This window comes from Pseudomonas sp. HUK17 (genome assembly GCF_001566765.1).
On sequence record NZ_LSMW01000003.1, the window covers coordinates 1 to 56,939 of the forward strand.

The 56,939-nt window shown below is 66.2% G+C and carries 49 protein-coding genes and 2 tRNA genes (1 of these 51 running past the window's edge); 34 read left to right on the top strand and 17 right to left on the bottom strand.

Annotated features, from left to right (window positions below; all coding sequences use genetic code 11):
• Together AX284_RS01525 and AX284_RS01530 are read left to right on the top strand one after the other, a co-directional pair.
• Positions 1-324: DUF2931 family protein (locus tag AX284_RS01525; RefSeq protein ID WP_153015299.1), on the top strand; the 324-nt coding region annotated here is incomplete at its 5' end.
• The gene (locus AX284_RS01530) at positions 321-1,013 is read left to right on the top strand and encodes a DUF2931 family protein (RefSeq protein WP_236712127.1); all 693 of its coding nucleotides are present in this window, start codon (positions 321-323) and stop codon (positions 1,011-1,013) included. The genes AX284_RS01525 and AX284_RS01530, both read left to right, overlap by 4 nt.
• A 16-nt stretch (positions 1,014-1,029) precedes the next feature.
• Here AX284_RS01530 and queG read toward each other — a convergent pair whose 3' ends face one another.
• The gene (gene queG, locus AX284_RS01535) at positions 1,030-2,094 is read right to left on the bottom strand and encodes a tRNA epoxyqueuosine(34) reductase QueG (protein WP_068383205.1); all 1,065 of its coding nucleotides are present in this window, start codon (positions 2,092-2,094) and stop codon (positions 1,030-1,032) included.
• Between the two features lie 61 nt (positions 2,095-2,155).
• On the opposite strand from queG, the gene AX284_RS01540 reads away from it, so the two are divergent.
• The 11 genes from AX284_RS01540 (at position 2,156) to AX284_RS01590 (ending at position 15,102) form a co-directional block, all read left to right on the top strand.
• Positions 2,156-3,643, top strand: coding sequence for a bifunctional ADP-dependent NAD(P)H-hydrate dehydratase/NAD(P)H-hydrate epimerase (locus AX284_RS01540; RefSeq protein WP_068383207.1), 1,488 nt, complete (start codon positions 2,156-2,158; stop codon positions 3,641-3,643).
• Entirely contained in the window at positions 3,631-4,092 is a 462-nt protein-coding gene (tsaE, locus tag AX284_RS01545) for a tRNA (adenosine(37)-N6)-threonylcarbamoyltransferase complex ATPase subunit type 1 TsaE (RefSeq protein WP_068383292.1), read from the top strand. Before AX284_RS01540 ends, tsaE begins: the two co-directional genes overlap by 13 nt.
• A 38-nt stretch (positions 4,093-4,130) precedes the next feature.
• Positions 4,131-5,561, top strand: coding sequence for an N-acetylmuramoyl-L-alanine amidase (locus AX284_RS01550; RefSeq protein WP_026084069.1), 1,431 nt, complete (start codon positions 4,131-4,133; stop codon positions 5,559-5,561).
• A complete protein-coding gene (mutL, locus tag AX284_RS01555) occupies positions 5,554-7,449 on the top strand; it encodes a DNA mismatch repair endonuclease MutL (RefSeq protein WP_068383209.1) in 1,896 nt (631 codons plus the stop codon). Before AX284_RS01550 ends, mutL begins: the two co-directional genes overlap by 8 nt.
• 42 nt (positions 7,450-7,491) lie before the next feature.
• Positions 7,492-8,472 carry a tRNA (adenosine(37)-N6)-dimethylallyltransferase MiaA gene (gene miaA / locus AX284_RS01560; RefSeq protein ID WP_064307630.1) on the top strand — a complete coding sequence of 327 codons (981 nt, stop codon included), beginning with the start codon at positions 7,492-7,494 and terminating at the stop codon, positions 8,470-8,472.
• Positions 8,473-8,559: 87 nt separating this feature from the next.
• Entirely contained in the window at positions 8,560-8,805 is a 246-nt protein-coding gene (gene hfq, locus AX284_RS01565; RefSeq protein WP_007161156.1) for an RNA chaperone Hfq, read from the top strand.
• Between the two features lie 20 nt (positions 8,806-8,825).
• Complete coding sequence (gene hflX / locus AX284_RS01570; protein ID WP_017642908.1) at positions 8,826-10,130, top strand: ribosome rescue GTPase HflX; 1,305 nt, start codon at positions 8,826-8,828, stop codon at positions 10,128-10,130.
• A gap of 98 nt (positions 10,131-10,228) precedes the next feature.
• Entirely contained in the window at positions 10,229-11,416 is a 1,188-nt protein-coding gene (gene hflK, locus AX284_RS01575) for an FtsH protease activity modulator HflK (RefSeq protein ID WP_068383211.1), read from the top strand.
• Positions 11,416-12,285 (top strand): protease modulator HflC, encoded by an 870-nt coding sequence (hflC, locus tag AX284_RS01580; RefSeq protein WP_017642910.1) that lies wholly within the window; start codon positions 11,416-11,418, stop codon positions 12,283-12,285. Before hflK ends, hflC begins: the two co-directional genes overlap by 1 nt.
• 255 nt (positions 12,286-12,540) lie before the next feature.
• Positions 12,541-13,728, top strand: a complete 1,188-nt coding sequence (locus AX284_RS01585) for an ATP phosphoribosyltransferase regulatory subunit (protein WP_068383213.1) — start codon at positions 12,541-12,543, stop codon at positions 13,726-13,728.
• 78 nt (positions 13,729-13,806) lie between these two features.
• Positions 13,807-15,102, top strand: a complete 1,296-nt coding sequence (locus AX284_RS01590; RefSeq protein ID WP_068383214.1) for an adenylosuccinate synthase — start codon at positions 13,807-13,809, stop codon at positions 15,100-15,102.
• Positions 15,103-15,741: 639 nt separating this feature from the next.
• On the opposite strand, the gene AX284_RS01595 is transcribed toward AX284_RS01590, so the two are convergent.
• Positions 15,742-15,828, bottom strand: a tRNA-Leu gene (locus AX284_RS01595).
• Between the two features lie 112 nt (positions 15,829-15,940).
• Positions 15,941-16,027: transfer RNA gene (locus tag AX284_RS01600), tRNA-Leu, on the bottom strand.
• A gap of 210 nt (positions 16,028-16,237) precedes the next feature.
• Here AX284_RS01600 and rnr point away from each other — a divergent pair.
• The 10 genes from rnr (at position 16,238) to AX284_RS01650 (ending at position 26,986) form a co-directional block, all read left to right on the top strand.
• Entirely contained in the window at positions 16,238-19,360 is a 3,123-nt protein-coding gene (gene rnr / locus AX284_RS01605; protein WP_068383215.1) for a ribonuclease R, read from the top strand.
• The gene (rlmB, locus tag AX284_RS01610; RefSeq protein ID WP_017642915.1) at positions 19,357-20,109 is read left to right on the top strand and encodes a 23S rRNA (guanosine(2251)-2'-O)-methyltransferase RlmB; all 753 of its coding nucleotides are present in this window, start codon (positions 19,357-19,359) and stop codon (positions 20,107-20,109) included. Before rnr ends, rlmB begins: the two co-directional genes overlap by 4 nt.
• A 130-nt stretch (positions 20,110-20,239) precedes the next feature.
• Positions 20,240-20,614, top strand: coding sequence for a response regulator (locus AX284_RS01615; RefSeq protein ID WP_068383216.1), 375 nt, complete (start codon positions 20,240-20,242; stop codon positions 20,612-20,614).
• Between the two features lie 182 nt (positions 20,615-20,796).
• Positions 20,797-21,213, top strand: coding sequence for a 30S ribosomal protein S6 (rpsF, locus tag AX284_RS01620; RefSeq protein ID WP_007161146.1), 417 nt, complete (start codon positions 20,797-20,799; stop codon positions 21,211-21,213).
• Between the two features lie 26 nt (positions 21,214-21,239).
• On the top strand, positions 21,240-21,470 hold the full coding sequence (gene rpsR / locus AX284_RS01625; protein WP_007161145.1) for a 30S ribosomal protein S18: 231 nt from the start codon (positions 21,240-21,242) through the stop codon (positions 21,468-21,470).
• A gap of 35 nt (positions 21,471-21,505) precedes the next feature.
• The gene (locus AX284_RS01630; protein ID WP_068383218.1) at positions 21,506-22,396 is read left to right on the top strand and encodes a hypothetical protein; all 891 of its coding nucleotides are present in this window, start codon (positions 21,506-21,508) and stop codon (positions 22,394-22,396) included.
• 20 nt (positions 22,397-22,416) lie between these two features.
• The gene (rplI, locus tag AX284_RS01635; protein WP_017642918.1) at positions 22,417-22,863 is read left to right on the top strand and encodes a 50S ribosomal protein L9; all 447 of its coding nucleotides are present in this window, start codon (positions 22,417-22,419) and stop codon (positions 22,861-22,863) included.
• A gap of 150 nt (positions 22,864-23,013) precedes the next feature.
• On the top strand, positions 23,014-24,408 hold the full coding sequence (gene dnaB, locus AX284_RS01640; protein WP_017642919.1) for a replicative DNA helicase: 1,395 nt from the start codon (positions 23,014-23,016) through the stop codon (positions 24,406-24,408).
• Positions 24,408-25,424 carry a D-alanine--D-alanine ligase gene (locus AX284_RS01645; protein WP_068383220.1) on the top strand — a complete coding sequence of 339 codons (1,017 nt, stop codon included), beginning with the start codon at positions 24,408-24,410 and terminating at the stop codon, positions 25,422-25,424. The genes dnaB and AX284_RS01645 overlap by 1 nt, the downstream gene beginning before the upstream one ends.
• An 80-nt stretch (positions 25,425-25,504) precedes the next feature.
• Positions 25,505-26,986, top strand: a complete 1,482-nt coding sequence (locus AX284_RS01650) for a glucosyltransferase domain-containing protein (protein ID WP_068383222.1) — start codon at positions 25,505-25,507, stop codon at positions 26,984-26,986.
• Between the two features lie 215 nt (positions 26,987-27,201).
• Here the strand turns inward: AX284_RS01650 and AX284_RS01655 are convergent, their stop codons facing one another.
• Positions 27,202-28,578, bottom strand: a complete 1,377-nt coding sequence (locus AX284_RS01655; protein WP_017642922.1) for an amino acid permease — start codon at positions 28,576-28,578, stop codon at positions 27,202-27,204.
• A gap of 189 nt (positions 28,579-28,767) precedes the next feature.
• Between AX284_RS01655 and AX284_RS01660 the strand changes: the two genes are divergently transcribed.
• Both AX284_RS01660 and AX284_RS01665 read left to right on the top strand, forming a co-directional pair.
• Positions 28,768-31,035: a YgiQ family radical SAM protein gene (locus AX284_RS01660; protein WP_068383224.1), complete on the top strand. Its 2,268-nt coding sequence runs from the start codon at positions 28,768-28,770 to the stop codon at positions 31,033-31,035.
• A gap of 108 nt (positions 31,036-31,143) precedes the next feature.
• Complete coding sequence (locus AX284_RS01665; protein ID WP_068383226.1) at positions 31,144-31,599, top strand: REP-associated tyrosine transposase; 456 nt, start codon at positions 31,144-31,146, stop codon at positions 31,597-31,599.
• A 138-nt stretch (positions 31,600-31,737) separates the two neighbouring features.
• Here the strand turns inward: AX284_RS01665 and AX284_RS01670 are convergent, their stop codons facing one another.
• The 7 genes from AX284_RS01670 to urtA all read right to left on the bottom strand — a co-directional run bounded on the left by AX284_RS01670 (position 31,738) and on the right by urtA (position 39,104).
• The gene (locus AX284_RS01670) at positions 31,738-32,592 is read right to left on the bottom strand and encodes a shikimate dehydrogenase (RefSeq protein ID WP_068383228.1); all 855 of its coding nucleotides are present in this window, start codon (positions 32,590-32,592) and stop codon (positions 31,738-31,740) included.
• A gap of 4 nt (positions 32,593-32,596) precedes the next feature.
• Entirely contained in the window at positions 32,597-33,037 is a 441-nt protein-coding gene (gene aroQ / locus AX284_RS01675) for a type II 3-dehydroquinate dehydratase (RefSeq protein ID WP_017642925.1), read from the bottom strand.
• Between the two features lie 134 nt (positions 33,038-33,171).
• Positions 33,172-33,870, bottom strand: coding sequence for an urea ABC transporter ATP-binding subunit UrtE (gene urtE / locus AX284_RS01680; protein WP_068383230.1), 699 nt, complete (start codon positions 33,868-33,870; stop codon positions 33,172-33,174).
• Positions 33,871-34,031: 161 nt separating this feature from the next.
• Positions 34,032-34,877, bottom strand: coding sequence for an urea ABC transporter ATP-binding protein UrtD (gene urtD, locus AX284_RS01685; RefSeq protein ID WP_068383232.1), 846 nt, complete (start codon positions 34,875-34,877; stop codon positions 34,032-34,034).
• Complete coding sequence (gene urtC, locus AX284_RS01690) at positions 34,874-35,953, bottom strand: urea ABC transporter permease subunit UrtC (protein ID WP_068383233.1); 1,080 nt, start codon at positions 35,951-35,953, stop codon at positions 34,874-34,876. Before urtC ends, urtD begins: the two co-directional genes overlap by 4 nt.
• Positions 35,950-37,518 (bottom strand): urea ABC transporter permease subunit UrtB, encoded by a 1,569-nt coding sequence (gene urtB, locus AX284_RS01695; RefSeq protein ID WP_068383235.1) that lies wholly within the window; start codon positions 37,516-37,518, stop codon positions 35,950-35,952. The genes urtC and urtB overlap by 4 nt, the downstream gene beginning before the upstream one ends.
• Positions 37,519-37,829: 311 nt before the next feature.
• Positions 37,830-39,104 carry an urea ABC transporter substrate-binding protein gene (gene urtA, locus AX284_RS01700; protein WP_017642930.1) on the bottom strand — a complete coding sequence of 425 codons (1,275 nt, stop codon included), beginning with the start codon at positions 39,102-39,104 and terminating at the stop codon, positions 37,830-37,832.
• Positions 39,105-39,445: 341 nt separating this feature from the next.
• On the opposite strand from urtA, the gene AX284_RS01705 reads away from it, so the two are divergent.
• The 3 genes from AX284_RS01705 to AX284_RS01715 are packed head-to-tail and all read left to right on the top strand — an operon-like array spanning position 39,446 to position 43,014.
• Positions 39,446-40,336, top strand: coding sequence for an NAD(P)-dependent oxidoreductase (locus AX284_RS01705; RefSeq protein WP_059316370.1), 891 nt, complete (start codon positions 39,446-39,448; stop codon positions 40,334-40,336).
• Positions 40,337-40,338: 2 nt separating this feature from the next.
• The gene (locus AX284_RS01710) at positions 40,339-41,856 is read left to right on the top strand and encodes an aldehyde dehydrogenase family protein (RefSeq protein WP_153015300.1); all 1,518 of its coding nucleotides are present in this window, start codon (positions 40,339-40,341) and stop codon (positions 41,854-41,856) included.
• Positions 41,857-41,859: 3 nt separating this feature from the next.
• Positions 41,860-43,014 (top strand): M20 aminoacylase family protein, encoded by a 1,155-nt coding sequence (locus AX284_RS01715; RefSeq protein ID WP_068383239.1) that lies wholly within the window; start codon positions 41,860-41,862, stop codon positions 43,012-43,014.
• A gap of 27 nt (positions 43,015-43,041) precedes the next feature.
• On the opposite strand, the gene AX284_RS01720 is transcribed toward AX284_RS01715, so the two are convergent.
• Positions 43,042-43,944, bottom strand: a complete 903-nt coding sequence (locus AX284_RS01720) for a LysR family transcriptional regulator (protein WP_068383241.1) — start codon at positions 43,942-43,944, stop codon at positions 43,042-43,044.
• Positions 43,945-44,273: 329 nt separating this feature from the next.
• Here AX284_RS01720 and AX284_RS01725 point away from each other — a divergent pair, with 329 nt between their 5' ends.
• From AX284_RS01725 to AX284_RS01740, 4 genes are all read left to right on the top strand, one after another.
• Positions 44,274-45,599, top strand: coding sequence for a DUF3100 domain-containing protein (locus AX284_RS01725; protein ID WP_068383243.1), 1,326 nt, complete (start codon positions 44,274-44,276; stop codon positions 45,597-45,599).
• Between the two features lie 238 nt (positions 45,600-45,837).
• Positions 45,838-46,764, top strand: a complete 927-nt coding sequence (gene rbsK / locus AX284_RS01730; protein WP_068383245.1) for a ribokinase — start codon at positions 45,838-45,840, stop codon at positions 46,762-46,764.
• A gap of 48 nt (positions 46,765-46,812) precedes the next feature.
• Positions 46,813-48,144 carry an L-fucose:H+ symporter permease gene (fucP, locus tag AX284_RS01735; RefSeq protein ID WP_068383247.1) on the top strand — a complete coding sequence of 444 codons (1,332 nt, stop codon included), beginning with the start codon at positions 46,813-46,815 and terminating at the stop codon, positions 48,142-48,144.
• Positions 48,145-48,157: 13 nt separating this feature from the next.
• On the top strand, positions 48,158-49,243 hold the full coding sequence (locus AX284_RS01740) for an aldose 1-epimerase family protein (protein WP_068383249.1): 1,086 nt from the start codon (positions 48,158-48,160) through the stop codon (positions 49,241-49,243).
• Here AX284_RS01740 and deoR read toward each other — a convergent pair.
• The gene (gene deoR / locus AX284_RS01745) at positions 49,236-50,000 is read right to left on the bottom strand and encodes a DNA-binding transcriptional repressor DeoR (RefSeq protein ID WP_017642939.1); all 765 of its coding nucleotides are present in this window, start codon (positions 49,998-50,000) and stop codon (positions 49,236-49,238) included. The genes AX284_RS01740 and deoR overlap by 8 nt on opposite strands.
• Positions 50,001-50,094: 94 nt before the next feature.
• Here deoR and deoC point away from each other — a divergent pair, with 94 nt between their 5' ends.
• Positions 50,095-50,772, top strand: coding sequence for a deoxyribose-phosphate aldolase (deoC, locus tag AX284_RS01750; RefSeq protein WP_064307648.1), 678 nt, complete (start codon positions 50,095-50,097; stop codon positions 50,770-50,772).
• 100 nt (positions 50,773-50,872) lie between these two features.
• Here the strand turns inward: deoC and cobM are convergent, their stop codons facing one another.
• The 4 genes from cobM to ltrA form a co-directional block, all read right to left on the bottom strand.
• Positions 50,873-51,604 (bottom strand): precorrin-4 C(11)-methyltransferase, encoded by a 732-nt coding sequence (gene cobM, locus AX284_RS01755; RefSeq protein ID WP_064307649.1) that lies wholly within the window; start codon positions 51,602-51,604, stop codon positions 50,873-50,875.
• Entirely contained in the window at positions 51,601-52,323 is a 723-nt protein-coding gene (locus AX284_RS01760) for a cobalt-precorrin-6A reductase (RefSeq protein WP_064307650.1), read from the bottom strand. The genes cobM and AX284_RS01760 overlap by 4 nt, the downstream gene beginning before the upstream one ends.
• A gap of 251 nt (positions 52,324-52,574) precedes the next feature.
• Positions 52,575-53,777 carry a bifunctional cobalt-precorrin-7 (C(5))-methyltransferase/cobalt-precorrin-6B (C(15))-methyltransferase gene (locus AX284_RS01765; RefSeq protein ID WP_064307651.1) on the bottom strand — a complete coding sequence of 401 codons (1,203 nt, stop codon included), beginning with the start codon at positions 53,775-53,777 and terminating at the stop codon, positions 52,575-52,577.
• Between the two features lie 184 nt (positions 53,778-53,961).
• Positions 53,962-55,695 (bottom strand): group II intron reverse transcriptase/maturase, encoded by a 1,734-nt coding sequence (gene ltrA / locus AX284_RS01770; protein WP_068383251.1) that lies wholly within the window; start codon positions 55,693-55,695, stop codon positions 53,962-53,964.
• A 1,113-nt stretch (positions 55,696-56,808) separates the two neighbouring features.
• Here ltrA and cobG point away from each other — a divergent pair.
• Positions 56,809-56,939: the start of a precorrin-3B synthase gene (gene cobG, locus AX284_RS01775; RefSeq protein WP_082731491.1), read on the top strand. Its footprint extends 1,156 nt past the window's final position; 131 of the gene's 1,287 nt are visible here — the first part of the coding sequence; the start codon lies at positions 56,809-56,811; its stop codon lies off the right edge, out of view.

Genomic DNA, 56,939 nt, shown 5'->3' on the forward strand with positions numbered 1-56,939 from the left:
ATCCCTGATTGGGCCAGGGAAAAAATGGTCGAGCGTCTACCAGCCGAGTGTCCGGTCAGTGGTCGCACCTCGGATTATCGCAAGGACCTTACTATCGGCCTGGCGCCCGGCGGGGTGGTCAAGGTCTGGATCATGGGTCCCTGCCTCGATCCCATCGAAGTCCTGACCCTCCAAGCCGAGATCGAACCCAAGGGGCCCTATGGCGGCAAATCCAACGGCAAGTATCGGCCGCTGTCGCCGGTGGTCAAAAGCTATGTCGATAAGTACGGCGTGCCCTATGGCAGTTGGTGGGCGCCGATTCCCTACACCACGGTAGGGCCATGAAAAGTTGGGCGATGAGTCGCTGGCTGCTGTCTCTCGTCCTGCTACTGGGCCTGGCAGGTTGTCAGTCTGACGCCGCAAACAAGCTGCCCTATGACGCCTGGTACCTGGGCTTTCTAGCGCCCAACTATATGGAAGTCTGGCTGGAGCAAGCCAACATTGGCGACAGCAGTGGGCGTATCTTTCCCAATGCCATGGGGGGTGTGGTCGCCATGGGGCAACCGGCTAGCCTATCGGCTACCGCCAAAGGCTGGCCCAGGCGAATCGGCTCAGGCAAAGGCCGTACTCTGACCGGCCTGGATCTGCCCTACGTCGTATCCTTACGCTGGCAATCCATGGTCGAGCCTCAAACCTATCACGCGCTGTTCACCATTCCTGATTGGGCCCGGGAAAAGATGGTCGAGCGTATCCCGGGCCATTGTCCGAGCGGCTACCACTTCGACTATCGCGAAGCCCTCACCATCGGCCTGGCGCCCGGCGGCGTGGTCAAGGTCTGGATCATGGGCCCCTGCCTCGACCCCATCGAAGTCCTGACCCTCCAGGCCGAGATCGAGCCCAAGGGGCCCTATGGCGGCAAATCCAACGGCAAGTACCGGCCGCTGTCGCCGGTGGTCAAGCGCTATGTCGACAAGTACGGCGTCCCCTACGGCAGCTGGTGGGCGCCGATCCCTTACACCACGGTAGGCCCCTGAACGCCTGGTTTGCCGTTCAGGCTTCGCCGTGCCGCTGCAGTGCCCACTCCACGTGCTCACGCACCAGGGGAGAGGGATGCTCGCGCTGCAGCTTCAGGGCTTCCAGCACGGGGATGCTGGTCGGCGCATTGCCCAGGCCCACGGCCAGGTTGCGCAGCCAGCGTTCGTAGCCGGCACGGCGCAGGGGCGAGCCTTCGGTGCGGCTGAGGAATTCGGCTTCGGTCCAGCGAAAGAGCTCGGCCAGACTGGCGCTGTCCAGGCTGTGGCGTGGCTGGAAGTCGCCTTCGGCGGTGGGCTTGGCGAAGCGATTCCAGGGGCAGACCAACTGGCAGTCGTCGCAGCCAAAGACCCGGTTGCCGATCAGTGGCCGCAGCTCCAGCGGGATGGAGCCCTTGAACTCGATGGTCAGGTAGGAAATGCAGCGCCGGGCGTCGAGCTGATAGGGGCCGACGAAGGCCTGGGTCGGGCAGATGTCCAGGCAGGCGCGGCAGGTGCCGCAGTGGTCGCGTGGGGTGGGCTCGTCCACCGGCAGGGGCACGTCGACGAAGAGTTCGCCGAGAAAGAACCAACTGCCGGCCTTGCGATTGAGCACCAGGGTGTTCTTGCCGATCCAGCCCAGGCCGGCCTGTTCGGCGATGGCCTTTTCCAGCACCGGCGCGCTGTCGACGAAGGCGCGATAGCCGAAGGGGCCGATCTCGCCCTGGATACGCTCGGCCAGCTGCTGCAGGCGCTTGCGGATCAGCTTGTGGTAATCGCGGCCCAGGGCGTAGCGGGAGATATAGGCCGCAGTGCCATCGGCCAGGCGCTCGCTCATGCGGGTGTCGCCGGGCAGGTAGTCCATGCGCAGGGACACCACCCTCAGGGTCCCCGGGACCAGTTCGGCCGGTCGCGAACGTTTGCTGCCGTGCGCGGCCATATAGTCCATCTCGCCGTGGAAACCGGCGGCCAGCCAGCGCTCCAGATGTTCCTCGTGACGTGCCAGATCCAGCCCGGCGATGCCGGTCTGTTGAAAGCCCAATTCCCGACCCCAGGTCTTGATGAGGTCGGCCAGGGCGGCGAGATCGAGAGCGACAGCGGACATCGACGGGAGCGCACAGGCAGGAGGGCCGCCTATTTTGCCAGACTCCGGAGGCTTTCCCAGCATGCACGACGAACTGCCGTTCCAGCTCTACAGCGCCCAGCAGGTGCGGGATCTCGACGCCCAACTGATCGCCGGCGGTCTGCCCGGTCTCGAGTTGATGAGGCGCGCGGCGGCGGCGGCCTGGCGCTCATTGCGCCATGGCTGGCCTCATGCCGGCGCCCTCTGCGTACTGGCGGGCGGTGGCAGCAATGCCGGTGATGGCTACCTGGTCGCTGCGCTGGCGCGCAAGGCGGGCTGGCAGGCGCGGGTCTGGCACCTGGCCGATCCGGCCGGACTCCAGGGCGATGCCGCCCTGGCCCATGCCGAGGCCCTCGCCGCCGGCGTGGACATCCAGCCTTGGCGCGCGGATGCCCCGCTGGAAGGCGTGGTGGTAGATGCCTTGCTGGGCACCGGGCTCAAGGGCGCCGCACGTGAGCCCTATGCCGCGGCCATCGAGCGGATCAACGCCAGCGAATTGCCGGTGGTGGCCATCGACATTCCCTCCGGGCTGGATGCCGATACCGGCGCTGCGGCGGGCGCCCTGGTGCGCGCCGATCTGACCATCACCTTCATCGGTCTCAAGCTCGGGCTGTTCACCGGCAAGGGGCCGGATCACGTCGGCAGTCTGGTGTTCGAGCCGCTGATGGAGGAACCGCAGAATCCCGCCCACGCCACCGCTCAGCGTCTGGCGCCCGGCAACCTGCCGCGCCTGGCGGCGCGCCCGCTCAACGCGCACAAGGGGCAATACGGCCATCTGCTGGTGATCGGCGGTGACGAAGGCACCGGCGGCGCGGCCATCATGACCAGCGAGGCGGCGCTACGCTGCGGTGCCGGCATGCTCAGCCTGGCGACCCGACCGTCCAACGTCACCGCGGTGCTGGCGCGGCGGCCGGAAGTGATGGTCGCCGGCGTACGTTCCAGTTTCGCCGTACTGGAACTGGCCAAGAAGGCCGATGTGCTCGCCGTCGGGCCGGGCCTGGGCCAGGGCGCCTGGGGCAAGGCGCTGGCCAGTGCTGCCGCGACGCTGGACGTCATCCAGGTCTGGGACGCCGATGCCCTCAATCTGTTGGCCGCCGGCGTGGTCGAGGCGCCGCGCGGGCCCTGGGTGATGACGCCCCATCCGGGCGAAGCGGCGCGGCTGCTGCAGGTCTCGATCCAGGACATCGAAGCCGATCGCCCAGGCAGCGCCCGCGAACTGGCGCGGCGCTACGGCGGCGTGGCGCTGCTCAAGGGTTTCGGCACCCTGATCGCCCACCCGGATGGTCGCATGGCGCTGTGTGGCGAAGGGCATCCGGCGATGGCTACCGGTGGCCTGGGGGACATCCTCACCGGTATCATCGCCGCCCTGCTGGGGCAGGGGCTGGCGCCCTTCGAGGCCGCCTGCCTGGGCGCCTGGCTGCACGGCCGTGCCGGCGCCGAGCTGGGTCGCCAGGGCCGCGGTCTCGCCGCCAGCGATCTGCCCCCGGTCGCCCGCCAGTTGCTCGAGGAACTCCAGCCATGCCTGAACTGACCCTGCACGCCGCCGACGAAGACGCCATGTATGCCCTGGGTGCCCGCCTGGCCCAGGCCAGCGGCGGTCGTGGCGTACTCTATCTGCACGGCGATCTGGGCGCCGGCAAGACCACCCTGTCGCGTGGCATCCTGCGCGGTCTCGGCCACGCAGGCGCGGTGAAGAGCCCCACCTTCACCCTGGTCGAGCCCTACGAGTTGCCCAGTGGTGCGGTCTACCACTTCGACCTCTACCGCCTGGCCGATCCCGAAGAGCTGGAATTCATGGGGATTCGCGACTACTTCACAGCCGAGGCCTTGTGCCTGGTGGAATGGCCCGAGCGCGGTCAGGGCTTTTTGCCAAAGCCCGACCTGGACATTACCATTACGCCACGCGCCGACGGCCGTGATCTGCGCCTGACTAGTCATGGTGCTCACGGCGAGGCCTGGTGCGCCGCCCTCGCGCCCTAGGCGCCGATCCTTCGTTCTCCAGCTATACGGTCGCAGGCATGCGCAAGTGTTTTTTCAGGTCGGGACTCGGCCTGTTGTTGTTGATTCTCAGCAGTCAGTTGCTGGCCGCCACCCAGATCAAGGGCATGCGCGTCTGGCGTGCGCCCGACAACACCCGTCTGGTGTTCGATCTGACCGGCCCGGTCAAGGCCAGCGTGTTCACCCTCAGTGCCCCGGACCGCATCGTCATCGACCTGTCCGGCGCGCAGCTCGACGGTGGGTTGAACGAAAAGCCGCTGCGTAACACCCCCATCACTGGCCTGCGGGCAGCCCAGCGCTCGCCCGGCGAGGTGCGCCTGGTGCTGGACACCAAGGGCGCCCTGACGCCCAAGAGTTTCACCCTGGCGCCCAACAAGGAATACGGCAATCGCCTGGTGGTCGATCTCTACGATCAGGGCACCGATCCGGCCGCCAGCGACATCCCCGCCACCGTCACGCCCAATCTGCCGGCCACCCCGGTGACCCCGGCCCAGCCGGCGACCCGTCTGCCCTCCAGCCCCAGCGGCAAGCGCGACGTGGTGGTGGTGATCGATCCCGGCCACGGCGGTGAAGACCCGGGTGCCATCGGCCGCGGTCGGTTGTACGAGAAGAACGTGGTGCTGGCCATCGCCAAGCAGCTGCAGGCCAATCTCAACCGGCAGAAAGGCTTTCGCGCCGAGCTGACCCGCACCAGCGACTACTTCATCCCGCTGCGCCAACGGCAGGTCATCGCCCGCAAGAAGGGCGCCGACCTGTTCATCTCCATCCATGCCGACTCCGCGCCCAGCGCCAGCGCCGAGGGCGTTACCGTCTTCGCCCTGTCCCAGCGCGGCGCCACCTCCGAGGCCGCACGCTGGCTGGCCGATGCGGAAAACCGCTCCGACCAGGTCGGTGGGGTATCCGATGCCCTGGACAACAAGGATCCCATGCTCGCCGGGGTGCTCATGGACCTGTCCATGACCGCCACCGTGGCCTCCAGCCTGGAGGTCGGCCAGACCATCCTCGGTCAGGTCGGGCGGGCGACCAAGCTCCTGCATTCGCGGGTGGAGCAGGCCGGCTTCATGGTGCTGAAATCGCCGGACATTCCCTCGATCCTGGTGGAGACCGGCTTCATCACCAATGCCAACGAATCGGCCAAGCTGGCCAGTCCGGCGCACCAGGGCCTGCTCGCCCGGCAGATCCAGGCCGGTATCGTGCAGTACTTCCAGCACCGCCCGCCGCCCGGCACCTACCTGGCCTGGCAGCGCGAGCAGCGGGGCGACAAGGTCGGCAGCGTGCGCGGCATCGATCAGCACCGGGTGCAGCCGGGCGAAAGCCTGAGCCTCATCGCCCGTCGCTATGATGTCGACCTCTCCACCCTGCGCGCCGCCAATCGGCTCAAGGGCGACCGCATCCGCTCCGGTCAGGTCCTGACCATCCCCACCCACGAACTGGCGGCCAGCAATGACTGAACCCCGGCGTATCCAGCTGCTCAGTCCGCGGTTGTCCAACCAGATCGCCGCCGGCGAGGTGGTCGAACGGCCCGCCTCGGTTGCCAAGGAGCTGCTGGAGAACAGCCTGGACGCTGGTGCCCGGCGCATCGACATCGAGGTGGAACAGGGCGGGGTCAAGCTGCTGCGCATCCGCGACGACGGCCATGGCATCCCGGCGGACGACCTGCCGCTGGCCCTGGCGCGCCATGCCACCAGCAAGATCTACCACCTGGACGAACTGGAAAGCGTCACCAGCCTGGGCTTTCGCGGCGAAGCCCTGGCCTCGGTCAGCTCGGTGTCCCGGCTCACCCTGACCTCGCGCTACCGGGGCGAGGACCAGGCCTGGCAGGTGGAGACCGAGGGTCGCGAGATGCAGCCACGGGTACAGCCCGCCGCCCACCCCCAGGGCACCTCGGTGGAGGTGCGCGACCTGTTCTTCAATACGCCTGCGCGGCGCAAGTTCCTGCGCGCCGAAAAGACCGAATTCGATCACCTGCAGGAAGTGGTGCGGCGTCTGGCGCTGGCGCGCTTCGACGTGGGTTTTCACCTGAGGCACAACGGCAAGAGCGTGCTGGCCCTGCATCCGGCGGGCGATCCCCAGAGCCAGGGGCGGCGGGTCGGCGCCGTCTGCAGCCCCGGCTTTCTCGAACAGGCCCTGCCGCTGGAGCACGAGCGCAACGGCCTGCGCCTCTGGGGCTGGGTCGGCCTGCCGACCTTCTCCCGCAGCCAGGCCGATCTGCAGTACTTCTATGTCAATGGCCGCATGGTGCGCGACAAGCTGGTCGCTCACGCGGTGCGCCAGGCCTATCGCGACGTGCTCTACAACGGCCGTCACCCGGCCTTCGTGCTCTTCCTCGAAGTGGATCCGGCGACGGTGGACGTCAATGTCCACCCCACCAAGCACGAGGTGCGTTTCCGCGACAGCCGCCAGGTGCACGACTTCCTCTACGGCACCCTGCACCGCGCCCTCGGCGACATCCGCCCGGACGACCAGCTCGCCGTGGTGGCACCCACGGCGCCGGCGCCCCTGAGCGGTCCGGCCGCCGGTGAATTCGGCCCCCAGGGCGAGATGCGCTTGGCCACCGCCGTCCTGCACGACAGTCCTGCGCCGCCTGCCCAGCCCTTCGCCGGTGGTGGCGGATCGGGTGCTGCGCCTTACGCGCCGACCCCGCAGCCCTATGCGGGTGCGCTGGTGGCCGAGGTGCAGAGCGCCTACAAGGCCTTCTTCGCGCCGCTGCCGGAGGGTGCCGAGGCCGCGGCCCTGCCCGCGGAGCAGGGCGACGTACCGCCGCTGGGCTATGCCCTGGCGCAGCTCAAGGGTATCTACATCCTGGCCGAGAACGCCCAGGGCCTGATCCTGGTGGACATGCACGCCGCCCACGAGCGCATCACCTACGAGCGGCTCAAGGTGGCCATGGCCAGCGAAGGCCTGCGCGGCCAGCCACTGCTGGTGCCGGAGTCCCTGGCGGTCAGCGAGCGCGAGGCCGATTGCGCCGAAGAGCACGGCCAGTGGTTCGAGCGCCTCGGCTTCGAGCTGCAGCGCCTGGGCCCCGAGACCCTGGCCATCCGCCAGATCCCCGCGCTGCTCAAGCAGGCCCAGGCCGCGCGGCTGGTGCAGGACGTGCTCGCCGATCTGCTCGACTATGGCACCAGCGATCGCATCCAGGCGCACCTCAACGAACTGCTCGGCACCATGGCCTGCCACGGCTCGGTACGCGCCAACCGGCGGCTGACCCTGCCGGAGATGAATGCCCTGCTGCGCGACATGGAAACCACCGAGCGCAGCGGCCAGTGCAACCACGGTCGTCCCACCTGGGCCCAGCTCAGCCTGGATGACCTGGACAAACTCTTCCTGCGCGGCCGCTGACCGCCCCGCCGCGTCCTGCGCGGCGTCCTCCGAGAATCCTCAATGACCGCCCCCCTGCCGCCCGCCATCTTTCTCATGGGGCCGACCGCCTCCGGCAAGACCGACCTCGCCATCGAACTGGCCCGGTTGCTGCCCATCGAGCTGATCAGCGTGGATTCGGCGCTCATCTACCGGGGTATGGACATAGGTACCGCCAAGCCCAGCGCCGAGGTGCTGGCTGCCCATCCGCACCGGCTGGTGGACATCCGCGACCCTGCCGAGAGCTATTCCGCCGCCGAATTTCGCACCGATGCCTTGGCGGCCATGGCCGAAATCACCGCCGCCGGGCGCATCCCGCTGCTGGTGGGCGGCACCATGCTCTATTTCAAGGCCCTGCTCGAAGGCCTGGCCGACATGCCCGGTGCCGATGCCGGGGTGCGCGCCGAGATCGAGGCACTGGCGGCCACGGCGGGCTGGGGCGAGATCCATCGGCAACTGGCCGAGGTCGATCCAGTGTCGGCGGCGCGCATCCATCCCAACGACCCCCAGCGCCTTCTGCGCGCCCTCGAGGTGTATCGCGTCAGCGGCCAGTCGATGACCGCGCATCGCGCGTTGCAAATGAGTGCCAATGCCGATTCGAACGGCGCGCCCCAGACGCAATTACCCTATACTGTCGCCCAATTGATCCTGGCGCCTGGTCGGCGTGAGGTGCTCCATGCGCGTATCGCCGAGCGCTTCGGTCTGATGCTGGAACAGGGCTTCATCGACGAAGTTTCAGCCTTGCGGGAACGTCCCGATCTGCATCCTGGTCTGCCGTCCATGCGATCCGTAGGCTATCGTCAGGTGTGGGAGTTCCTGGAAGGGGATTGCACGCGAGAAGAGATGGTGGCGCGTGGCGTTGCGGCGACGCGGCAATTGGCGAAGCGGCAGTTGACCTGGTTGCGTGGCTGGCCCGCCGCGCACACCTTCGACAGCCTGGCTTGTGACAATCTGCCACGGATCTTGAAATGCCTGGCCGGCGACTCCATATCGCCTCGCAGCTGAATCGTTTTTGTCCGCGTGTCCATGGTGGGCAGCGGAAACTGGCATGTCGCCAGATCAGTATTTTCATTTCTTTAGGAGAGCGACACGATGTCAAAAGGGCATTCGCTACAAGACCCTTACCTGAACACCCTGCGTAAAGAGCGCGTTCCGGTTTCCATCTATCTCGTCAACGGTATCAAGCTGCAGGGTCAGATCGAGTCCTTCGACCAGTTCGTGATCCTGCTCAAGAACACCGTCAGCCAGATGGTCTACAAGCATGCGATTTCCACCGTGGTGCCCAGCCGCCCGGTCCGTCTGCCTAGCTCCGAGACGAGCGAGTCGGATAGCGAATAAATAACAAGAGGAGCGCCCTGTTGTTCTTCGAGCGTCACGAAGGTGGTGAACGGGCCATTCTGGTCCATTTGGAAGGCCTGCATCCCGAGGCGCGCGAAGATCCTCAGGAGTTTCTCGAACTCGCGCGATCGGCGGGTGCGGAGACCGTGGCGTTCGTCACGGTGAACCGCAGCCAGCCGACGGCGCGTTATCTCATCGGTACCGGCAAGGTCGAGGAATTGCACGATCAGGTGCATGCTCATGCCGCCGATCTGGTCATCTTCAACCATGACCTCACGCCCAGTCAGGAACGCAACCTCGAAAAAGCCTTCGAGTGCCGCGTCCTGGATCGCACGGGCCTCATTCTCGACATCTTCGCCCAGCGTGCTCGCACCCACGAGGGCAAGCTGCAGGTGGAACTCGCCCAGCTCGAGCACATGAGCACCCGGCTGGTACGCGGCTGGACTCACCTCGAACGCCAGAAGGGCGGTATCGGTCTGCGCGGCCCGGGTGAAACCCAGCTGGAAACCGACCGTCGTCTCCTGCGGATCCGCATCCGCCAGATTCGCCAGCGCCTGGACAAGGTACGCAGCCAGCGCGAGCAGGCTCGGCGCGGTCGTCGGCGCGCCGAGATTCCTTCGGTGTCCCTGGTCGGCTACACCAACGCCGGCAAGTCCACCCTGTTCAACAGCCTCACCGAATCCGGCGTCTACGCGGCCAACCTGCTGTTCGCCACCCTCGATCCGACCCTGCGCCGTCTGGAGCTGCCGGACCTGGGGCCGATCGTGCTGGCCGATACCGTGGGCTTCATCCGCCATCTGCCGCACAAGCTGGTGGAGGCCTTCCGCGCGACCCTGGAGGAATCCAGCAACTCCGATCTGCTGCTGCACGTGATCGATGCCCACGAGGATGATCGCCAGCTGCAGATCGAGCAGGTCGAGGCGGTGCTGCACGAAATCGGCGCCGACGAGTTGCCGATGCTGGAGATCTACAACAAGCTCGATCTGCTCGACGGGGTCGAGCCGCATATCCAGCGCGACGACGAGACCGGGCGCCCGATTCGGGTCTGGGTGTCGGCACGCGAGGGGCGCGGTCTGGAGCTGGTCGGTCAGGCCGTGGCCGAATTGCTTGGCGAGGATCTCTTCGTCGGGGTGTTGCGGCTGCCCCAGCGGCACGCCCGGCTGCGGGCCCAGTTGTTCGAGCTGGGCGTGGTTCGCCAGGACGATCATGATGACGAAGGCAACATCCTGTTGTCTGTACGAGTACCCCGCGCCGAACTCAATCGACTGCTCAGCCGGGCCGGTGAAGAGCCGGAAGTCTTTATCCAGCAACATGTTTTGCAATAAACCCCTGCTCGGCGCTTTTGTTCGGGCAGGGACCATCCGGTAGCATTGGTCGGCGCGCCATTTCGGCGCGTTTTCGCGTTATCAGTAGGGAGAGCGCTATGGCTTGGAACGAGCCCGGTGGCAACTCGAACAATCAAGACCCCTGGGGCGGCCGCAACAACAACGGTGGCGGCAATGGTGGACGCAAGGGGCCGCCGGATCTCGACGAAGCCTTGCGCAAGTTTCAGGACCGCATCAACCGCCTGGTCGGCGGCAAGAAGCGGTCCGGCGGCAGTGGCGGCGACAGCTTTGGCTCGGGTGGTGGCAAGGGTCTGCTGCTGCTGGGCGTATTGCTGGTCGGCGCCCTCTGGCTCTACGACGCCGTCTACGTCGTGGACGAGCAGGAGCAGGCGGTGGTGCTGCGCCTGGGCAAATACCATGAGACGGTAGGGCCCGGCCTGAACATCTACTTCCCGCCCTTCGAGACCAAGTATCAGGAAAACGTGACCCGTGAGCGGGCCTACAGCAAACAGGGCGCCATGCTGACCCAGGACGAGAACATCGTCGAGGTGCCGCTGACCGTCCAGTACCGCATCACCAACCTCAAGGACTTCGTCCTCAACGTCGACCAGCCCGAGGTCAGCCTGCAGCAGGCGACCGACAGCGCCGTGCGCCACGTGGCCGGCTCTTCGACCATGGACCAGTTGCTGACCGACGGCCGTGAGCAGGTCGCCACCAGCGTCCGCGAGCGGCTGCAGCGTTTCCTCGACACCTATGCGACCGGTATCACCGTGACCCAGGTGAACATCCAGAGCGCCTCGGCGCCGCGTGAGGTTCAGGAAGCCTTCGACGACGTGATCCGGGCTCGTGAAGACGAGCAGCGCGAGAAGAACCAGGCCGAAGCCTATGCCAACGGCGTGATCCCCGAGGCCCGCGGTGCTGCCCAGCGCATTATCGAGGAAGCCAACGGCTATCGCGACGAAGTCGTCGCCCGTGCCCAGGGTGATGCCTCGCGCTTCAGCCAGCTGGCGGTGCAGTACGCGGCCAATCCGCAGCTGACCCGTGAGCGTCTGTATATCGAGACGATGCAGGAAGTGCTTGGCCAGTCGAGCAAGATCATGGTCACCGGTCAGGCCGGCCAGAATCTGCTTTATCTGCCGCTCGACAAGCTGATGCAGAACCGTGCCCCGGCACCGACCTCGGCCATCAGCAGCGGTGCTGCCCCGGCGGCGTCGAGCGACACGGCCGCTTCGGTCATTCGCAATCTGCCGCAGTCCACCGAGCCGCGTACCAGGGAGAGCCGCTGATGAGCAATAAATCGCTGGCCGCGCTGATCGTCGTGGTCGTTCTGGGCCTCGCCGCCTGGAGCAGTCTGTTCGTGGTGAAGGAGACCGAGCGGGCGGTGATGCTGCGCTTCGGTCGTGTGGTCGAGCCCAATCTGGAGCCCGGCCTGCACTTCAAGATTCCCTACGTCAACCGGGTGCGCAAATTCGATGCCCGCCTGCAGACGCTGGATACCCCGACGCAGCGCTTCCTGACCCTGGAAAAGAAGGCGGTGATGGTGGATGCCTACGCCAAGTGGCGCATCTTCAATGCCGATCGCTACTACACTGCGACTTCGGGCCTCAAGCAGATCGCCGACGAGCGCCTGCTGCGTCGCCTGGAAGCAGGACTGCGTGACCAGTTCGGTCGTCGCACCCTGCATGAGGTGGTCTCCGGTGAGCGGGATGCCATGGTCGGTTCGCTGACCGCGGCCCTGAACAAGATGGCCAACCAGGAGCTGGGCATCGAGGTGCTGGACGTGCGCGTCAAGGCCATCGACCTGCCCAAGGAAGTCAGCCGCAGCGTCTATGAGCGGATGAGCACCGAGCGCGAGCGGGAAGCCCGCGAGCACCGTGCCAAGGGTCGCGAACTGGCCGAAGGCATCCGTGCCGACGCCGATCGTCAGCGCCGCGTGCTGCTGGCCGAAGCCTATCGCCAGGCCGAACAGGCCCGCGGTGAAGGTGATGCCCAGGCGGCCCAGGTGTATTCCCAGGCCTACTCGAAGAATCCGTCGTTCTTCTCCTTCTATCGCAGCCTGCAGGCCTATCGCTCCAGCTTCTCCAGCAAGAGCGATGTCCTGGTGCTGGATCCGAAGAGCGATTTCTTCAAGTATTTCCAGAGCCCTGGGCAGTGAGGTCAGGGATGAACGGCGCCTAGGCTTCGCTCGTCGTTCATCCCCGATCGCCGATTTTTTCGTGTTATCATGAATCAGCCGGGGCCATCCCCGGCTTTTTTGCGTCCGTACGAAACCCGTGGAAGGGCGACGCCCTGGCTGATCCGGGTAGCAATCCACGGCAGAGCGGCTTGATCCGGCGGCAGGATTCTCCAGGAGTCCACTGCGCCGACCTCGGCAGCCGCGTGCCGATCCATGACATGGAGAAGAGGCCTAATGGCTACGGTAGACCGCTGGCTGCTGCCTGACGGTATCGAGGAAATCCTGCCGCCCGACGCGGCGCGCATCGAAGGCGCTCGGCGTCGGGTGCTGGAACTGTTCCATTGCTGGGGCTACGAGTTCGTCATCACCCCGCACCTGGAATTCCTGGAATCGCTGCTCACCGGCGCAGCCAAGGAGCTGGAGCTGCGCACCTTCAAGGTGACCGATCCCAATTCCGGTCGCCTCATGGGCTTCCGCTCCGATATCACGCCCCAAGTGGCGCGCATGGAGGCCCATAGCCTCAAGCAGCGCGGTCCGAGCCGGCTGTGCTATGCCGGCAGCGTGCTGCATACCCGTCCCCGTGCCCTGTCCACCTCGCGCAGCCCGATCCAGGTCGGCGCCGAGCTCTATGGCGTGCCCGGCAGCGAAGGGGATCTGGAAGTCATCAGCCTGATGCTCGATGTGCTCGAGCAGGCCCAGGTGCCCGACGTCCACATGGATCTGGGACACGTGGGCATCTATCGCGGCCTGTGCCAGGCAGCCGGTGTCTCCGGCGCCAGCGAGCAGCAGCTGTTCGATGCCCTGCAGCGCAAGGCGGTCGACGAGATCGCCGAGCTGACCGCCGACCTGCCGGTCGCCGAGCGTGGCTGGCTGCAGGCACTGGTCGAGCTCAGCGGCGATGCCGCGGTGCTCGACCAGGCCCGGCAGCGCCTGGCGGGTGCGCCGGCGGGCGTCCTGCAGGCGTTGGACGAGCTGATCGCCCTGGCCGAGTCGCTCAAGGGGCGTTTCCCGGGCGTGCCGCTGTATTTCGATCTGGGCGAGTTGCGGGGTTACCACTACCACACCGGGGTGGTCTTCGCCGCCTTTGTGCCGGGCAATGGGCAGTCCATCGCCCAGGGCGGTCGCTATGACAACATCGGCGCCGACTTCGGGCGTTCGCGTCCTGCCACTGGTTTTTCCACCGATCTGAAGACCCTCGTCGAGCTGGGCACCGCCGTGCTCGACGAGCCGCGCCGCGGCATCTGGGCGCCGGCTGGCCATGCCCCGGTGCTCTGGCAGGCCGTGCGCGAATTGCGTGCCGCGGGCGAACGGGTGGTCCAGGCCACCGGTCATGACGACGCGGACCAGTTGCACAGCTCGGGTTGCGATCGCCGGCTGATCGAGCGGCAGGGCGCCTGGGTCGTGGTGCCCTTGAATTCCTAAACACCGGATCTGGCATCCGGGTGAACGTGAGCATCGTCGGCCTGGCCGACAGAAATCTTCCTGACAGGGGATAAGGTTATGGGTAAGAACGTCGTCGTCCTGGGCACCCAGTGGGGTGATGAGGGCAAGGGCAAGATCGTGGACCTGCTGACCGACCAGGCCGCTGCCGTGGTGCGTTATCAGGGCGGTCACAACGCCGGCCACACACTGGTCATCGATGGCCAGAAGACCATCCTGCGGCTGATTCCCTCGGGCATCCTGCGCGCCGACACCCAGTGCCTGATCGGCAATGGCGTGGTGCTCTCGCCGGAAGCCCTGTTCAAGGAAGTCGGCGAACTGGAGGCCCGTGGCGTGCCGGTGCGCGAGCGTCTGCGCATCAGCTCGGCCTGCTCGCTGATCCTGCCCTATCACGTGGCCCTGGATCAGGCTCGCGAGAAGGCCCGCGGCGAAGCCAAGATCGGCACCACCGGGCGTGGCATCGGCCCGGCCTACGAAGACAAGATCGCCCGTCGCGGTCTGCGCGTCGGCGATCTGTTCCACCCCGAGCGTTTCGCCGTCAAGCTCAAGGAAGTGCTGGACTACCACAACTTCGTCCTGCAGAACTACTTCAACGAGCCGCCGGTGGACTTCCAGAAGACCTACGACGAGGCCATGGAGCACGCCAAGGTTATGCAGCCGCTGGTCATGGACGTCGTCAGCCGTCTGCACGAGTTGCGCAAGGCCGGTGAGAACCTGATGTTCGAAGGCGCCCAGGGCACCCTGCTGGACATCGACCACGGCACCTATCCCTTCGTCACCAGCTCCAACACCACCGCCGGTGGCGTGGCGACCGGTTCCGGCGTGGGCCCGCTGTACCTGGACTACATCCTCGGCATCACCAAGGCCTACACCACCCGCGTCGGCTCCGGTCCCTTCCCGACCGAACTGTTCGACGAGACCGGTGCCTACCTGGCCAAGCAGGGGCATGAATTCGGTTCCGTCACCGGTCGTCCGCGCCGTTGTGGCTGGTTCGACGCCGTCATCCTGCGTCGCTCCATCGAGATCAACAGCATTTCCGGCCTGTGCCTGACCAAGCTGGACGTGCTCGATGGCCTGGAAACCGTGCGTATCTGCACCGGCTACAAAGACGCTGCCGGCAACCTGCTGGCCGAGGCGCCCACCGACGCCGACAGCTACAACGGTCTGCAGCCGGTCTACGAAGACATGCCGGGCTGGAGCGAATCCACCGTGGGCGCCCAGAGCCTCGAGGCACTGCCGGCCAATGCCCAGGCCTACATCCGCCGCATCGCCGAGCTGGTCGAGGCGCCGATCGACATCGTCTCGACCGGTCCGGATCGCAAGGAAACCATCGTGCTGCGTCATCCTTTCGCCTGATGCGCTAAAAGGATGCAGCCGGAAAAGCCCCGCCCCGCGGGGCTTTTCGCTTTCCAGGGGTTGAGGGGGGGCGCTTGGGTGCTCAGGGCAGTCGCTGTTCCGAAATGACCAGCTTATCGCTATGACCTTTTACCGCTGTGGTCCGCTCGTCATGAGTTGCCGATAGCCTTCGCCACTGAATACCCCTGGTCGTTTCTCCTGTCGCTGCTGCGCAGTCGCCTGCCGCTGCCGATATCCATCAGTCTGCTGCCCTGGTCGTCATCCGGGTAGTTCTGGCGCTGTGGCTAATCTCTGATGCCGTGAGAGATTGCAAGGAAGTGTGGCCGAGCGTCGGTCGGGAAAGTCCGAACGCCAGACCTGTCCTTGCGACGGGCTGGAGGCGATGTGGATGATGGTCTCGACGAAGCTGGCAGGGCAGAGCCTGGCCGCGCCGCTGGCCGGTGTCGCGTCCAGGGCGATTCAGGGGCTCTTCGTGGCCCTCCAGGAGGCCCAGGGCTAGCGGAGCGGATTGCCCAGTTACGCAGCAGTCTGGGGCGGTTCAAGGGGTAGGGGAGGGGGTCGCATCTTTTCGCGGGCAAGAAAAAACCGGCCGAAGCCGGTTTTTCCGTTGCGTCCGATCAGGGATCGTCCGCTTGGTATTGGTGCCCAGGAGAAGACTCGAACTTCCACGGTGTTGCCACCGCTAGGACCTGAACCTAGTGCGTCTACCAATTCCGCCACCTGGGCCTGCAGTGCGACTTCTGATCGCTTCCCGTCATCCTTGCGGATTTCAGGATTAAAAAACCGGCTAGCGCCGGCTTTTCGTCGACCGATCTGCAAATCGATCGACTATAATGAGTGGTGCCCAGGAGAAGACTCGAACTTCCACGGTGTTGCCACCGCTAGGACCTGAACCTAGTGCGTCTACCAATTCCGCCACCTGGGCACTCAAGGCGATGATTGCTCATCTCCGGCGTCGCGATTGCTCACGGCGTCGTGGGGCGGCACTTTACTCAGGGGGCGTTTGCTTGTAAACCCCTGCTGTGAAAAATATTTTTATTGAGCATGCCAGGCTAACTATTGCGCGGTTTTCACGTTTCAATAGGCTTTATGGCAGTTCCTACCGAACCCAGACTTAGAAGGTAACCCCAGACTGATGGCCGATTGGCAATCCCTCGATCCCGAGGCCGCCCGGGAAGCGGAAAAGTACGATAACCCCATTCCGAGTCGCGAACTCATTCTGGCTCATCTGGCCGATCGCGGCGCTCCGGCCACACGGCCTCAGCTGGCCGAGGAATTTGGCCTGGTCACCGAAGACCAACTCGAAGCCCTGCGGCGGCGCATGCGCGCCATGGAGCGCGACGGCCAGGTGATCTATACCCGCCGCGGCGCCTATGCCCCTATCGACAAGCTGGATCTGGTGCGCGGCCGCATCGCCGGTCATCGCGATGGCTTCGGCTTCCTGATCCCCGACGACGGCAGCGACGATCTCTTCCTCAGCCCGGCGCAGATGCGCCTGGTGTTCGACGGCGACATCGCCCTGGCGCGGGTCGCCGGCCATGATCGGCGCGGTCGTCGCGAAGGCGGCCTGGTCGAGGTGGTCACCCGGGCACACGAATCCCTGGTCGGGCGCTTCTTCCAGGAGAGCGGTCTGGCCTATGTGGTGCCGGACAATCCCAAGATCGGCCAGCAGGTGCTGGTGCCCGAGGGCAAGCACGGCGGCGCCGCCCACGGCCAGTTCGTGCAGGTGCGCATCGACGAATGGCCCACCACCTTCCGTCAGGCCCAAGGCGAGGTGGTCGAGATCCTTGGCGACTACATGGCGCCGGGCATGGAGATCGAGGTCGCCCTGCGCAGCTACGACATCCCCAACGAATGGCCCAAGGCCGTCGAGAAGGAAGCCGCCAAGCTCAAGCCCGAGGTGGAGGAAAAGGACAAGCAGAAACGCATCGATCTGCGTCAGCTGCCCTTCGTCACCATCGATGGCGAAGATGCCCGCGATTTCGACGATGCCGTCTATGCCGAGGCCAAGAAGTCCGGTGGCTGGCGGCTGTATGTCGCCATCGCCGACGTCTCCCACTACGTCAAGGTCGGCTCGGCACTGGATGCCGAAGCGGAAAAGCGCGGCAACTCGGTGTATTTCCCCGAGCGGGTTATCCCCATGCTGCCGGAGGCCCTCTCCAACGGCCTCTGCTCGCTCAATCCCCAGGTGGATCGCCTGGCCATGGTCTGCGAGATGACCATCGCCGGCTCCGGGCGCATGACCGGCTACCAGTTCTACGAAGCGGTCATCCACTCCCATGCGCGCCTGACCTACAACAAGGTCTCCACGGTGCTGGAGCAGCCCAAGTCGGCTGAAGGCAAGCAGTTGCGCAAGCAGCTCGGCGAGGTGGTGCCGCACCTGGAGCAGCTCTACAGCCTGTACAAGGTGCTGCTGGCCGCCCGTCACGTCCGCGGCGCCATCGATTTCGAGACCCAGGACACGCGCATTGTCTTTGGCGCCGATCGCAAGATCTCCGAGATCCGCCCGACCCAGCGCAACGATGCCCACAAGCTGATCGAGGAATGCATGCTGTGCGCCAACGTGGCCACTGCCAAATTCCTCGAAAAGCACAAGGTGCCGGCGCTCTACCGGGTGCACGACGCTCCACCCCTGGAAAAGCAGACCAATCTGCGTCAGTTCCTCGGCGAGATGGGGCTGTCGCTGACCAAGGGCAAGGCCAATCCGGTGCCATCGGACTACCAGGCGCTGCTGCAGCAGATCCGTGAGCGACCGGATTTCCGGCTGATCCAGACGGTGATGCTCAGGTCCCTGAGCCAGGCGGTCTACAGTCCGGACAACAACGGTCACTTCGGTCTCAACTACGAGGCCTATACCCACTTCACCTCGCCGATCCGCCGTTATCCGGATCTGCTGGTGCATCGGGCGATCCGCAGCGTCATCCGCTCCAAGCTGGAGACCAAGCACGTCAAGCGCGCAGGCGCCACGAGCATGGCCAAGGCGCGTATCTATCCCTATGACGAACTGCGCCTGGATCAGCTCGGCGAGCAGTGCTCCATGACCGAGCGCCGCGCCGACGAAGCCACGCGGGATGTGTCCAACTGGCTCAAGTGCGAGTTCATGAAGGATCGCGTCGGCGAGACCTATGCCGGCGTCATCACCGCGGTGACCGGTTTCGGCCTGTTCGTCGAGTTGTCCGAAGTCTTCGTCGAGGGCCTGGTGCACGTCACCGCGCTGCCGGACGACTACTATCACTTCGACAGCGTTCATCATCGCCTCTCCGGCGAGCGCAGCGGTCGCAGCTATCGACTGGGCGATCCCCTCGAGGTGGTGGTGGCCCGGGTCGACCTGGACGAGCGCAAGATCGACTTCGTGCTGCCGGCCAGCGCCGGGGCGCCGCGTGTGCGGGAAGAGCGCGAGCCGCGTCAGAAGCGTGGCAACCGTCGCCGTGGTGCGCCAGCGCCAGCGCAGGAACCAAGCGCTCTTCCGGTCGCCGAGACCGCGACTGAGACCGCTTTGCCGGAGCCAGAGCGTGAGCCCCGTCGCTCGCGTAACGGTCGTCGTCGCGGTACGCCGGCGCCAGTGCAGGAACCAAGCGCTCTTCCGGACGCCGAGACCGCCACTGAGACCGTCTCGCCGGAGCCGGAGCGTGAGCCCCGCCGTTCGCGTAATGGTCGTCGTCGTGATGCGCCGACGCAGGATCAGGGTGTCGCCGCAACGGTCGAGGCAACGCCTGCGAGCGTTTCGCCAGAACCGGAGTCGGAGTCTGAGCCGCGTCGCTCGCGCAGCGAGCGCCGGCGCGCGACCTCCTCGGCGCAACAGCAGGGTGCCAGTACGCCCACGCCAGCGTCGGCTGAGGCGACTCCGTCGAAATCGTCCAGGCAGGACGATCAGTTGCTCGGTAATACCGACGTCAGACGTAGTCGCGCGGTAAAGCAGGCCCTGCTGGCCGAAGCCAAGGTCGAGGGCGGCAAGCCCAAAACCGCAGGCAAGGCCAATGGCAAAGCCAAGGGTAATGCCGACAAGGGCAAGGCCAGCGACACGGCCAAGACGCGGACCGCGCCAGCCCGTCAGGGTAAGGGGGCGGCTGCCGAAGGTGCCGCGGCGGTGGATGCCAGGGTCAAGAAGGCCAAGGCTGCAGGTGCCAAGAAGAAATCGGCAGGCAAGCCCAAGACCGAAGACCAGGCCAAGGCCAAGGCTGCAGCCAAGACCAAGACCAAGGCCAAGGCGAAGAAGCCCCATCGCAAGGGTCAGTCGCGCCCCAAGGATGACGCATGAGCCAGTTGGAAACCGTCTACGGTATCCACGCCGTGGAAGCGCTGTTGCGCTTCCATCCGCGGCGGGTGAAGCAGCTCTGGATCGCCGAAGGACGGCGTGAGCCGCGGGTCGAGGCCCTGCTGGAGCTGGCCGCTGGTCAACGCCTGGCGGTGGAAACCAAGCCGCGGGCACTGCTCGACGAACTGGCCGAGGGCGTCCACCAGGGCGTGGTGGCCCAGGTCAGTCCCAGCCAGGTCTGGGGCGAGGCCATGCTCGAGGAGTTGCTCGATCGGGCCGAAGGTCCGCCGCTGCTGCTGGTGCTCGATGGTGTCACCGATCCGCACAACCTCGGCGCCTGCCTGCGTAGCGCCGATGCCGCCGGGGCCCTGGCGGTGATCGTGCCCAAGGACAAGTCGGCCACCCTGACCGCGGTGGTGCGCAAGGTGGCCTGCGGCGCCGCCGAGGTGCTGCCGCTGGTGGCCGTCACCAACCTGGCGCGGACCCTGGAGAAGCTGCAGAAGCGCGGGCTGTGGATCGTTGGGACCGCCGGTGAGGCGACCCAGGAGATCTATGACGTCGACATGAGCGGCCCGACCGTGATGGTCATGGGTGCCGAGGGCAAGGGCATGCGCCGGCTGACCCGCGAGCATTGCGATCATCTGGCCCGCCTGCCCATGGCCGGCAGCGTCAGCAGTCTCAATGTCTCGGTGGCGACTGGCGTCTGCCTGTTCGAGGCCGTGCGTCAAAGACGCGCCTCTGCGTCCAGATAGACTGCCCCAGGAAACGTCTGGGTACCGACCTGGCGCGTATCGCACTATACGAATCGCGCTGCAGTGCGCAAAATACCGGCCTCGCCCTGGGAAAGCCCGGGGCGAGACCTGTCAACAAGAGGATGCCCGCGTGAGTCAGGAGATCCAAGAGCCGGTAGGCTTGCGAGTGCTGCTCGTCGAAGACGATGCCACGCTGCGCATGCTGACCACCGAAGTCATCGAGGAGCTGGACCGTCAGGTCACGGCCGTCGCCTCGGCGGAGGCTGCCCTCGAGTTGCTGCCGCAACGCGAGCACGATGTGCTGTTCACCGATATCGGGCTGGGCGGCATGTCCGGGATCGAGTTGACCCGGCGTGCCCTGGCGATGGATCCGACGCTGCGCATCGTCGTCGCCTCGGGTTATGCCTTCGAGCGCGAGCCCGGCATGGAGGCGCGGGTCGGGGTGCTGATCAAGCCCTATGACCTGAACAAGATCCGCCAAGCCTTGGCCGACGTGCAACGCTGAGTGCCTGTGGCTGCCCGGCGGTCGCGCCGGTCATGCCTGCGGTTGCGCCCCTCGGCGCCCTTCTCTAGAATGTTGCCCCTTGCCCGGAGTGCGTCCGCATTCCGCTGGGTAAGTCATCCGAACTATTCACTCCTTGTCTGACCGCGTTTCCGCGGCAGGCTGCAACCCGTAAGGAGCATTAAATGCGTCATTACGAAGTCGTGTTCCTGGTTCATCCGGACCAGAGCGAACAGGTGGGCGGCATGGTCGAGCGCTACACCAAGGCTATCGAAGAAGACGGTGGCAAAGTCCATCGCCTGGAAGACTGGGGCCGTCGTCAGCTGGCTTACGCCATCGACAACGTTCACAAGGCTCACTATGTACTCATGAACATCGAGTGCAGCGCCAAGGCCCTGGCCGAGCTGGAAGACAACTTCCGCTACAACGACGCCGTGATCCGCAACATGATCCTGCGCCGTGACGAGGCCGTCACCGGTCAATCCGAGATGCTCAAGGCCGAAGAAAACCGCAACGAGCGTCGCGAGCGTCGCGAGCGTCCTGCCGAGTCCGAGTCCGAGTCCGCCGAAGGCAACTCCGACGACGCCGACAGCGCCGAGTAATCTGGATCTAGCGAGGAATCATTGTCATGGCACGTTTCTTCCGTCGTCGTAAGTTCTGCCGTTTCACCGCCGAAGGCGTGAAAGAGATCGACTACAAGGATCTCAACACCCTGAAGGCCTACGTCTCCGAAACCGGCAAGATCGTCCCGAGCCGTATCACTGGCACCAAGGCCAAGTACCAGCGTCAGCTGGGCACCGCCATCAAGCGTGCCCGTTACCTGGCCCTGCTGCCCTACACCGACAGCCACGGTCGTTGATCGACGCCTGATCACGGATAACGGATAAACACGGCATGCGGCCTCTGGCTGAGTTCATCATGCGCGGCCGCACCCAAGCCACTCTCGTGGTGGTACTGGGTGCAGTCGTGCCGCTGCTGTACTGGATGACCGCTGCCGGTGGCAGCCTGGTGCTGTTGCGCCGGGGACCCGCCGCGGCGGCCGGGGTGCTGGTCTGGGCCCTGCTGCCGGCGCTGTTCTGGCTGTATCTGGGAGATGCCAGCATCGTGCTGGTGATGCTGGGTTCGACGCTGCTGGCGGCACTACTGCGCCAGAGCCGATCCTGGACATGGGTGCTGTTGGCCAGTGTCCCGCTGGGGTTGGTCTTCGCCCTGGTGCTGGGTCAGGTCTATGCCGAGGGCATCGCGCAGCTGGCGGAGGAAATCCGTCGGTTGTTGCCCCAGGTGTTGGGCCCGAGCGCGGCGCAGTTGCCGCCGGAAAAGCAGGCGCAGTTGCAGCAGTTGCTGCTGCCCGTGCTGACCGGCCTGATGGCGGCGTTCTTCCAGATCACCTGCCTGCTGTGCCTGATGCTCGGGCGCTACTGGCAGGCTGCGCTGTACAACCCCCAGGGGTTCGGTCGCGAATTTCGCGCCCTGCGTCTGCGTCCAGCCATCGCGCTCGGCCTCCTGGCCCTGCTGGTGCTGGCGCCGAACCTGGGCAGTGGGCTTGGCCTGCTGACCCCGCTGTGCAGCGTGCCGCTGGCCTTTGCCGGCATCGCCCTGCTACACGGGCTGGTGGCGGCCAAGCGCCTGGCAGGATTCTGGCTGGTGGGGCTGTACGTGACGCTGCTGCTGTTTGGGCAGCTGATCTATCCGTTGTTGGTGATTCTGGCTGTGATCGATAGCGTGTTCGATTTCCGTGGGCGGTCCGCGCAAGAGCCGCAGGGGCCCGCGGACGGTGAAGGTTAAAAGTTAAGAGGAAAGACTCAATGGATGTCATCCTGCTGGAAAAGATCGCCAACCTGGGCAACCTGGGCGACAAAGTGAACGTCAAGGGCGGTTACGCCCGTAACTTCCTGCTGCCGCAGGGCAAGGCCACCGCAGCCACCGCTGCCAACGTCGAGGCTTTCGAAGCTCGTCGTGCCGAGCTCGAGAAGCAGGCTGCCGAGAAGAAGGCCGAGGCTGATGCCCGTGCCGCCAAGCTGGCTGAACTGACCGTAACCATCGCCGCCAACTCCGGCGACGAAGGCAAGCTGTTCGGTTCCATCGGCACCCGCGACATCGCCGAAGCCGTCAGCGCCGCTGGCGTCGAGCTGGACAAGAGCGAAGTTCGCCTGCCCAACGGCGCGCTGCGCAGTGTTGGCGAATACGACGTCGAAGTGCACCTGCACACCGACGTCGAAGCTACGGTCAAGGTCGTCGTCGTCGCTGAATAAGCGCGCCGTCGCCTGACTGGCGGACTTGCGCCCCGGCGCCGGTCTGTCGACAATCGGGCACGTCATTGCCAAGGCAGTGACGTGCCCTTTGTCTTTTCTGCCCTATCGAAAATCATTTCGCCGCCCGCAATGGGGGCCCAAGACCTGCGCATGAACGAGATTTCCCTGCCCGAGCAGTACGATCTGCAGACCGCTGCCCTCAAGGTCCCGCCGCACTCCATCGAGGCCGAGCAGGCCGTGCTGGGTGGTCTGATGCTGGACAACAATGCCTGGGAGCGCGTGCTCGATCAGGTGTCCGATGGCGACTTCTATCGTCACGATCACAGACTCATTTTCCGCGCCGTGGCCCGTCTGGCCGAGCGCAATCAGCCGTTCGACGTGGTAACCCTGTCCGAACAGCTGGACAATGAAGGCCAGCTGCCCCAGGTGGGCGGACTGGCCTATCTGGCCGAGCTGGCCAAGAACACCCCCTCGGTGGCCAACATCAAGGCCTATGCGCAGATCGTGCGCGAGCGGGCCACCCTGCGTCAGTTGATCGGTATCAGTGCCGACATCGCCGACAGCGCCTACAACCCGGAAGGGCGTGGGGCCAACGAGCTGCTCGACGAAGCCGAACGCAAGATCTTCGAGATCGCCGAGGCGCGGCCGAAATCCGGCGGTCCGATCGGGGTCAACGACATCCTGACCAAGGCCATCGACCGCATCGATACCCTGTTCAACTCCAGCGACGCCATCACCGGGGTCTCCACCGGTTTCGCCGACCTGGACGAAAAGACCAGCGGCCTGCAGCCGGCGGACCTGATCATCGTTGCCGGCCGCCCGTCGATGGGCAAGACCACCTTCGCCATGAACCTGGTGGAGAACGCGGTGCTGCGCACCGACAAGGCGGTGCTGGTGTTCTCCCTGGAGATGCCCGCCGACTCCATCGTGCTGCGGATGCTCTCGTCCCTCGGTCGCATCGACCAGACCAAGGTGCGTTCCGGCAAGCTGGACGATGACGACTGGCCGCGCCTGACCTCGGCGGTCAACCTGCTCAACGACCGCAAGTTGTTCATCGACGATACCGCCGGCATCAGTCCTTCGGAAATGCGCGCCCGGACCCGGCGCCTGGTGCGCGAGCACGGCGACCTGGCGTTGATCATGGTGGACTACCTGCAGCTGATGCAGATCGGTGGCAGCAGCGGCGAGAACCGCACCAACGAGATCTCCGAGATCTCCCGCTCGCTCAAGGGCCTGGCCAAGGAATTCAATTGCCCGGTGGTGGCGCTCTCCCAGCTCAACCGCTCGCTGGAGCAGCGGCCGAACAAGCGGCCGGTGAACTCCGACCTGCGTGAATCGGGCGCCATCGAGCAGGACGCCGACGTCATCATGTTCGTCTACCGGGACGAGGTGTATCACCCGGAGACCGAGTACAAGGGCGTGGCGGAAATCATCATCGGCAAGCAGCGTAACGGGCCGATCGGCACCACGCGACTGGCCTTCATCGGTAAATACACCCGGTTCGAGAATCTCGCGCCCGGCAGCTACGTTTTCGAGGACGAATGATGGTCAAGGACAAGCTGAAGATCGCGGTCCTGCTCGGTGGCACCAGCGAAGAACGCGACGTGTCCATCGCCAGCGGTGCCCAGGTGGTGGCGGCCCTGCGCCGGCGCGGGCATGAGGTGGTGACCGTGGACACCGCCCTGGGCCTGCTCGACGAAGACGCCGAGCGCGCGCTGCTGGAAGCCCGCGTCGGCCTCGAACCGCCGGAGCGGACCGCCCTGGTGCGGATGCGCGGCCAGGATGCCGGTGCGGTGCTCAGCCGCGCCCAGCTGGGCGACCAGGATCTGCTGTTCCTCGCCCTGCATGGCGGGACCGGCGAGAACGGCACCCTGCAGACCCTGCTCGACTTGGCCGAGCTGCGCTACACCGGCAGCGGCCGGGTGGGCAGCGCCGTGGCCATGGACAAAGATCTCAGCAAGCGGCTGTTCCGTGCTGCCGGGGTGCCCACCGCCGACTGGCTGATGGCGCCCGCGGACGCCGCGACCGTAGCCGCGACGCTGGGCTTTCCGGTGATCGTCAAACCCAGCCAGCAGGGCTCCACCGTGGGTCTGAGCAAGGTCAGCCGCGCCGAGGACCTGCAACCGGCCATCGAACTGGCGCTGCGCTACGACCGCGAGGTGATGATCGAGCGCTTCGTTGCCGGTCGTGAGCTGACCGTTGGGGTGCTGGGTGACCAGCCACTGGCGGTGGGCGAGATCGTCCTTGGCCAGAGCGGCGTGTTCGACTACACCAGCAAGTACCAGCCCAAGGGCGCGGTGGAAGTGTTTCCGGCCGAGGTCTCGACCGAGATCGCCGAGGAAGCGCGGCGGCTGGCCCTGGCCGCGCATCGGGCGCTCAAGCTCGACGGCTACAGCCGCGCCGACTTCCGCCTGGACGCCGAGGGGCGGCTCTGGTGCCTGGAGGTCAACACCCTGCCGGGCATGACCGCTACCAGTTTGCTACCGCAATCGGCGGCAGCTATGGGCATCGACTTCGACGAACTCTGCGAGCGGATCTGCCAGCTGGCCCTGCAAGACTGACCGCTACGCAGCCGGCGCCGCTATCGCTTCGGGTGGTGGCGGCTGCGTCTCCTGTCGAAGCCGGATCCGGATCCGCCGCCATGCCCCAGACGCTCACCCCGGTGCAGACCCGGGCGTTGTTCCTTTCCGCACTGCTGCTGTTCGTCTTGCCCTTCATCCTGGTCGACTTTCCCTACGTCGATGACAACTGGCGCATCCAGTTGAAGAACGGCCCGGAGTGGCGCCAGCAGGGGCGGGTGCTCACCGAGGTCTTCTACCGGCTGCTGACCTTCAGCGGCAGCACCCTCAATCTCTTTCCCCTGCCGCTGCTAATCGCCTGCGCCGCCGCCGCCTGGGCCTTGACCGATCTGGCCCGCCACTGCTTCGGTGCGCCGCGACCGACCCAGTGTCTGGCGCTCCTGCCGCTGTGGTTCTCGCCATTCTGGCTGGGCAATCTGACCTATCAGTACGATGGCCCGACGATGGCCCTGAGTCTGGTGGCGGTGATCTACGCGGTGATCTTTCGTAGTCGTCATACCGCGCTGGCGCTGCTGGTGCCGGCGGCGCTGCTGGCGGCGGCCATGGCCTTCTACCAAGTGGCGCTCAATGTCTTCATCGGGCTCTGCTGCCTGGAACTGATCCGTACGGTGCAGCGCCGCGAGGCGCCCGAGCAGGCGCTGCGGCTGGTGCTGCGCCAGGGCCTGCAGCTGCTGCTGGGTGGCGTGCTCTATTACCTGACGGCCTACCAGCTGATGGCGACCACGCGGCACGCCGGCGTGGGCGGCCAGGTGCTGCCCGAGCTCTGGCACCGGCTGGGCGAGGTGCTGCACAGCGTCGGCCTGCTGGTCACCCCAGGCAATCTCTGGCTGTGGTGGCTGTTCGGTGGGTTGGCCGCGCTCGGCTACGGCCTGGGCGGCCTGGCCTATGCCCGCGCCTACGGCCGAAGGGCGTTGCTGCCCCTGCTGCTGTACGGCGCGACCCTGCCGGTACTGGCCTTTTGCGTGGCCGGCATCACCCTGCTGTTCAGCGACTTCATCCTCGAAGCCCGCACCCTGATGGGGCTGGCGGTCGTCCTGACCCTGGCGCTGCTGCTGGCCCACGATCTGCTGGAGCGTCTCCAGCCTCGGTTGACCTGGCTGCTGGTGCTGCCGGTGCTGTGGATGCTGTCCCTGGCCTATGCCTATGGGCAGGTGCTCTCGGCGCAAAAGACCTTCGAGCGCGGTTTCGTCCAGGAGCTGCACCATGACCTCAGCAGTCGTCCGGAGCTGCGGTCGCTCAAGCGCCTGCTCTGGACCGGTGGTCCGCTGGAGGTGGCTTGGCTGCCGCTGGCGCAGAAGACCTTCGAGCAGGTGCCGGCCTTGCCCTTCATCCTCGGCCTGTCGCCGGGCAACTTCATGATCGCCGAGCGGCTGCTGGACCTGGGGGTGATCGACGATGCCGACAGCGACAGCTGCAGCCAGCGCGTAGCCGTGCCCGGGGCCGCCACGCGGCTGGTGGACAACCGTTTCTATGACATCTGGGCGGTGGGCGAGGACGGCTGCATCATCATGAAGCCACAGCGACCCTGGGTGCCGTTCGAGTAGGGGGGTGGTCTTGAGGGGTAGGTTGGGCAGAGCGCAGCGAAGCCCAACGTGGTGACGCGGCTGTTGGGCTTCGACGAAGGAGCCGTCTCAGCCCAACCTACGCGGGTCGGTAGGTTGGGTTGAGCGCAGCGAAGCCCAACATTGTCAGGTCGTGCGCGGACTGTTGGGCTTCGACGATGGAGCCATCTCAGCCCAATCTACGGGTGCGAGGGCGATCAGCCGCGGCGCAGCTTGTAGCAGAGGAACAGGAAGGCCAGCCAGAACGGAATGGCGTAGACCGAGACGGCGATGCCGGGGATGCGCAGCATCAGCACCAGGATCATGCCGACGAAGGCCAGGCACAGCCAGTTGGCGACCGGCGACCAGAACGCCGGGAAGTGCGAGGTGCGCCCCGCTTGACGCTGGGCGGCGCGGAATTTCAGGTGGGTCAGGCTGATCAGCGCCCAGGCGATCACCAGCGAGGCCACCACCAGCGACATCAGCAGCTCCAGGGCATTCTGCGGCAGCAGGTAGTTGACCACCACGCAGAGCAGGGTCACCGCCGAGGACACCGCGATGCCCAGCAGGGGCACGCCGCGACGATTGGTGCGCAGCAGGGCGCGCGGGGCGTCGCCCTGTTCGGCCAGGCCATAGAGCATGCGGCTGGTGCAGTAGACGCCGCTGTTGTAGACCGACAGCGCCGCGGTCAGCACCACGAAGTTGAGCAGGTGGGCGGCGGTATCGCTGCCGAGCAGGGCGAAGGTCTGCACGAAGGGGCTGCCGGCATAGTCGTCACCGCCGGCGCCGATGCTGCGCACCAGTTCGTCCCAGGGGTGCAGCGACAAGAGGATGGTCAGGGCGCCGACATAGAAGATCAGGATGCGCCAGACCACCTGGTTGATGGCCTTGGGAATCACGGTGCGCGGCTGGTCGGCTTCGGCGGCGGTGATGCCCACCAGCTCCAGGCCGCCAAAGGAGAACATGATGATCGCCAGCACGGCGAACAGGCCGCTCCAGCCGTTGGGCAGGAAGCCGCCATGGCTCCAGAGATTGCTCACCGAGGCCTCGGGACCGCCGCTGCCACTGACCAGCAGCCAGAGCCCGAAGGCCATCATGCCGAGAATGGCCACCACCTTGATCAGCGCGAACCAGAATTCGGTCTCGCCGAAGGCCTTCACGTTGAACAGGTTGATCAGGTTGACCAGCACGAAGAACACCAGGGCGCTGGCCCAGGTCGGCACCTCGGGCCACCAGTACTGCACGTACTTACCCACCGCGGTGAGTTCCGACATGCCCACCAGCACATAGAGCACCCAGTAGTTCCAGCCGGAGAGAAAGCCCGGGAAGCGACCCCAGTAACGACTGGCGAAGTGGCTGAAGGAGCCGGCGACGGGTTCCTCGACGATCATCTCGCCGAGCTGGCGCATGATCAGGAAGGCGATGAAGCCGGCGATGGCGTAGCCGAGGATCATCGCCGGACCGGCCGACTTGAGCACCCCGGCCGAGCCGAGGAACAGACCGGTACCGATGGCTCCGCCGAGGGCGATCAGCTGGATGTGACGATTCTTCAGGCCGCGCTGCAACTGGCCGGCGGCGGGTTGGGGCTGGGACATGGAGGAGGGTGTCTCGGTGGTGAGGAAGGAGCGGGGCGCTATGGTAGCACTCCTGGTGGAGGCGGCATTGAGGGTGGGTCCAGAGCTGCCGTCGATAGCCAAAGGCAATCGATGTCCGGGGGCTGAACTGGTCATTTTTTGTGCTATTCTTCGCGCCCTCCCAAAAACACCCCTTTCCCGGAAGCTGCCATGCAAGCCGCCACGCCGCTGTTCGACTATCCGAAATACTGGGCCGAGTGCTTTGGTCCTGCACCCTTCCTGCCCATGAGTCGGGCGGAGATGGAGCAACTCGGCTGGGACAGCTGCGACATCATCATCGTCACCGGGGACGCCTACGTCGATCACCCGTCCTTTGGCATGGCCATCATCGGCCGGCTGCTGGAGGCCCAGGGCTTCCGCGTGGGCATCATCGCCCAGCCGGACTGGCATTCGAAGGACGACTTCATGAAGCTCGGCGAGCCGAATCTGTTCTTCGGTGTGGCCGCGGGCAACATGGACTCGATGATCAACCGCTACACCGCGGACAAGAAGGTCCGTTCCGACGACGCCTATACCCCGGGCAACGTCGCCGGCAAGCGTCCGGATCGCGCCAGCCTGGTCTACAGCCAGCGCTGCAAGGAAGCCTACAGCCACGTGCCGATCGTGCTCGGTGGCATCGAGGCCTCGCTGCGCCGGATCGCCCACTACGACTACTGGCAGGACAAGGTCCGTCGCTCGATCCTGATGGACGCCACCGCCGACATCCTGCTCTATGGCAACGCCGAGCGGGCGGTGGTCGAGATCGCCCAGCGGCTGTCGCGTGGCGAGCGCGTCGAGGCCATCACCGACGTACGCGGTACCGCCTTCATCCGGCGGGACACGCCCGCGGGCTGGTTCGAGGTCGACTCGACCCGTATCGACCGTCCCGGTCGCGTCGACAAGATCATCAATCCCTACGTGAATACGCAGGACACCGAGGCCTGCGCCATCGAGCAGGCGAAAGGTGAGGTCGAGGATCCCAACGAAGCCAAGGTGGTGCAGCTGCTGGAAAGCCCGCGCATGACCCGCGACAAGACGGTGATCCGCCTGCCGTCCTTCGAGAAGGTGCGCAACGACCCGGTGCTCTATGCCCACGCCAACCGCGTGCTGCACCTGGAAACCAACCCGGGCAACGCCCGCGCGCTGGTGCAGCGGCATGGCGAGGTGGACGTCTGGTTCACGCCACCGCCCATCCCCATGACCACCGAGGAAATGGACTACGTGTTCGGCATGCCCTATGCGCGCGTGCCGCACCCGGCCTATGGCAAGGAAAAGATCCCGGCCTACGAGATGATCCGCTTCTCGGTCAACATCATGCGCGGCTGCTTCGGTGGCTGCACCTTCTGCTCCATCACCGAGCACGAAGGCCGGATCATCCAGAATCGCTCCCACGACTCGATCATCCGCGAGATCGAGGAGATGCGCGACAAGGTGCCGGGCTTCACCGGGGTGGTCTCGGACCTGGGCGGGCCGACCGCCAACATGTACCGCATCGCCTGCAAGGACCCGGAGATCGAGCGCCACTGCCGCAAGCCGTCGTGCGTCTTCCCTGGCATCTGCGAGAACCTCAACACCGATCACTCCTCGCTGATCGAGCTGTACCGCAAGGCGCGGGCGCTGCCGGGGGTGAAGAAGATCCTGATCGCCTCGGGGCTGAGATACGACCTGGCCGTGGAGTCGCCCGAGTACGTCAAGGAACTGGTCACCCACCATGTCGGCGGCTACCTGAAGATCGCGCCCGAGCACACCGAGCGTGGTCCGCTGGACAAGATGATGAAGCCGGGCATCGGCAGCTATGACCGCTTCAAGCAGATGTTTGAGAAGTACACCAAGGAGGCGGGCAAGGAGCAGTACCTGATCCCCTACTTCATCGCCGCGCACCCGGGTACCACCGACGAGGACATGATGAACCTCGCGCTGTGGCTCAAGCGCAACGGCTTCCGTGCGGATCAGGTCCAGGCCTTCTATCCCTCGCCGATGGCCACCGCCACGGCCATGTACCACTCGGGCAAGAATCCGCTGCGCAAGGTCACCTACAAGAGCGACGGCGTGACCATCGTCAAGAGCGACCAGCAGCGCCGCCTGCACAAGGCCTTCCTGCGCTACCACGATCCCAAGGGCTGGCCGCTGCTGCGCGAGGCGCTCAAGGAGATGGGTCGCGCCGACCTGATCGGGCCGGGCAAGCACCAGCTGATCCCAGCCACCCAGCCGGTGGGCGACACCGGTTACCAGAGCGCGCGGCGCAAGAACTCCACCCCGGTGGGCAGCAAGAAGGCCGGCACCGGCGCTGGCCGCATCCTCACCCAGCACACCGGCCTGCCGCCCCGCGCCAGCGATGGCAGCAAGGCCTGGGACAAGGGCCAGGAAGGCCAGGCCGCCGGCTACGCCAAGGGCGGTCCGCGCAAGAAGTCGCGGCGCCAGCCGAACATGCCGCGGTAAAATCCTTTGATCGCGGCCATGGGCCGCTCCTACAGAGAGCGATGCTTTTGTAGGAGCGGCCCATGGCCGCGATGGCTCTTAATGATTTTCATCTCTCAAGGACGAGCGATGCCATCACGTCATGCGGCGCTACGCAGGGGCCGGGTTTCTTTGCCTGGCCAGCTGTATCTCCTCACCACTACCACCGTGCAGCGCCAACCACTGTTCGCCAACTTCCCCGTGGCGTGCACGGCTGCCCGTACTTTCAACGACCATCGTTTGTTCGGTGACGCTCAGTTGCTGGCCTGGGTGTTGATGCCAGATCACGCGCATTGGCTGATAGCGCTCGGCGAGCGATTCAGTCTGGGCGAGTTGGTTCTTCGTTTGAAGTCGGCGAGTGCGCGCCGCATCAATGCTATCCGAAAGACACAAGGGGCAATCTGGGCGCCGGCCTATCATGACCATGCTCTCAGAGCCGAAGAAGACCTCCAGGCAGTGGCGCGGTACATCGTTGCCAATCCGGTAAGGGCAGGATTGGTGCGGAGGGTGGGCGATTATCCGTTTTGGGATGCGGTGTGGTTGTAGATCGTGCCACAGGACTTATCGCGGCCATGGGCCGCTCCTACAGTCCCCAAGTTTCTGTAGGAGCGGCCCATGGCCGCGATAAGAAGGTGCCGTAGGAGCGGCCGCATCGGCGGACCGCCATGGCCGCGATCAACCGCGCTACCCGCGCAATTCGGCGAAGTGGGCCTGCATGCGGTCGGCGTCGGCGCTGCGGCCGCTGAAGAGTTCGAAGGCCTTGACCGCCTGGAACACGGCCATGGTGCCGCCATCCAGGGTGCGGCAGCCCAGGGCGCGGGCCTGGCGCAGCAGTTCGGTTTCCAGCGGGAAGTAGATGATCTCGGCGACCCAGAGGCCGGGGTGCAGCAGTTCGGCCGGCAGTGGCATGCCGGGCAGCTTGGCCATGCCCACCGGCGAGGTGTTGACCAGGCCATCGGCAGCGGCGACCGCGGCGGCCCGGTCGGTGCCGACCGCGGCGCGACCGGGGCCGAAGTGGCGGGTCAGGTTGTCTACCAGCGCCTGGGCGCGCTCGGCCTCGACGTCGAAGATGAACAGCTGGTCCACTCCCTCGGCGAGCAGGGCGTGGGCCACGGCGCTACCGGCGCCACCGGCACCCAGTTGCACCACCAGGCGCTTGGCCACGTCCGGCAGGCCGCGGCGGAAGCCTTCGGCGAAGCCCAGGCAGTCGGTGTTGTGGCCCACGGTGCGGCCGTCGGCCAGGACCACAGTGTTCACCGCGCCGATGCCGCGCGCCTCGGGGGAGAGGTCGTCGAGCAGTGGGATGATCGCCTGCTTGCAGGGAAAGGTGATGTTGAGACCGGTGAAGCCGGTGCGCTGGGCGGCCTGCAGCAGTTCGGGCAGGGCGTCGGCGGTGAGGCCGAGCACGTCCAGGTCGATCAGGCGATAGAGGTATCTGAGGCCCTGGGCGTCGCCTTCGCGTTCGTGCATGGCGGGCGTCAGCGAAGCCTGGATGCCGGCGCCGATGAGGCCGGCGAGGACGGATTTCGATGCGGTCATGGCGTTAGTTTCCCTGGTGGGCGATGAGGGCGGCGATGGCGGCGCGATAGCCCTGGCTGCCGAGGCCACAGATGACGCCGACGGCGATGCCCGAGACATAAGAATGATGACGGAAGGCTTCGCGGCGATGCACGTTGGACAGGTGCACCTCGTAGACCGGCAACTCGCTGGCCACCAGGGCGTCGCGCAAGGCCACCGAGGTGTGGGTCCAGGCGGCGGGATTGATCACCACCCCGGCATAGGCGCCGCGGGCCGCGTGGATCCAGTCGAGCAATTCGCCCTCGTGGTTGGTCTGGCGGAAGTCCACCTCGTAACCCTCGGCGGCGGCGGTCTCGGTACACAGCCGGGCGACGTCGGCCAGGGTTTCGTGGCCGTAGGTGGCGGGCTCGCGGGTGCCGAGCAGATTGAGGTTGGGGCCGTTGAGGACCAGGATGCGGCGGGACATGGCGTTCTCTCTGTTGTTGTCTAGCCGGGCGGACCAACGCCCGGCGTTGCAGAGAAAATGTACCAGATGGTTAATTTCGTCAATCCGCCGCCGGGGTGTTGCGCCGGAAGCGTTCGATTATCGACCCTGGTGACCTAGATCGCCACCAGTCCGCGCACTCCTTCGGCCTCCATGTCGGCGCCGCGACCGCGCTGGACGATCTCGCCGCGGGACATCACCAGGTAGCCGTCGGCCAGTTCGCTGGCGAAGTCGTAGAACTGCTCCACCAGCAGAATGGCCATGTCGCCACGCTTGGCCAGGTGGGCGATGACGGTGCCGATCTCCTTGATCACCGAGGGCTGGATGCCCTCGGTGGGTTCGTCGAGGATCAGCAGCCGCGGGCGGCTGGCCAGGGCGCGGCCGATGGCCAGTTGCTGTTGCTGGCCGCCGGAGAGGTCGCCGCCACGGCGCTGGCGCATCTGCCGGAGCACCGGAAAGAGTTCGTAGATGGACTCCGGCACCTCGCGGGCCTCCCGGGCGGGAAAGCGCGACAGGCCCATGAGCAGATTTTCCTCGACGGTCAGGCGCGGAAAGATCTCGCGACCCTGGGGCACGTAGGCGATGCCGGATTGCACCCGCTGGTGCGGCTTGCGGGCGGTGATGTCCTGGCCTTCCCAGGTGACGCTGCCGCGCTTGGCCGGGAGCAGGCCCATGAGGCAGCGCAGCAGGGTAGTCTTGCCGACGCCGTTGCGGCCGAGCAGGCTGGTGACCTCGCCGATGGGGGCGTCGAAGGACAGACCACGCAGGATGTGGCTGCCGCCGTAGTATTGATGGAGTTCGTTCACCTGGAGCATGGGCGCCTCGGCCGGTTGTCTGGTCTCTGGCAGGCCGGGTGGCCTGCCGACGTAGGTTGGGTTGAGCGGAGCGAAGCCCAACGCTCCCGGTCCGTATCGGTGTTGGGCTTCGACGGTGGAGCCGTCTCAACCCAACCTACGGGCAGGGGCGCGACCGCGCGCTAGCGCCCCAGATACACCTCGATCACCTGGTCGTTGGCCTGGACCTGGTCCAGCGAGCCTTCGGCGAGGACGTGACCCTGGTGCAGCACGGTGACGTGGTCGGCGATGCTGCCGACGAAGCCCATGTCGTGCTCCACCACCATCAGCGAGTGCCGGGGCACCAGCGACTTGAACAGCTCGGCGGTGAATTCGGTCTCGGCGTCGGTCATGCCGGCCACGGGTTCGTCGAGCAGCAGCAGTTGCGGCTCCTGCACCAGCAGCATGCCGATCTCGAGGAATTGCTTCTGGCCGTGGGAGAGCAGCCCGGCGGTGCGGCCGCGGGAGTCCTGCAGGCGGATGGTGCCGAGCACCTCCTCCAGGCGATCACGCTGGGTGCCGGAGAGCCGCGCCCTGAGGCTGGCCCAGACCGATTTGTCGGTCCGTTGCGCCAGCTCCAGGTTTTCCCAGACGGTCAGGGCCTCGAACACCGTGGGCTTCTGGAATTTACGGCCGATGCCGGCCTGGGCGATCTCCACCGGTTGCAGGCGGGTGAGGTCCAGGGTCTCGCCGAACCAGGCGCTGCCGCGGTCGGGGCGGGTCTTGCCGGTGATGACGTCCATCATGGTGGTCTTGCCGGCGCCGTTGGGGCCGATGATGCAGCGCAATTCGCCGACGCCGATGTAGAGATTGAGGTCGCGCAGAGCCTTGAATCCGTCGAAGCTGACCTCGATGCCTTCCAGGCTGAGGATGGTGCCGTGGTGGGTATCCAGGCCCTTACCGGCGCGATGGCCGAGGCCGCTGGCTTCGGCGCCGATGCCAGGGTCGAGCACTTCCGCGGCGGTAGGAGGTATGGGGGCGGCTTTCATGCGTCGCGCTCCTTCTTGATGAGGCCGATCACGCCACGCGGCAGGTAGAGGGTGACGACGATGAACAGGGCGCCGAGAAAGAACAGCCAGTATTCGGGAAAGGCCACGGTGAACCAGCTCTTGGCACCGTTGACGATGCCGGCGCCGAGTACCGGGCCGATCAGGCTGCCGCGTCCGCCGAGGGCGACCCAGATGGCCGCTTCGATGGAGTTGGTCGGGGCCATCTCGCTGGGGTTGATGATGCCCACCTGGGGTACGTAGAGCGCCCCGGCCAGGCCGCAGAGCACCGCCGAGAGCACCCAGACGAACAGCTTGAAGCCGCGCGGATCGTAGCCGCAGAAGGTCACCCGGTTCTCGGCGTCACGGATAGCCGTGAGGATGCGGCCGAACTTGCTCTGCGCCAGGCGCCAGCCCAGCCAGAGGCTGGCCACCAGCAAGGCCACGGTGAGCAGGAAGAGCACCGCGCGGGTGCCCTGGGCGGCCACCGGAAAGCCCAGCAGGGTGGTGAAGCCGGTGAAGCCGTTGTTGCCGCCGAAGCCGGTCTCGTTGCGAAAGAACAGCAGCATGCCGGCAAAGGTCAGCGCCTGGGTCATGATCGAGAAGTAGACGCCCTTGATCTTCGAGCGGAAGGCGAAGAAACCGAACGCCAGGGCCAGCAGGCCGGGGGCCAGCACCGCCAGGCACAGCGCCCAGAGGAAATGGTCGGTACCGGCCCAGAACCAGGGGTAGCTGGTCCAGGAGAGAAAGCTCATGAACGGCGGCAGACCGTCGCCGGCGGCCTGGCGCATCAGGTACATGCCCATGGCGTAGCCGCCGAGGGCGAAGAACAGCCCGTGGCCGAGGGAGAGCATCCCGGCATAGCCCCAGACCAGGTCCAGCGCCAGGGCGACGATGGCGTAGCAGAGGATCTTGCCCACCAGGGTCAGGGTGTAGGCCGAGACCTGGAAGGGGTTGTCGGCCGGCAGCAGGGACAGCAGCGGTAGGGCGATCAGCACGGCGAGGGCCAGGCCGAGCACGGCCAGGCTCAGGCGCGGGCCGGCCTTCTGCACAGCGGTAAGCGCGAGTGGCTGGTTCAATCGATGACCCTCCCCTTGAGGGCGAACAGGCCCTGGGGCCGCTTCTGGATGAACAGGATGATCAGGCCGAGGATGAGGATCTTGCCCAGCACGGCGCCGATCTGGGGTTCGAGGATCTTGTTGACGATGCCCAGGCCGAAGGCCGCCAGTACGCTGCCGGCCAATTGGCCGACGCCACCGAGCACCACCACCAGGAAGGAGTCGATGATGTAGCTCTGGCCGAGGTCCGGGCCGACGTTGCCGATCTGCGACAGGGCCACGCCACCGAGGCCGGCGATGCCGGAGCCAAGGCCGAAGGCGAGCATGTCGATGCGCCCGGTGGGGACGCCGCAGCAGGCGGCCATGTTGCGATTCTGGGTCACGGCGCGCACGTTGAGGCCCAGCCGGGTCTTGTTCAGCAGGGCCCAGGTCAGGACCAGCACGAAGACCACGAAGCCGAGGATGATCACCCGGTTCCACGGCAGGAGCAGGTTGGGCAGCACCTGGATGCCGCCGGACAGCCAGGCGGGGTTGGCCACCTCGACGTTCTGGGCGCCGAACAGCACCCGCACCGCCTGGATCAGCATCAGGCTGATCCCCCAGGTGGCCAGCAGGGTTTCCAGTGGTCGGCCATAGAGATGGCGGATCACGGTGCGTTCCAGCGCCATGCCGATGGCGGCAGTGACGGCGAAGGCCACCGGCAGTGCCAGCAGCGGATACCAGGCCAGCCATTCGGGGGCGAGGCGCTGCAGGGTCAGCTGCACCACATAGGTGCTGTAGGCACCGAGCATCAGCATCTCGCCGTGGGCCATGTTGATGACGCCGAGCAGGCCATAGGTGATGGCCAGGCCCAGGGCGGCCAGCAGCAGGATGGAGCCCAGCGACAACCCGGTGAAGGCCTGGCCGAGCAGGTCGCCCAGCAGCAGCTTGCGCTCGACCTGGGCAAGGCCGGTGGCGGCGGCCTTGCGGACGTTTTCGTTGGCTTCCACCGCAGGATCGAGCAGGGCCTGCAGGCGGGTCTTGGCCTGGGGCTCGCCGGATTCGCCGAGCAGCCGCACCGCGGCCAGGCGCACGGCGGGATCGGGATCGGTCAGCTGCAGATTGGCCAGGGCGGCGGCAAGGGCGCCTTTCACGTCCTTGTCCGCTTCGGTCTGCAGGCGCTTTTCCAGGAAGGCACGCTGCTCGGGCTTGGCCTCCTGGCGCAGGGCCTGGGCGGCGGCCAGGCGCACGCCGGCATCCGTGGACAGCAGCCCGCCGCTGGCCTGGGCAGCGCCGATGAGGATGCGCAGGCGGTTGTTCAGGCGGATCTGCTTGGGCGTGCCGGTGGGCGCCGTGGCCTCACCTTCGGCGGCGCTGTAGCTGTCGCCGGTCTTGTAGAAGGGACGCTTGTCTTCGTCGACATAGAAGCGGCCGTCCTGCAGCGCCTGGAGGACCGGGAGTTGGGCGGGATCAGGCGCGGCGGCCCAGTCCTGCAGCAGTTTGGCCTGGTCGTTGGCGCTGGCGGCGGCCAGCTCGGCGGCGGGACCGGCCTGGGCGGTGCCCACGAGCAGCAACAGCAGGGGCAGAAGAAAAAGGCGTAGGGACATACTCGGCCTCGTCGATGGGTAAAGGCTCCTGCACGACGTCTCCCGGGGGAGGGCGGGCGTGGCCTCGTTTCTGGTGCCGGGCGCCTGGCGGTCTGACCGGGTGCGCTGGCGAGCCCTCACCCCGGCCCTCTCCCAGGGGGAGAGGGGGAGGAGCGGAGCGGTGGTGGTGCGGGTGTTTCCTGTTGGCTGCGGAACGCCTTTTGCCCTCACCCCAACCCTCTCCCCGAGGGAGGGGGGGTAAGAGCTGCAGGCTGGGCGGCGTTTTGCGCCCCTCTCCCTCCGGGAGAGGGGCCGGGGGGGAGGGCTGGCCGTTACTTGCCGCTCTTCACCGGTTCGTCGGACTTCTTGTCGTTGCCGGGGATGTAGGGGCTCCAGGGCTGAGCGCGGACCGGGCCCTCGGTCTGCCAGACGACGTTGAACTGACCGTCGTCCTGGACCTCGCCGATCATCACCGGCTTGTGCAGGTGGTGGTTCTTCTCGTCCATCTTCACGGTATAGCCGTCCGGTGCGGCGAAGGTCTGGCCGGCCATGGCCTTGCGGACCTTGTCGACATCGGTGCTGCCGGCCTTTTCCACTGCCTGGGCCCACATGTGGATGCCGATATAGGTGGCTTCCATGGGGTCGTTAGTCACGGCGGTCTGGTAGTTGGGCAGGTTCTTGGCCTTGGCGTAGGCCTTCCAGGCCTCGACGAATTTCTTGTTCACCGGGTTATCCAGCGACTCGAAGTAGTTCCAGGCGGCCAGTTGGCCCACCAGCGGCTTGGTGTCGATGCCGCGCAGTTCTTCCTCGCCCACCGAGAAGGCCACCACGGGGACGTCGGTGGCCTTCAGGCCCTGGTTGCCCAGTTCCTTGTAGAAGGGCACGTTGGAGTCGCCGTTGATGGTGGAGACCACCGCGGTCTTGCCGCCGGCGGCGAACTTCTTGATGTTGGCGACGATGGTCTGGTAATCGCTGTGGCCGAAGGGGGTGTAGACCTCTTCGATGTCCTTGTCCTGCACGCCCTTGCTGTGCAGGAAGGATCTGAGAATCTTGTTGGTGGTGCGCGGATAGACGTAGTCGGTGCCCAGCAGGAAGAAGCGCTTGGCGCCGCCACCTTCTTCACTCATCAGGTATTCCACCGCCGGGATGGCCTGCTGGTTTGGCGCCGCGCCGGTGTAGAAGACGTTGGGCGACATCTCTTCGCCTTCGTACTGCACCGGGTAGAACAGCAGACCGTTGAGTTCTTCATAGACCGGCAGGACCGATTTGCGCGAGACCGAGGTCCAGCAGCCGAAGGTGACCGCGACCTTGTCCTGGGTCACCAGCTGGCGCGCCTTCTCGGCGAACAGTGGCCAGTTGGAAGCCGGATCCACCACTACGGGCTCCAGCTTCTTGCCCAGCACGCCGCCCTTGGCGTTGATCTCGTCGATGGTCATCAGCGCCATGTCCTTGAGCGAGGTCTCGGAGATGGCCATGGTGCCGGACAGCGAATGCAGGATGCCGACCTTGATGGTGTCCGCGGCGTGGGCGGCGCTCCAGGGGAACAGGCCGCTCATGAGCAGGGCGGAGGCGGCGAGGGTGGTCTTCAGTAGAGGGCGGCGCTTCATGCGAAAGGCTCCTAAGCGAACGTGCGCTGTTGTTGGGCTGGGCTGCTGGCCCGCCAGGGCGCTTATCAGGAACTGTGCCAGGCTTCGGCAAGGCGCATGGCGACTGGCCTCTTGCCTCCAAACCGGGCTTTTGCGGCCAGTTGCCTTGCACCAGCCTGGGGCTTGCCAGTGCCCGCCGACGGCGCCTTTGCACGATGCTGGTGCCCTCTTTCGCCGTTGCCTTTTGCGCAACATGAAAGTCCGAATGCCGTATTGGTGGTGATGCCTGGGCCTCCCATACTCGATCGCAAGGGGCCGGCCACCGGGTCGGTCACCACCCATTCGAAGAAGAGGAACAAGGCATGGGCAGGCAGGTCGGGGTCATCGGACTCGGCAACATGGGCGGCAACATGGCGATCACCCTGGCGCGCAAGGGCGTTGCCGTCACCGGGCTGGATCCCTCCAGCGCCGCCTGCGAGCGGGTCGCTGCCCAGGGCGTGGCCATCGCCGGCGATCTGGCGGCCCTGGCCGCCAGCAGCGACGTCATCGTGCTGTCGCTGCCCAAGGCCGAGCACGTCGAGGCCGTATGCCTGGGCGAGGCGGGCCTGGTCAGCCGCGTACGGCCGGGCACCGTGGTGGTCGACACCACCACCTCCACCCCGGAGACCAGCCGCCGGGTAGCGGCGGCCTTCGCCGAGGTCGGCGCCGATTTCCTCGATGCCCCGGTCTCCGGCGGCCCCGCCGGTGCCGCGGCCGGCACCATGACCATGGTCATCGGCGGCAGCGAGGCGGCCCTGGCCAAGGCGCTGCCGGCGCTGGAAGCCATGAGCGCGACCCGGGTGCACATCGGCGCCGTGGGCGCCGGCAACATCGCCAAGATCGCCAACAACCTGCTCGCCGCGGCGCACCTGATCACCACCGCCGAGGCGGTGACCATGGCCGCCCGTGCCGGCGTCGCCCCGGAGAAGCTGCTCGAAGGCATCAATGCCGGTTCCGGGCGCAGTGCCGCCAGCCAGGGCATGTTCCCTACCTGGGTGCTGAACAAGGCCTATGACTCCGGCTTCACCATGGGCCTGATGCGCAAGGACGTGGGCCTGGCCCAGCAGCTCATCGCCGAACTCGGCCTCGACCTGCCGCTGGCCGCGGCCACGGCCCAGGCCTGGAAGGCCAGCGCCGAGACCCTGGCCGATGGCGAGGATTTCTGCGCCATCGCGCGACGCACCAGCGAAGACCTGTTCGGCAAGGGGGAATGATCATGATGAACGCCAAGACACTGGAATTGCTCAAGCCCTTCTGGGGCGACCGCCAGCAGGTCGCAAGCTTTGTGGACGGCGCCTTCGTCGATGGCAGCGGCGAGCGGATCACCGTGCGCAACGCCCATGACGACAGCCCGGCCTACAGCTACCCCGATGCCGACCTGGCCGTGGTCGAGCGCGCCGATACCGCCGCCCGCCGGGCGCGCGAGGAATGGCGCGCCCTGACCGCCCAGGCGCGCGGGCGCATCATCTACAAGGTTGGCGCCCTGGTCCGCGAGGAGGCCGAGGTCCTGGCGCAGCTGGAATCGCTGACCGCCAACAAACCGATCCGTGATGCCCGCGTCGAGGTGCTCAAGGTCGCCGAGATGTTCGAGTACTACGCTGGCTGGGCCGACAAGCTGCATGGCGAAGTCATCCCGGTGCCCACCAGCCACCTCAACTACGTGACCTACGAACCCCTGGGCACGGTGCTGCAGATCACCCCCTGGAACGCACCCATCTTTACCGGTGGCTGGCAGATCGCCCCGGCCATCACCGCCGGCAACGCGGTGATCCTCAAGCCTTCCGAGCTGACTCCGGTGACCTCGCTGCTGCTGGGCGTGCTGGTGGAACGCGCCGGTGCGCCAAAGGGCCTGGTCAACGTGCTCGCCGGCCAGGGCCATACCGTCGGCCAGCAGGTGATCGCCCACGCCGACATCCGCAAGGTGGTCTTTGTCGGCTCGCCGGCCACCGGCCGGCACATCGCCGCCGCCGCGGCCCAGCGCTGCATCCCGGTGGTGCTGGAGCTGGGTGGCAAGTCGGCCAACATCGTCTTCGAAGACGCCGACCTGGACCTCGCCGTACGCGGCGCCCAGGCGGCGATCTTTTCCGGCGCCGGTCAGAGTTGCGTGTCCGGTTCGCGGCTGCTGGTGCAGGAATCCATCTACGAGCGCTTCATCCAGGCGGTGGCCCGCGCCGCCAGCCAGTTCAAGGTGGGAGATCCGAGCGATCCCGAGACCCAGATCGGCCCGATCCACAACGCCAAGCAATTCGCCCATGTGCGCAACATGGTGGAAGGTGCCCTCGGCGAGGGCGCGCGACTGGTGGCCAATGGCGTCGAACCGCTGCCCGCCGGGACCGGCTACTACGTCAATCCCACGGTGCTGGCTGGCCACAATGGCCTGAGTTGCGCCCAGGAAGAGATCTTCGGGCCAGTGGTGGTGGCTATCCCGTTCAAGGACGAGGCTGACGCCATCCGCATCGCTAACGACAGCCGCTTCGGTCTGGCCGGGGCGGTCTGGACCCGCGATGTCGGTCGCGCCCACCGGGTGGCCCGTGGCGTGCGTGCCGGTACCTTCTGGGTCAACGGCTACAAGACCATCCACGTCAGCTCGCCTTTCGGCGGCTACGGCGAGAGCGGCTACGGTCGCTCCTCGGGACTCGACGCCCTGCGCGAATACAGCGAAGTGAAGAGCGTCTGGGTGGAAACCGCCGCGGTGCCCGCTGCCGGCTTCGGCTATGGCGCCAGCCTGGAGTAACAGATGACTATCCATCAAGCCTTGTTGGACGATGCCCGCCGCTGGCGTCGCGATTTCCACGCCCATCCCGAGCTGGGTTTCGCCGAGCACCGCACCGCGGCGCGGGTGGCCGAGTTGCTGGAGGGCTTCGGCCTGGAGGTCCATCGCGGCCTCGGCGGCACCGGCGTGGTCGGGATACTGCGTCATGGCGAGGGCCCTAGCCTGGGCCTGCGCGCCGACATGGACGCCCTGCCGATGCAGGAGGTGGGGGACGTCCCCCATCGTTCCACCGCCGCCGGGCGCATGCATGCCTGCGGCCATGACGGCCACACCGCCATCCTGCTGGCCACTGCGCGCCACCTGAGTGAGAACCGCGATTTTCGCGGCACCCTCTACTTCGTCTTCCAGCCCGCCGAAGAGAATCTCGGCGGCGCCCAGAAGATGATCGAAGACGGCCTGTTCGAACGGTTTCCGATGGACGCCATCTACGGCTTGCACAACTGGCCGGGGCTGCCGGCCGGGCAGGTGGTGGTCAATCCGGGTGCCATGATGGCTTCGCTGGACACCTTCGCCATCACCCTGACCGGCAAGGGCTGCCACGCGGCCATGCCCGAGCGCGGCCGCGATCCCATCGTCGCCGCGGCGGACCTGATCCTGCAGCTGCAGACCATCGTTGCCCGGCGGATCTCGCCGCTGGCGTCGGCGGTGGTCAGCGTGACCATGATGGAAGCGGGGGAGGCGATCAACGTCATCCCCGAGGTGGCGCGACTCCGGGGCACGGTGCGTTGCCTGGACGGCGCGGTGCGCGCCGAGGTGGAGCGGCTGATCGGCGAGATCGTCGCCCAGGCGCCGCTGGCTCAGGGCGTGCGCGGCGAGCTGGAATTCACCCGCGGCTATCCGGTGACCCAGAACCATCCGGCCCAGGCCGCGCGGGTGCGTGAGGCGGCGGTAAGGGCCTTTGGTGCCGAGCGGGTCAGCGACGGCGTACCGCCATCCATGGCCTCCGAGGACTTCGCCTTCATGCTGGCGGCGCGTCCCGGCGCCTATCTCTGGCTGGGGGTCGACGGCGCCCAGCCCTCGGCGCCGCTGCACAACCCGGCCTATGACTTCAACGACGCCATCATCGAACCGGCCGTACGGTTGTGGGCCGAGCTGGTGCGCCAGGAACTGCCCGCCTAAGCCCTTTGCAGCGAGTGCCGCCGACGCTCAGCGAAAGGCGGTCATCTGCTGCACCAGGCTGGTCCGCAACTCGTCCGCGGCGCGGCTGAGCTTGCGGCCCAGGCGGGTGACCAGTTCGACGTGGGCACGGGCGAAGCCGGGATCGGCCAGGGGCAGGGCGCGCAAGGCGCCGCTGTCCAGTTCCTGGGTCGCGGCGAACAGCGGCAGGAGCGTGACGCCGCCCTGCTGGGCATAGTGCTTGAGCAGGGCGAAGGTGTTGCAGGTCAGGGTCGGCGCCAGGCGCTGGCCGGCGGCCTGCTCCACGGCGTCGAGCATCTGGCGGATGCCGTAGGAGATGTCCGGCACGGCCAGGCGATGCTCGCCCAGCGCTGCCAGAGTCACGGGGCCCTGGGTCGTGGCCAGCGGATGCTCGGGCGCCACCATGGCATACAGCGGCTGCTCGCGGCTGCCATGTACGCGCAGGTGCGGATCGCGCGGCGGATTGAACACCAGCCCCAGTTGCGCCTCGTCTTCCATCACCTGGCGAATCACCTCGTTGGTGCCCACCACATTGACCCTGACCTCGATCTCCGGATGCCGCGCGGAAAAGTCGCCCAGGGTGCACGACAGGTCGCCGATGAAGCCCTCGCCGATGGCCAGCACCACGCGGCCGGTGCGCAGGCCCTGCAGGTCGGAGATGGCGTCTCTCAGGCCGTCGAGCTGGGTCTGGCGCTGGCGGAAATAGTCCAGCACCAGGCGCCCGGCCTCGGTCGGGGTGATGCCGCGGCGGTGTCTTTCGATGAGGTCGACGCCCAGCTCCGCCTCGACCTGGGCGATCTGCCGGCTGACCGCGGACGGGGCGATATCCAGGGCGTCAGCTGCGGCGCGCACGCTCCCCAGGCGCACCGCTTCGACGAAATAATGCAAGCGCTGTTCGTGAATTCCACGCATCCGTGTGTTCTCTTAAAGGCAACGGAAAAGGCCATTTCCAGTATTGGAGAGAGAACAGGCCGCTGTCCATACTCGGGCCAAGACCACGGCCGCCCCGGCCTGGGCGAAGCCCGCGGCGCAAGGCCTCGGAAGGCGGAAAGGGCCGCGCAGGATGGCGTTCCTGCAGGCGTTCCACCCTTCGGAAAACGCGCATGCAACTTTGCTCAGGCACCTAGAACGACCGGGTCGCGCTCCTTCGAGGAGCCTTCGTTTCTGCCCAGCGAGCCTCGCCGCCCGCGACTGCCAACCATACCAACAACCGAGCCCGCGAGCGGGCCGCAGGGGGAAGAATGAGCGCCAATCCGACGCTGGCCGTGGGCCAGGACCGAGCCGTCAGCAATACCGTCAGACTTTATATCTGGGCAGCGCTGGTGCTGCTGATCGCCGAGCTGATCGGCTCCCTCACCATACCGCTGGGGCCGGGCAAGGTGGTGCTGCTGCCGATGATCTGGGCGCTCTTGCTGGGTGCGGCGGTGGGGCAGGTGGGCAAGCGCATGCCGCTGGGGCTGGGTATCGACCGCGGCGCCCAGGTGCGCTCGGCGGCCATTCTGCAATACGCCTTGCTGGTGTTCATCGCCAAGCTCGGCCTGGTGGTGGGCGGCTCGCTGCCCACGGTGATCGCCGCTGGCTGGGCACTGGCCTTCCAGGAGCTGGGGCATTTCGTCGGCACCATCCTGCTCGGTCTGCCGGTGGCCCTGCTGCTGGGCATCAAGCGCGAGGCCATCGGTGCCACCTTCTCGGTGGGGCGCGAACCGAGTCTGGCGATCATCAGCGAGCGCTATGGCATGGACTCCCCGGAAGGTCGTGGCGTGCTCGCCGAGTACCTGACCGGCACCCTGTTCGGCGCGGTGTTCATGGCCATCGTCGCCGGCTTCATCGCCAGCCTGAACATCTTTCACCCCTATTCCCTGGCCATGGGCGCCGGCCTGGGCTCGGGCAGCATCATGGCCGCCGCGGCCGGTGCCATCGCTGCCCAGCAGACCGCCGAGGTGGCCAAAGAGGTCATGGCGCTGGCCGCCGCCGCCAACCTCATCACCCTGACCCTGGGCACCTATTTCACCCTGTTCATCTCCCTGCCGCTGGCGGTCTGGGGCTACCGGGTGATGGAGCCGCGCATCGGCCGTACCACCAAGGCCTCCTTCCAGCAGAGTGCGGTGGATGCCGCCGTGGTGGACGAACCCGTGGAGCTGGGCTGGTCGGCACGCTTCAGCGCCTGGCTGGCCTCGGGTGCCCTGGCGCTGCTGGCGACCCTGGTGATGAGCAAGACCCTGCCGCCGGCTGCTTTCCTGGGCGTCGTGGTGATGATCCTGGCGGCCTTCGTCGGCGAACTGCTCTGCCAGCTGTTCCGCCGCAAGGTGCCGGCGGTGTGCTGGGTATCGCTGGTGGCCATGTTCCTGACCTCGCCCTGGTGCCCGCTGGCGCCGCAGATCACCGCCGCCCACAACGCGGTCGGCATCATGGCGCTGATCACCCCCATGCTGGCCTTCGCCGGCCTGTCCATCGCCAAGGACATCCCGGCCTTCCGTCGCCTCGGCTGGCGCATCGTGGTGGTTTCGCTGATCGCCAGCTTCGGCACCTTCATCGGCGCGGCCTTCATCGCCGAAGTGTTTCACTGATCCTCGCGCGCACCGGGTCTCCGGTGCGCCGCTCCCCGCTACCGTACTGCCCCCTCGTCTGACTCGCCTGTCCCTGCATTTTCGTGTCGCAGCTCCCAGCCTTGAGTCCTGGCGGCCCGGTGTCGTCCGTGGACGATCACCGGCGCTTGAGCTGCGCCCCGAGTTGCAGTATCTATGATGGAAAATTAACAAAAACCGTTAATTTAATAACATCAAGAAAAACGGAGGGGCGCTGGGCATGGGCAAAATCGCGGTCATCGGCAGCAACATGGTCGATCTCATCACCTATATCGAGCGACTGCCCGTGCAGGGCGAGACGCTGGAGGCGCCGGACTTCGCCCTCGGCTGTGGCGGCAAGGGCGCCAACCAGGCGGTCGCAGCGGCCAAGCTGGGCAGCGAGGTGCTGATGGTGACCAAGGTCGGCGACGACCTCTTCGCCGACAACACCCTGGCCAACTTTCGCCGCTTCGGTATCGACACCCGTCACGTGACCCGCGCGCCGGGTCGCTCCAGCGGGGTGGCGCCGATCTTCGTCCAGCCCGACTCACATAACAGCATCCTCATCGTGAAGGGCGCCAACGCCGCCCTCGGCCCGGCGGACATCCAGGCGGCGGAAGCCGATCTGCGCGATTGCGCGCTGATCGTGCTGCAGCTGGAAATCGCCCTGGAGACGGTCTACGCGGCCATCGACTGCGGCCAGCGCCTGGGCATCCCCGTGCTGCTCAATCCGGCGCCGGCGGTGGCCGACCTGAGCGCCGCGCACCTCGCCCGGCTGGATTACTTCGTCCCCAACGAGACCGAACTGGCCCTGGTCAGCGGTCTGCCCGTGCAGGATCGCGAGAGCGCCTTCGCCGCCGCGCGGGTGCTGGCCGGTCGCGGCATCCGCCATGTGGTGGTCACCCTCGGTGCCCAGGGCGCGCTGTACGTGGGCGAGGAGGGCGAGTTCAGCCTACCCGGCCAGACAGTAGCGGCCATCGACACCACCGGCGCCGGCGATGCTTTCATCGGCTGTTTCGCCCACGGCCGCGTCCAGGGCCTCGGCCTGCGGGACGCCATGCAACAGGCGGTGGCCTATTCGGCGCTGTCGGTCACCGGGCGCGGCACCCAGACCTCCTATCCCGAGGCCGCGGTCTTCGAAGACTACCTCGCGTCCCTGGATCTCTGACGCAAGGTCGGCAATCCCTTCACCCTGGCACCCCTACGGAGAACAACAATGAGCCAGTCACCCCTGCGGCCCAGCGCCGACGGCTACTACCTGAACCGCACGCCGTGGTTCGCCTTCATCTTGCTGTGCTGCATCTTCGCGCTCTGGGCCGCCGCGGCGAGCATGAACGACGTGCTCATCGCCCACTTCAAGAAGGCCTTCCTGCTCAGTGATTTCCAGACCGCCTTCGTCCAGTCGGCCTTCTACCTCGGCTATTTCTTCCTGGCCCTGCCGGCCGCGCTGATGGTGCGGCGCTTCAGCTACAAGACGACCATCCTCTTCGGCCTGTTCCTCTACATGGTCGGCTGCCTGCTGTTCTTTCCGGCCGCCTCCATGGCCAAGTACGGCATGTTCCTGCTGGCGCTGTTCGTGATCGCCGCGGGGCTCTCCTTCCTGGAGACCGCCTGCAACACCTACTCGACCCTGCTCGGGCCGCGCGAGACCGGTACCCGCCGGTTGAACATCTCCCAGACCTTTCACCCCTTTGGCGCCATGACCGGCGTCTACGTGGGCAGCTTCGTGATGTTCAAGGAAGGCGATGCCAGCCAGGCGCAGCTGCTGCAGATGAATCCCGCCGAGGCCGCCGCCCAGCAGCTGCAGATGATCCAGGCCACCCTGACGCCCTACCAGTGGATGATCGGCGTGCTGGTGCTGATCTTCGTGCTGATCGCCTGTACCCGCTATCCGGCCTGCAAGGGCAACGATGCCGTGCGCAGCGAGCGCGACGGCATCGCCGCCAGCCTGGGTCGGCTGAGACGCAATCCGCGCTTCGTCTTTGGCGTGCTAGCGCAGTTCCTCTATGTCGGCGCCCAGGTAGGCGTCTGGAGCTTCACCATCCGCCTGGCCATGCAGCTCGGTGGCATGAACGAGCGCAGCGCCTCCTGGTTCCTGCTCACCACCTTCGCCGCCTATTTCGTCGGCAAGCTGATCGCCAACCTGCTGATGCGCCGCTGGCATCCGGCCAAGGTGCTGGGCGTCTACGGCGTGCTGTGCATCGCCCTGCTGGCCTACACCATCCTGGTGCCGAACATCACCGCGGTGTACGCCGCCGTGGGCGTGAGCATCTTCCTCGGCCCCTGCTGGCCGACCATCTATGGCCTGACCGTCGACGGCATCGGCCGCGATACCGAATTCGGCGGTTCGCTGCTGGTGATGAGCATCGTCGGTGGCGGGGTGATCCCGATCTTCCAAGGCCTGCTGTCGGACTACACCGGCGGCAACATGCAGCTGGCCTATTCGGTGCCGCTGCTTTGCTTCACGGTGATCGTCGCCTACGCCCTCTATTGCCTGCGTCATCCGGCCAGCGAGCGGCTGCCGGTGGGCGCTGCCCAGACCGCCTGAGGAGGGCGCCGCCATGTCCGTACGCCTGCCCCTGCAGCCTGAGCAATTCACCGCGTGCGAGCGCACCCTGCTCGCCAGCGACGCCTTCCAGGTGCGCGCCTGGACCTATCCCTCCGGGGTGCGCGCCCTGGCGCTGGAGAATCGCCGCGGCCGGCTGATCGTACTGCCCTACCAGGGGCAGATGGTCTGGGACGCCAGCTTCGACGGCTGCCGCCTGACCATGCCCGGATTGTTCGACCAGCCGCGGCCAACCCGGCGGATCATCGAGACCTATGGCTGCTTCATGTTCCACGCCGGGGTGCTGCGCAACGGCTGCCCGGCGCCGGAGGACAGCCACGAGCTGCACGGCGAACTGCCCTGCGCGCCGCTGGACGAGGCCTGGCTGGAGCTGGGCCGGGACGCGGAGGGTGACTTCCTGCGCCTGGGCGGTCGCCATGACTACGCCATGGGCTTTGGCGATCGCTATCGCGCCCAGCCCAGCGTGACCCTGAGGCCGGACAGCGCCGTGTTCGAGCTGGGCCTGGAAGTGGAAAACCAGGCCGGCCAGCCCATGGACCTGATGTACATGGCCCACATGAACTACGCCTACGTACCTGGCGGCCGCTTCCATGAGCCTCTCGGCGTGGCCTGCACCCGAGTGCGCACCAGCGTGCCGGCTCATGTACGGCCGACCGCCGACTGGCAGGCTTTCATCGCCGAGCTGGCCGAAGATTCGGAGCGGCTGCGGGTGCTGGATGCACCCGCGCGCTACCAGCCGGAAATCGTCAGCTTCATCGATGCGCCGGGTACCGACGCGGCTGGGGAGGCGCACTTCCTGCTGGAGCATCCGAGCGGCGCCGCCTTCTACACGGCCTATCGCCCAGAGAGCTTGCCCCATGCCACGCGCTGGGTGCTGCACAACCCCGACCAGCAGGTGGCGGCCTTCGTGCTGCCGGCGACCTGCGAGCCGGAGGGCTATCTGGCCGAGACCGCCAAGGGGCAGGTGCAGCAGCTGCAGCCGGGTGAACGGCGCACCTTCAGCGTGCGCACTGGCTATCTCGCCGCCGCCGAGCGCGAGGCGCTGCTGACGCGCCTGGCCGACCCGGCGCGGATCAGGTAAGCAGTTGCGCGCCGTTCGCCTCGATCCGCTCGCGATAGCTGCGCGGAATGCGCCCGTCGCTGACCACCAAGTCGAAGTCGTCGAGCGCCGCGAAATGCGCGGCGCGCACCACGTCGAACTTGGTATGGTCGACCAGCAGCAGCCGCTGCTGGGCCTGGCGCAGGACCTTCTGCTTGACCTCGACCTCGTTGAAGTTGAAGCAGGTGACGCCGAAGTCCTCGCTCACCCCGGCCGCCGAGACGAAGGCGTGGGTGAGGCGCACGCCGTCGAGCACCCCGGTCTCCAGGCGACTCTCGAAGATCTGGTTCTTGCGCTGGAAGGTCCCGCCGCACACCACCAGGGTGCAGTTGACCTTCTGCTGCAGCTTGAGCAGCACATTGAGCGAATGGCAGACGGCGGTGAATTCCAGGTCATCGGGAATGAAGTCCACCACGAAGGGCGTGGTGGTCCCGCAATCGAGGAAGACGGTGTCGCCGGCGCGGATCTGCGCCGCGGCCAGCCGACCGATGCGGCGCTTTTCCTCGACCTGGCGCAGATCCTGTTCCACCACCTGGTAGCCGGGCGCCTCGCTGCCGCCGACATCGCGGGTGACGTGACCGCCGAGCAGGCGCAGGCCGTCCGGTGGGAGCCGCAGGTCGCGTCTCAGGGTCATTTCCGAGACACCCAGCAGCTGGGCCATCTCGCGCAGGTGAATGGCGTGCTGATCCTGCAGCGCCTGGTGCATCAGCTTGAGCCGAGCGGCTTTCTTGCTATCCATGAGGGGTGCGCTACGGGAGTCCGACTAGAGGTGCAGGCCGCACCAACCAAGAATTCTGATCCGATCATACGCTACCCGTGCCTGAGGAGGCCCCATGCAGCTTGAACCCGGCGAACTCGCCAAGACCATCGACCACACCCTGCTCGCCGCCGATGCCCGCCGCGCCCAGATCGAGCGCCTGTGCCAGGAGGCGCGCACCCATGGCTTCTACTCGGTGTGCGTGAATTCCGCCCAGGTCCCCCACGCCGCGGCGCAACTGGCCGGCAGTGCGGTCAAGGTCTGCGCGGTGGTGGGCTTTCCGCTCGGCGCCGGGCTGAGCGCGGCCAAGGCCTTCGAAGCCGAGCAGGCCATCGCCGCCGGGGCGGGGGAGATCGACATGGTGCTCAACATCGGCTGGTTCAAGGATGGCCTGCTGGACGAGGTCTCCGCCGACATCGCCGCGGTGCAGGCGGCCTGCGGTGCGGTACCGCTCAAGGTGATCCTGGAGACCGGTCTGCTCGACGAGCCTCAGAAGCGCCAGGCCTGCCGGATCTGTCGCGACCTCGGGGTCGCCTTCGTCAAGACCTCGACCGGTTTCGGCCACGGTGGCGCGACCCTGGAGGACGTGCGGCTGATGCGCGAGGAGGTGGGCCCGGACATGGGCGTGAAGGCCTCCGGCGGCGTCCGCGACCGGGCCACCGCCCAGGCCATGCTGGACGCCGGCGCGACCCGCCTGGGGACCAGTTCGGGCGTGGCCATCGTAAGCGGCGGCGAGGGTGGCGCGGGGTATTAGAGCAGGACGCCTGTAGGTTGGGTTGAGCGCAGCGAAGCCCAACGATGCCGCCTTGTGTTGGGCTCCGGCGGAGGAGCCGCCTCAGCCCAACCTACGGGTGCTACCCCGGTCCTTGCCGGTACAGCTTGGAATCCTGGAAATCCCCCGGCGCCAGCACCTCGCCGACCATAATCAGCGCGGTGCGGCGGAAATCCTTGTCCCGCGCCCGTTCGACGATGTCGGCCAGGGTGCCCTGGACGCTGTCCTGGTCCGGCCAGCTGGCGCGGTGGACGATGGCCACCGGGCAGCCGGGACCGTAGTGCGGCAGGAGGTCGGCGACGATGCGCTCCAGCTGGCCCACGCCCAGGTGAATGGCCAGGGTCGCGCGGTGGCGGGCCAGGTCGGCCAGCGCCTCGCCCTCGGGCATGGCGGTGCGGCTGGCGTAGCGGGTGAGGATCACCGTCTGGCTGACGCCGGGCAGGGTCAGCTCGCAGCCCAGCAGGGCCGCGCAGGCGGCGGTGGCGGTCACGCCGGGGACGATCTCGTAGGCGATGCCCAGCGCCTGCAGGCGGCGGATCTGCTCACCGATGGCGCCGTACAGCGAGGGATCGCCGGAATGCACCCGGGCCACGTCCTGGCCACGGGCGTGGGCGGCGGCCAGGTGGCCGACGATGGCGTCGAGATCCAGGCTGGCGGTGTCGATCACCGTCTCGGCCTGGTGACCTTCCAGCACCGCGGGCGGCACCAGAGAACCGGCATAGAGGATCACCGGGCACTGGCGGATCAGCCGCTGGCCCTTGACGGTGATGAGGTCGGGATCGCCGGGGCCGGCGCCGATGAAATGGACGGTCATGGGGTTTCCTCGGCCAGGGCGGCGAGCAGCTCGGCGACACTGGCGAATTCGCGGTCGACGCTGGGCAGGGCAGGGCGGCGCAGGATCAGCACCGGCAGGCCCCGCTCGCGGGCGACCTGCAGCTTGGGTTGGGTAGCGGCACTGCCACTGTTCTTGCTGATCAGCACATCGAAGTCGCCCTGGGCGAACAGCGCGCGCTCGGCCTCCAGGGCGAAGGGACCGCGGTCGGCGATGATCCGTGCCCGCACGTGGCCGGGATGGGTGTCGAGCAGGCGCAGGGTCCAGAACTGCCCGCCGGGAATCTCCTGGAGATGCTCCAGCGGCTCGCGACCCAGGGTAAAGAAGGGGCGGACGAAGGGCGCCAGCGCGGTCTGCAGCTCGGCCCAGTCGGCCACCTCGCGCCAGTCGTCGCCCGGTCCGGCCTGCCAGCCGGGGCGACGTAGCGCCCAGCAGGGCAGGCCAGCGTCAGCAGCGGCCTGGGCGGCGTTGTGGCTGATCCGGGCGGCGTAGGGATGGGTGGCGTCCAGCAGCAGCTCGATGCCTTCACTGTGGAGAAAGGCGGCCAACCCCGCGGCGCCGCCGTAGCCGCCAACCCGTACCTGGCAGGGCAGGTCCTGGGGCACCCGACCCAGGCCGGCGAGGCTGTAGATGGCCTCCGCCGGCAGCGTGCGGGCGATGGCCAGGGCTTCGGTGGTGCCGCCGAGCAGGAGGATCTTCATGGGCGGTCTTCCCCAGGAGCGGTGGAGGTTTCGTCATGCATGGCGCGCCCTCACCCCCGGCCCCTCTCCCCGAGGGAGAGGGGAGCGCGCGCGGTGCCTGAGGTCGAGTCGGGAAGCAGGACGGCTAGTCACGCTGTTGAGCAGAGCAGCGGGCGTTAGCCCGCACGCCAGACGTCCAACCTCCAACCGGACCACCCCCTCTCCCCCACGGGGAGAGGGCTGGGGTGAGGGGGCCAACCTCAAGCCAATACTCACGACTTCACCACCTCCAATAGGGTGATAGGCAGCGCCGCACGCCAGGTGTCGAAGGCGCCCAGTGGCTGGGCCTGGGCCACCTGCAGGCGGGTCAGGTCGCCGCCGTGGCGCTCGCGGAAGGCCACCAGAGCGGCTTCGGTCTGCAGGGTCACGGCATTGGCGACCAGGCGGCCGCCGGGCCGCAGGGCGTCCCAGCAGGCGTCCAGCACGCCTGGCGCTGTGAGCCCGCCGCCGATGAAGATGGCGTCCGGTGTGGCCAGGCCGGCCAGTGCCTCCGGTGCCTGGCCGGCGACCAGTTGCAGGGCCGGGGCGCCGAGGTGGTCGCGGTTATGGAGGATATGGGCCTGACGACCAGCATCGGCTTCGATGGCCAGCACCCGGCAGCCGGGATGGCTGCGCGCCCATTCGATGCCGATGGAGCCGCAGCCGGCGCCCACATCCCACAGCAGTTCGCCGGGACGCGGCGCCAGACGCGCCAGGGTCACGGCGCGCACGTCGCGCTTGGTCAACTGGCCGTCGTGGCGATAGGCGCTGTCCGGCAGACCGGGGGTGAGCGGCAGTCCCGCTTCACCGGTCTCGCTCAGGACCTCGATGGCGACCAGATTGAGCGCCGCCGCCTCGGTCAGCGACCAGGCCTCGGCGCGACCGGCGATGCGGCGTTCCAGGGGCCCGCCCAGGTGCTCCAGCACTTGCAGCTGGCTGGCGCCAAAGCCTTGGTCCACCAGCAGGGCGGCCAGGGCGGCGGGGCTGTGACCGTCGTTGCTCAAGACCAGCAGGCGCGCGCCGGGATGGAGATGGCGCACCACCCCGGCCAGGGGCCGGGCCACCACCGATAGCAACGCGACCTCCTGCAGGGGCCAGCCCAGGCGCGCAGCGGCCAGGGAGTAGGAAGAGGGCGCCGGTAGCACCTGCAGTTCGTCGGCCGACAGCTGGCGCGCCAGGCTCGCGCCGACGCCGAACAGCATGGGATCGCCACTGGCCAGCACGCAGACCGGGGTGCCGCGGCGGTCCAGGACCGGGGCCAGGGCGAAGGGCTGTGGCCAGGGCTCGCGGACGGCGCAGATGCAGGGTGGCAGCAGCGCCAGCTGGCGCGGACCGCCGATGACGACCTGCGCTTCCAATAAGGCGCGACGGGCGCTTTTGCCCAGGCCGGGGTAGCCGTCTTCGCCGATACCCACCACGGTCAGCCAGGGGATCATGAACACACCTCATCGAACGTCAGCCGACCGGGCGTTTTCAAGGGGTCGGGGTCGGGTGGCCCCGGAGTCATTATCTGACCCGGGGCCCCCTAAGAACCGTGCTTGCGACTTTCGCAGCACACGGCTCAAGCTTACGAAAAACCAGCCATAGGCTGGCCGGCAACTGTGACGTGCGATCCTAACATCATAGACCGCTATATCTCAGGGTTACCTGTTGCCGCTGGCTATGCACCAGCGAGTGGCAGTTAGGGTGTATGAGCACGCGATTTTTCAGGGTGTCCTTGCCGCCGTCCACCCGTCGAATGACGTGATGGTCGTCCCAGCCAGTTTCCTTATTTACCGCGTGACCACATAAGGCGCAGAGTCCTTTCTGCCGCGTGAAGAGATACAGGATTTGTTTTCTGAAATGCAGTTTGTGCTGCATTCGTCGAACTCTTAGTTTTTCCCATTTCTCTTCGTGTTTCGCATCGTATGGATGGTACCCACCCGATAGCCGCGGTTGTCGCCTTATCTCAGTGTCCGCTAGCTGGTATAGCTGGCAGAACTTGCGTTCACCCTTCTTACCTCTGTAGGGATGCGCAAAAACCCAATTTCGCTTGCCTATGGAGTGGAAGTATCTATTCCGGCACCAATTAGCTTGCTTCTTCGGATGACGGCGCTTCGCCCACCTTCGCAGCAACCAGACGATCAAGCTGTCTAACCGGCTGAAGGCTTTCTTTGCTACGGCTGGAGAGTGGTATTGAGCCCACCCTTTCAGCACCGGATTCAGGCGTCCGATTAGCTCTTCCTGAGTCAATGCCCCGCTGGTTTTTACTATTTCTCTAACCTTGCGATAGAACGTTGAGATGTTCTTTTTCGAGGGTTTGATGAATAGCTTGGTCCGGCGGTAAGGCGACTTCGGGACGTACTTCCTGAAATTCCACCCTAGGAAATCGAAGCCCTGAAGGATGTGGGTTATCTGCGTTTTCTCTTCGGACAAGCTCACCCCTCGTACTGACAGGAATTGCTCGACCCAAGGTATGACCTCGTCAGTCAACAGCTCTTTGGTAGCCGCTGTGATGATGAAGTCGTCCGCGTATCGCACTACATGCACTCTGGGCGTATCGGCGTCGGTACCCGCTAGCTTTCTGGCCAGATGGCCTTTGAGCTGCATCTCCAAGCCGTTAAGGGTGGCGTTAGCCAAACAGGGCGAAATAATCCCGCCTTGTGGCGTCCCGGCCTCCGTAACCATGAAGTGTCGCCGGTCAATTACCCCGGCCTTCAACCACAGCCGCAGTACCTTCTTGTCCATAGGGACGTTCTGGCACAGCCACTCGTGATTGATGTTGTCGAAGAACCCCTTGATGTCACCTTCCAGAACCCACATAGGTGAGTCGTCTCTCGACATTAACTGAAAGATTTCAACCATCGCATCAGCGGTCGAGCGATCCGGTCGGAAGCCGAAACTTTTCGGGTCGCTGGTGCTTTCGATGACGGGTTCCAGGGCTGACAGGTAGAGCGCTTGCATGGCCCGATCAAACATCGTCGGTATACCTAGCGGGCGCTTTTCCTTCTTCCCTGGCTTCGGTATCCAAATCCTCTTTAGCGGTTTGGGCCGATAGCCTCGTTTCTCCAATAGACGCTTCGCGGCGTAGAGCTTGGCTGGAGGCGTCCCCCAGGTTTCTCCATCAACGCCCGGAGTCTTGCGACCCCGGTTTTCAGTCACCCGTCTTACAGCCAAACAGCGACCATAAAACGAATGGGTCAGTAACCGTTGTAGGCGTTTAACCCTACGCCAGTCACCGGCCATTGTTGCCTGCGCAATCTTCAACTGCGTTTTCCGAACGGAGATTTGGATCTTGGCCCAATCGAGATCGTGCCAGCCCTTCACGCCGTCAGGAGACGCAGACGAAACCGATGTTGCTGGTTGCGTATTCATACAGTCCTCCTCAGGTCAGTAACCTTCGGGACGGACTTCTCCCCCTAGGGGTTGAAGTCACCCCTAGGGTCGTTTTGCTGGAAATCAGCACTAGATCATGCGCCCGTAAACCAGGTGCACGTCAGCCAGGGTTGCCCCTGTCGATGATGTTTCAACCGATATGCCGCCCATTACAGACAGCCATTCGCTTTTTGCACCCTCCCATTCCCCACACCCAACAGCTTTCCTTGCGGATTGCCTGCCTTCCGATGTTGCTGGTTAGGCGGGTGGTCGGGATTGCCACGTTCCCCGCTGTGCATCGATTCCCCGGTTAGGTTCCGTCTCTCCCCCGACAGTCGTAGTGGTACCGCGTCGTTAGCTTTGACAACGAGCGCCAGACTGCCTTGCCGATTTTGGCCAGGGCCTATTAACTGCCGTAGGCCCAGTTATGCTTACGAGGGGTCTAGCAACGGTTCACATGCGTTAACCATACGGGTTGGGTCACTAGCCCTAAGCTTCCGTGCAGTTCGGAAGCTTCACGAAGCTGTTGCCAGTCAAGCGTGTCCCTTACGGGATAGGACATTGTCGATCGGGCTTCACACCCCAGGGTTGGCCCCCGACGCATGCCGATGTAGTGAACTGGCAGGTACATGCCAGGCTCGGTACTTCCTATGTCAGCGAAGTTGAGCAATGCACAGCGGAGCGGTTGCTCCGTGCTTGGACGAGATACCCTAACGTCTCACGACGTTGGCAGGGGCCAAATGAGACCAAGGCATCCCAAAGATGGATTGACCCCTTGCGGGGTCAAATCACCCGCAGGGAGTCTTGTTACATTTAGATACAATTTCCTTGGCGGAAACTGCTCTCTGTTACGTCTGATTGATCAATTTATAGCCAAAAATGGCCAAATTTGAGACGTACTTACCCTGGCAAGCAGGGATCGCATTGTCCCCACAAGTGGGTCGAATCAGGCGCGGCAGAGCCGGCTCTCGTGCTTTATTTAGGCTTCAAACCCCTGTAGAACAAGGGTTTCGGCGCCAAGACTAAGCTGGTCGACCAAGCACAACACGAGCATACGTGTCGCACCAAAGCGGGCATAATAACGTCTTTCCCCGTTCAGCCCGACCTTCCGCCGTGAATCCTCCGTCTCCTTCCGCCCTCGTCCCGCGGCCTTCGGCCTGTCCGGGCCTGCTGCGCATCGTGCCCGCGCGCGATGGCGGCCTGTGCCGGGTGAAGTTGCCGGGCGGGCGACTCATGGCAGGCCA

What these genes read in the sequence shown, in the direction of transcription:
- AX284_RS01705 (WP_059316370.1), top strand. Translation starts at nt 39,446, where the DNA reads ATGGGCAGGCAGGTCGGGGTCATCGGACTCGGCAACATGGGCGGCAAC.
- AX284_RS01655 (WP_017642922.1), bottom strand. Translation starts at nt 28,578, where the DNA reads ATGTCCCAGCCCCAACCCGCCGCCGGCCAGTTGCAGCGCGGCCTGAAG.
- AX284_RS01585 (WP_068383213.1), top strand. Translation starts at nt 12,541, where the DNA reads ATGGCTACGGTAGACCGCTGGCTGCTGCCTGACGGTATCGAGGAAATC.
- hflK (WP_068383211.1), top strand. Translation starts at nt 10,229, where the DNA reads ATGGCTTGGAACGAGCCCGGTGGCAACTCGAACAATCAAGACCCCTGG.
- AX284_RS01590 (WP_068383214.1), top strand. Translation starts at nt 13,807, where the DNA reads ATGGGTAAGAACGTCGTCGTCCTGGGCACCCAGTGGGGTGATGAGGGC.
- rpsR (WP_007161145.1), top strand. Translation starts at nt 21,240, where the DNA reads ATGGCACGTTTCTTCCGTCGTCGTAAGTTCTGCCGTTTCACCGCCGAA.
- rplI (WP_017642918.1), top strand. Translation starts at nt 22,417, where the DNA reads ATGGATGTCATCCTGCTGGAAAAGATCGCCAACCTGGGCAACCTGGGC.
- AX284_RS01530 (WP_236712127.1), top strand. Translation starts at nt 321, where the DNA reads ATGAAAAGTTGGGCGATGAGTCGCTGGCTGCTGTCTCTCGTCCTGCTA.
- rpsF (WP_007161146.1), top strand. Translation starts at nt 20,797, where the DNA reads ATGCGTCATTACGAAGTCGTGTTCCTGGTTCATCCGGACCAGAGCGAA.
- urtA (WP_017642930.1), bottom strand. Translation starts at nt 39,104, where the DNA reads ATGAAGCGCCGCCCTCTACTGAAGACCACCCTCGCCGCCTCCGCCCTG.
- AX284_RS01715 (WP_068383239.1), top strand. Translation starts at nt 41,860, where the DNA reads ATGACTATCCATCAAGCCTTGTTGGACGATGCCCGCCGCTGGCGTCGC.
- rnr (WP_068383215.1), top strand. Translation starts at nt 16,238, where the DNA reads ATGGCCGATTGGCAATCCCTCGATCCCGAGGCCGCCCGGGAAGCGGAA.
- AX284_RS01720 (WP_068383241.1), bottom strand. Translation starts at nt 43,944, where the DNA reads ATGCGTGGAATTCACGAACAGCGCTTGCATTATTTCGTCGAAGCGGTG.
- AX284_RS01665 (WP_068383226.1), top strand. Translation starts at nt 31,144, where the DNA reads ATGCCATCACGTCATGCGGCGCTACGCAGGGGCCGGGTTTCTTTGCCT.
- AX284_RS01550 (WP_026084069.1), top strand. Translation starts at nt 4,131, where the DNA reads ATGCGCAAGTGTTTTTTCAGGTCGGGACTCGGCCTGTTGTTGTTGATT.
- AX284_RS01645 (WP_068383220.1), top strand. Translation starts at nt 24,408, where the DNA reads ATGGTCAAGGACAAGCTGAAGATCGCGGTCCTGCTCGGTGGCACCAGC.
- cobM (WP_064307649.1), bottom strand. Translation starts at nt 51,604, where the DNA reads ATGACCGTCCATTTCATCGGCGCCGGCCCCGGCGATCCCGACCTCATC.
- AX284_RS01710 (WP_153015300.1), top strand. Translation starts at nt 40,339, where the DNA reads ATGATGAACGCCAAGACACTGGAATTGCTCAAGCCCTTCTGGGGCGAC.
- dnaB (WP_017642919.1), top strand. Translation starts at nt 23,014, where the DNA reads ATGAACGAGATTTCCCTGCCCGAGCAGTACGATCTGCAGACCGCTGCC.
- AX284_RS01670 (WP_068383228.1), bottom strand. Translation starts at nt 32,592, where the DNA reads ATGACCGCATCGAAATCCGTCCTCGCCGGCCTCATCGGCGCCGGCATC.
- deoR (WP_017642939.1), bottom strand. Translation starts at nt 50,000, where the DNA reads ATGGATAGCAAGAAAGCCGCTCGGCTCAAGCTGATGCACCAGGCGCTG.
- aroQ (WP_017642925.1), bottom strand. Translation starts at nt 33,037, where the DNA reads ATGTCCCGCCGCATCCTGGTCCTCAACGGCCCCAACCTCAATCTGCTC.
- miaA (WP_064307630.1), top strand. Translation starts at nt 7,492, where the DNA reads ATGACCGCCCCCCTGCCGCCCGCCATCTTTCTCATGGGGCCGACCGCC.
- AX284_RS01630 (WP_068383218.1), top strand. Translation starts at nt 21,506, where the DNA reads ATGCGGCCTCTGGCTGAGTTCATCATGCGCGGCCGCACCCAAGCCACT.
- fucP (WP_068383247.1), top strand. Translation starts at nt 46,813, where the DNA reads ATGAGCCAGTCACCCCTGCGGCCCAGCGCCGACGGCTACTACCTGAAC.
- AX284_RS01650 (WP_068383222.1), top strand. Translation starts at nt 25,505, where the DNA reads ATGCCCCAGACGCTCACCCCGGTGCAGACCCGGGCGTTGTTCCTTTCC.
- AX284_RS01660 (WP_068383224.1), top strand. Translation starts at nt 28,768, where the DNA reads ATGCAAGCCGCCACGCCGCTGTTCGACTATCCGAAATACTGGGCCGAG.
- mutL (WP_068383209.1), top strand. Translation starts at nt 5,554, where the DNA reads ATGACTGAACCCCGGCGTATCCAGCTGCTCAGTCCGCGGTTGTCCAAC.
- hfq (WP_007161156.1), top strand. Translation starts at nt 8,560, where the DNA reads ATGTCAAAAGGGCATTCGCTACAAGACCCTTACCTGAACACCCTGCGT.
- urtB (WP_068383235.1), bottom strand. Translation starts at nt 37,518, where the DNA reads ATGTCCCTACGCCTTTTTCTTCTGCCCCTGCTGTTGCTGCTCGTGGGC.
- AX284_RS01540 (WP_068383207.1), top strand. Translation starts at nt 2,156, where the DNA reads ATGCACGACGAACTGCCGTTCCAGCTCTACAGCGCCCAGCAGGTGCGG.
- rbsK (WP_068383245.1), top strand. Translation starts at nt 45,838, where the DNA reads ATGGGCAAAATCGCGGTCATCGGCAGCAACATGGTCGATCTCATCACC.
- AX284_RS01740 (WP_068383249.1), top strand. Translation starts at nt 48,158, where the DNA reads ATGTCCGTACGCCTGCCCCTGCAGCCTGAGCAATTCACCGCGTGCGAG.
- queG (WP_068383205.1), bottom strand. Translation starts at nt 2,094, where the DNA reads ATGTCCGCTGTCGCTCTCGATCTCGCCGCCCTGGCCGACCTCATCAAG.
- rlmB (WP_017642915.1), top strand. Translation starts at nt 19,357, where the DNA reads ATGAGCCAGTTGGAAACCGTCTACGGTATCCACGCCGTGGAAGCGCTG.
- deoC (WP_064307648.1), top strand. Translation starts at nt 50,095, where the DNA reads ATGCAGCTTGAACCCGGCGAACTCGCCAAGACCATCGACCACACCCTG.
- hflC (WP_017642910.1), top strand. Translation starts at nt 11,416, where the DNA reads ATGAGCAATAAATCGCTGGCCGCGCTGATCGTCGTGGTCGTTCTGGGC.
- AX284_RS01765 (WP_064307651.1), bottom strand. Translation starts at nt 53,777, where the DNA reads ATGATCCCCTGGCTGACCGTGGTGGGTATCGGCGAAGACGGCTACCCC.
- AX284_RS01725 (WP_068383243.1), top strand. Translation starts at nt 44,274, where the DNA reads ATGAGCGCCAATCCGACGCTGGCCGTGGGCCAGGACCGAGCCGTCAGC.
- AX284_RS01760 (WP_064307650.1), bottom strand. Translation starts at nt 52,323, where the DNA reads ATGAAGATCCTCCTGCTCGGCGGCACCACCGAAGCCCTGGCCATCGCC.
- urtE (WP_068383230.1), bottom strand. Translation starts at nt 33,870, where the DNA reads ATGCTCCAGGTGAACGAACTCCATCAATACTACGGCGGCAGCCACATC.
- tsaE (WP_068383292.1), top strand. Translation starts at nt 3,631, where the DNA reads ATGCCTGAACTGACCCTGCACGCCGCCGACGAAGACGCCATGTATGCC.
- urtD (WP_068383232.1), bottom strand. Translation starts at nt 34,877, where the DNA reads ATGAAAGCCGCCCCCATACCTCCTACCGCCGCGGAAGTGCTCGACCCT.
- ltrA (WP_068383251.1), bottom strand. Translation starts at nt 55,695, where the DNA reads ATGAATACGCAACCAGCAACATCGGTTTCGTCTGCGTCTCCTGACGGC.